Origin of the sequence: Arthrobacter sp. 2762, from assembly GCF_040548745.1 — a bacterium.
Taxonomy (GTDB): Bacteria; Actinomycetota; Actinomycetes; order Actinomycetales; family Micrococcaceae; genus Arthrobacter.
The window spans coordinates 1-57,671 of record NZ_JBEPSI010000005.1; the positions used below are offsets into that span (position 1 = coordinate 1).

Genomic DNA, 57,671 nt, shown 5'->3' on the forward strand with positions numbered 1-57,671 from the left:
CGCGGGGACGTGCCCTGGGAATCGTCCTTCCGCGCCCTGGCCGCGATCGGCTACAACGGCCCCATCAGTGTGGAATGGGAAGACGCCGGCATGGATCGCCTGCACGGCGCCCCCGAAGCCCTCGCCGCCCTGAAAAAGTACGACTTCCCGGCGTCGCAGACCTCCTTCGATGCCGCCTTCAGCAGCAAAGACTGATCAATGCGGCTCGCGAACTTTGACTGTTCGCAAAACGGGACATCCCGGTTGAGCACACGCCGGTACGTGAAGTACCTCCACGTACCGGCGTGCGCTCGAAGACAGACTTAAGAACGGCGTCGGGGGCCGTCCCAAACCGACCCCAAAGAGGACCGCATTGCCAGCCGACCTTTACCTACCTTTGGGCCATGACGAATGGTCAGCGCGGTACGAATCACTTGCTCCGCTAGTCATTGGGTCAAGCGCCATAGCCCCACTCACGATGGGGGAGCTGACCACCATCGCCTGCCTCGACCCGGGCCCCCTTCTGGCCACAGGGCTCAGCCTCGACTACACGGCACTTGGCGGATCGGCAGAGCTCCGTCAACGAATCGCCGCCATCATGCCTGGCGTCATCCCTGATAACGTCACCGTCACTGTTGGAGCCGGCGAAGCGCTGGCCATGGTCGCCGAAGCGGCCTGCCTTCCTGGCGCCCACGTTGTGATCGAAACTCCGGCTCCCCGAAGTGCCCTTATGGCAGCACAAAAAATAGGCACGTCCATCACCTTGCTCCAGGGCCCGATCACTTGGGAATTGGTCGTTGGCAGCTTACGACCAACCACAAGGGCCGTTTTCCTGAGTTCCCCGCACAGCCCGACCGGTCAAGTACTGTGTGCTGACGCCCTGACCCGGATCGCAGCGGAGCTAGCTGTGGTCGACGCGCTCCTTGTTGTTGATGAGAGCTATCGAGGACTGCCCCTGGGAATGTCACAGGTCCCTCCAGCCGTTGCCGCCCTCGTCCCCAACGGAGTATCTATCGGTAGCCTCTCCAAGGTATATGGCCTTCCTGGGCTGCGCCTCGGGTGGGTAGCAGGCCCTGCCTTGTTGATCGATGACGTGAAATCCATGCAGCGGTGGACTTCGCGGTCTCCGGCAGCCACCAGCGAAGTGATCGCCACGATCGCGCTGGACAACAGCGAGGCTCTTCTCTCCCGCGCCAGATCATTCGTATACGACAGCTACGCCGAACTGGCCGCCATCTGCGACAGGTCGCCGCTAATGCAGCTGACGGCGCCGGACGGAGGGACTACCGCCTTCCCGGAGATTGATGTTGCTGATGTGGATGCATGGTGTGGACGGGTCGCAGAGCAGTACGGGGTCCTGTTAGCGCCAGGCAGCGCATGCTTCGGAATCCCTGGCCGTATCCGCATAAATTTGGGCTTACGGCCGGAGGCGAGGGCAAAGGCCTTTCCCGTGCTCGCTCAAGCCCTCAGGGGAACCCCAACGTTCCGGCATTAGGAGCCGCTGTGGTTTGATCTGCGAGGAGACTGCTTCCAGGAACGCAGAGCTGGTATGAATCCGGTACATGCAAAGCCCGGAATTTCGGCGTGACGATGTTAGCCTTGATGCATGGATGGGACGACGGAGAAGGACCTGACTGACGAGCTTGCAGTCGCTGGAGCCATGACGGCCGTGGACTCAGCGATCGTCACCGACGTAGCGAAGAGAGTCGACGTCTCAGACCGCCGCGATCTGCGCCGACGTCTGGCCGATGGCCTCGAAGAGTGGCTCTTGAAACATCGCGCGGGTCATCAACTGCTTCCCTCTGCGCGGCACTTCTCGGACGCATGGGGCGTTCATCGGGCCACCGTTCAGGGGGCCTTTGAAATCCTGGTCGACAGGGGAACCCTCACCAGGACCGCCAACGGGCGCTTTGTCGCAAATTTTGCGGCCACAGTTCGAGAAGATGGAGCGGCAGCTCTTGCCGGGCGCCTGAGGGCCGCGGCCGGCATGGCCATCCGCGATGGGCTTTCCGAATCCGCATTCATCGAGTTTGCAAGGCAAATGTTCCGAGCCGCGGCCCTGGGGGACCTACGCGTCGTCTTTGTTGAACCCGAGGTCGAGGTTCCGGGCATGGGTCCTGAGGATCTTGCCCGCCTTCTCGACTATCCCGTTTCCAGTGAACGCCTTGAATCCATCGAGCCTGCCCCACGGACGGTGTTTGTCGCGCTGGCGTCGGATGCCACCAAAGCCCGAGCCAAGATGGCTGGCCGCGCAGACGTCTTTGCCATCGGCCTGACGCTCGAGACCGACCTCCGGCTCGCGGTGGCCGGCCTTCCTGCGGAGACAAGTGTTGCCGTTGTCTCCGAGGACCGGCGGGTTCTGGGGGCCGTAATGGACAAGCTTTCAGAACTGCGATCGGACCTTTCCATCCATAGCTATACGGAAATACCACGGGAGCTCGGAGATACATCGCTGCTGCTCCTGCCCGAGGCGATGGAGGCCGACACCGGCAATCTCCCGACGGCCCGCTACCGGTGTCAAATTTCCCTGGCGGAGCTCACTTTCCTGCGGTCCCGGCTTGCCGGATCGATGGGGCAAGCGGCAACGGCCGCCGACACCGCGAGTGACCACAAGAAGATCGAACTGCCCGCACAATGACCTGAGTGCCGGGGGATCGGGCAAGGGAACCGGCAAAGTCCAGCCGCCAACACAACAATGTTCTGGCCGCCACGTTTGTGACGGCCAGAACATTGTTTGGGGGTCAGGGCCGGGACTTTTTGGCTTTCCGCGGCACCTTACGGGATCAGCGGATGCCCACCCCGGCCCCTGCGGGAGCTGTGCGGCGTTCCAAACTCCGCAATCGGATAAGCTCCACCACCTCCGCAGCCTCTTGGGTTCCTTCGTGGATATCCCGCGGCTCGATGCAGTCCCCGATGCGATAAACCTCCAGCTCGGGATTGATTTCCATCAGGCTCTCGTAAAGCTCAACGTTGGAAACCCTCCCGCCGGTTACGACATCCTGGATGTCATTCCAGGTTTCCGCCACGCCCCGGTGTTGTAGGCGGATGAACCCCTCGCCTATTTCTTCGACAGTGCGTTCCGGATGCAGGTGGACGTTCTCCAGCGCGTCGACCTGGGCCATCAACAAATTGCGTGCGGGTGCGGCCTTGTTGAGCGCGAACCCACCGTCGGGGTCCACGATGTCGATCCTGAGATCGGGCCTTGCCGTGCCAAGGCGTACGGCGAGGAAGCAGCTTTCGGCATCTCCGCCGATGATCACGACGCGGCCGGACCAATCGGTGATGTCACGATCAAAGGCCGAGATGACGTTGAAGACCGGGCGGCCGCCACTGGTCGTCGCGTAGGTGTAACCGCCGCGTGCGCCCGTGGCGACGATGATCGCATCTGTGTCGTGGTCCGCCAGGGTGGCTGCGTCCAGTGTCTGGCCGAGCTTTACGTCGACATGGAGTTTTTCCATCTGCCGGGACAGGTAGCTGACGAAGTAGCCGTAGTCGTGCGCGGCGAGGGCGGCCTGGTTCAGCTGGCCACCAAGTACAGGCCGCGCCTCATAAAGCTCCACGCTGTTTCCTTGGCGCGCCAGGAGCCGTGCGGCTGTCATTCCGGCCGGCCCGCCGCCGATCACTGTCACGTGGCGGGGGCGTTCCGTGATGCGTAGGGCCCGCGTGCGCTCAAACGTCGACTGGGGATTCACAGCGCAATGCGCCACCTTGCGGCTGAAAAATAGATTCAGGCAGGTATGGCAGGCGATGCAGGGGACGATGTCCTCGGCCCGGTCCTGCTCGATCTTGCGTACGAAATGGGGATCCGCGTGGAATGCACGTGTCATGGAAATGAAATCGGCCCGGCCGTCCGCCAGCACGGACTCAGCAAGGTCAGGATCGTTGAGTTTCTGCGTCACGCTGACTGGAACTGTGTCTCCAACCGCCCTCTTCAGCTGTTCGGCGATGGGCACGAAACCACCGTGTCCCCTTTCGGGGCCCTGGAAGATTTCGCTTCCCGTCTCATAAATTCCGGCGGTGATGTCGATCAGGTTGATGCCGGCTTCCACGAGGAGCTTGCAGAAGGGGATGGTGTCGGCGGTCGTGAGGCCACCCTCCACATATTCCTCCATGGAGATGCGGTAACCGATGGGATAGTCCGGCCCCACGACATTCCTGACAGCTGCGACAACCTCGAGGGCGAATCGGGCCCGGTTCTCTGCCGACCCGCCATACTTGTCAGTCCGCTTGTTGCTCCAGGGAGAGAGGAACTGTTCCAGGAGATAACCGTGTGAACCGTGCAGATGGATCATATCTACGCCCGCCTTGAGGCAGCGCGTTGCGGCTTCTGCGAATGCGCGGACGACGTCGTCGATATCGGCTTGGGTCATTTCCAGAGGAAGCGGCATGGGGTCGAAGAAACTGCACGGTATGGCCGTTGGTGCCAAGGGTTGACGAAGCGTTGCAGTCGATGCAGACTGTCGCCCCGCGAAATAGAGCTCAACCGAAACTACTGCCCCTTCATTGTGGAGCGCGTTGACGAGGCGGGTGAAGCCCGGGATAACGCGATCGTCGTGGCACCCGACCTGGAATGGATTCCCTTGGCCACGAGGGTCAACGTATGTGGACTCGACATTCACCAGGCCGGCGCCGCCCCGGGCACGTTCGACCAAGTAGTCGATGTAGCGCTGGTTCAGGGTGCCATCGCGATTGGCCATGGCCCGTTCCATCGGACCGGTGATGATGCGGTTCTTTGTCCGCATGCGGTTGATTCTGCCCTCGCGTAGCAGGTTTGGGTACGCCATGGTCCTACCTTTCATGGATGGAGATACAAGCGGTCGAATGGCTTCGCCCGCGTCTGCCAGCGGCAAGCGTGCGACCACTTTGACGCTAAAGGCATGTGTACCAGTTATGTTCCAAAGAGGTCAAGAGGTGTCGCCTGATCGCGGCTTGGAAAAAGAAAAAATGAAAATCTCTTGACTCTCGGTACAGTGTTGGTACATTTGCTGCAGGTCGCCCGGCAACGGGCGAAACCACCAGCCCGGGCCTTCTTCACCGGGCAGAACACCCCTCTAGATGGCTGCTCCCTTGGGACGGCCACCAGGAAAGTGAGAAAAGCAAATGAGTAACATTGTCGTTACCGGCGGCTCCGGACGCCTCGGACGCGAGTTCGTCGTACCGGAACTCGCGAAGCACCACTCCATCAAAGTGTTCGACGCCATCGAACCCCCGAACTCAGACTGGGATTTCCACAAGGGCGACATCCTGTCCATCGATGACCTGACCAACGCCTTCGAGGGCGCCGACGCCATAGTGCACCTGGCCGCTATCCCCGTTTACACCGGCCAAGGCGAAGAGGAAAAGATTTGGCGCGTGAATTCCGACGGCACGTTCAACGTCCTCGAAGCTGCGCGTCGGGCCGGCGTCCAGGACATCGTTCTGACCAGCAGCGTATGCGCCTGGGGCCCGATCTTCTGGTCCACCCCGCAGACTCCGGAATACTTCCCGATTGACGAGGAAATATCCAACCGCCCCGACGACATGTACGGGATGAGCAAGATCATCGGCGAAGTCCTCGGATACGGATATAGCCGCCGCTACAAGCAACGCATCGCGTCCCTCCGCCTGGCTACGGTGGGCCTCTTCGACCAGGAGTACTGGATCGACGCCGTTGCCGACATCGACAACCCGGAACACGTCCTCCCGGCCGTGGCCAACCCGGAACTCCCCTCCGCAGGAGACATGACGATGACCGACTTCGTCTACCAGTATGTCGACCCGCGGGACGTTGCGCAGGCATTCCGACTCGCACTGGAGGCTGTGCAGACGGGCCGGATCGGCAACGAAGACGTGCAGTGGGACAACTTCAACATCGGGGCCGGCGATGTCTTCTCGACCCGGGACTCGCTGGACCTCATCAGGAAGTACTACCCGGAGGCACGGGTGAATGAGGACCTGTACCGGGCGGAACCCCAGTACCCCCTCTACGACATCAGCAAGGCGCGCAATCTCCTCGGCTATGACCCCCAGTACACGTGGCGCGACTTCACGCCGCGGCCAGCCACCGCGTCGAAGTAACCAAACAGGAGCATGCAGCTGCCCGGTCTGCCTGCTGATTCGTTCGCATAGGCCTGGATAGATGGCCCATGCAGTGGAATCAGCAGGCACCCGGACAGCTGCGGCAGGGTCAGTCGCTTTCCTGCGCCGCCGCCCCCAAGGCTCCCTCCACCTTTGCCATCCGTTTGCTAGGAGCACACTCAAGATGTCCATTAAGAGCCGAATCAAAGGCGCAGCATTCATGGCGGCCTCCGCCATGACGATCACCATGTTGGCCGGTTGTAGTGCCGGCAGTACGGGGGCCGGTGCAGCAGTAGCCACCGTCGACCCAGCCATCCAGAGCAAAGTCGAAAAATGCCTCACCGACGTAGCCCAAAAGGTCTACAACAAGGGTCCACAAGGCGAGACGGCGACGCCCGCTTCGCAACTGACATTGACGCAGGAGGAAATCGACAAAGTCAGGGCTATGAAGAAGACGGTCGCCATCGCATGGCATGTCTTTGGAAGCGACTATTCCACCGCCCAGGTAGCGGCCCTGAAAGACACGTTTAACAAGCTGGGCATTGAGGTCCTGACCACCACAGATGGCCAGTTCCAGGTAAACAAGCAGACCAACGACATTCAGACGATCCTGGCACGCAAGCCGGACTTCATGGTGTCCCTGCCGGTTGACGCGCCCTCCGAGACGGGCATCTACCAGCAGGCTGCCGCAGCTGGAGTTAAGCTCGTCTTCGCACTCAATGCGCCGCCCGAGATGAAAGCAGGCAAGGACTACCTCACGGTCGTCGGTTCCGACGATTACGGTACCGGCGTGGCCTCGGCATGCCAGCTGGTGAAAGCGGTCAACGGCAAGGGGAAGGTCGGCATTATTTACCACGCCGCCCACTACTACGCAACGCAGCAGCGGCTTGATGCGGTGCACGCAGTGTTGAAGGAATACCCCGACATTCAGGTCGTGGAGGAAAAGGGGAGCCCGGGCCCTGACTTTACCGGTCAAGGTGCCGCCGCCACGAACAGCATGCTGAGCCAGCACCCGGATCTCGACGGAATCTGGGCTGTGTGGGATACCCACGCCGAGGGGGTCATCGCAGCAGCGCGCGAGAGGGGCAAGAACGGTTCGAACTTCGCAATCACCACGATCGACCTCGGTAAGACCGTTGCCGTGAGCACAGCCAGGGACGACATGGTGAAGGGAGTCGGCGGGTCGCAGCCATACAACCAGGGCGTCGCCGAAGCGATGGCCGTTGCCTACTCGTTGCTCGGAAAGGATCTCAACCCCTACTACGCGTGGAACGCACTCCCGGTTGACCGCTCCAACGTGGCGGAACAGTGGAAGCAGATCTACAACGCCGAAGCGCCGAAGGAAATAACCGACGCAGTCAACAAGAAGTAGGAGGTCCGGTCGGGTTTCCGGACGCCTTTGGGGGCGTCCGGACACCCGCCGGAACCTTCGAACCTACCCACACAACAGTTCGCAAAGGGGTGAACACGGGTGCAGGAAACAGAAACCACAGCGACTGCCGGACCGCCGGTGGCGGTGGCCATGCGCGGAATGAAGATGAGCTTCGCCGGCGTGCAGGTCCTGAAGGAAGTCGACTTCGAAGTGACTCGGGGTGAAGTCCACGCTCTTCTGGGCGAAAACGGTGCCGGCAAATCAACATTGATGAAGATCCTTGAGGGCGTTTACACGCCCGACGGCGGAGAAGTCCTTATTAACGGAAAGTCAGTGCCGCTTGAATCCGGCTTGGATGCCAAGGCAAACGGCATCACCATGGTTTTCCAGGAGTTCAGCCTCATTCCCACGTTGACGGTGGCACAAAACATTCTTTTGGGGCGGGAGCCCCGAACCAGTCTGGGATTCATCGATGAACGCATGATGATTTCACAAGCCAGGAAAATCCTTGCCGAACTGAACGTCGATTTGGATCCCCGGTCCGAGATAGGGCCGCTCCCTGCCAGCTACTGGCAGATTACGGAAATTGCGAAGGCACTGTCCCAGGACGCGAACGTCCTCGTCCTGGACGAACCAACCGCATCGTTGACGAAGGATGAAACGGAAACGCTCTTCCAGCGGATCAGGATGCTGCGCGACGCCGGAATGTCAATTGTCTACATCTCGCATCGCATGGCCGAGATCTACGACATCGCCGATCGAATCACCGTGATGCGCAACGGCCACAGGGTCCGGACCGACACTGTCTCCGATTACCCCGTCGGTGAAGTTATTGCTGACATGCTCGGCGAGCAAAAGGCACACGCGCCGCAGCAGCACGGATCCACCGCGCCCGATCCGCTGGTGTCCAGTCCGGCGTCGTCCGTTCAAGCTCCGAAAGGTCCGCGACAGGCCACTCCGCTCCTGCAGATCCGCGACCTGCATTGCGCCAATGGCATCAGTGGTCTTGACCTCGACGTCCGCGCTGGTGAGGTGGTCGGTCTCGCCGGGTTGATGGGCAGCGGGCGCAGCGAGCTGGTGCGCGCCATATTCGGGATCGACAGGATTACAAACGGCACCATACGGGTCCAGGGCCAGGAGGTGACGATCCAGAACCCGCGCGACGCCATCCGGGCGGGCATTGCCCTTGTGCCCGAAGACCGTCGGATGGAGGGCTTGGTCCTGGACCATTCCGTTGAGATGAACTCCGAACTTCCCCTCATAGCGTCGGGGCGCAGGAGTTGGATCAGCAAAAGCGAGACGCTCCGCTCCGCCCAGGCCGTCATCAAGCGCCTGGACGTTCGAACGTCGTCCACCGGGAAAGCCGTAGGGCTGCTTTCCGGCGGTAACCAGCAGAAGATCGTCATCGGCAAATGGCTCCTCACCGAGCCGAAAGTGTTCCTGCTCGACGAGCCCACGGCGGGGATCGACATCGGCGCCAAAAAGGAGATCATGCGGATTCTCCGTCAGTTTGCCGCATCGGGCAAAGCAGTCATTGTGATCTCGTCAGAGCTCGAAGAACTTTTGGAGGTCAGTGACCGCATCCTAGTGCTTCGAAACGGACGCGTGGACGACACGTATCGAGGCCATCAATTCACATCAGAAGAGGCACTCCATCGTGCCATCCAGGGAGTCTGACCATGACAACTATTCTCGAACCGGTCGACCAGTCATCGAAGAATTCGATCAAGCGGATCGTCTCGACCTTCAACTGGCGCCAGAACCTTATTTACGTTGGTTTCGCAGTCATCTTCGTGGTGTTTTCGATCACTCTCAATGACCGTGGTTTCCTTACGTCGGACAACCTGCTCAACATCGTCCGGCAGACCTCAACCATCTCCGTCATGGCAGTCGGCGTCGTATTCGTCATAGCCGCGGCGCAGATCGACCTCTCGGTGGGCGCCACCGCGGGCCTCGCATCCGTCACGACGGCGATGACGATCAACTCTGTGGGATTGGTGCCAGGCATCGTAGCCGGCCTGGCCACGGGCGTTATCGTTGGGCTACTTAATGGCTTCTTCGTCAGTGTCATAGGAGTCCCGTCATTCCTTGCAACACTGGGCATGCTCGGCATTGCCCAGGGTGCGGCGATGTGGATAACCGGCGCGGCGCCCCAGGCCATCAACGACCTCGACTTCACTTTCCTCTTCGGCGACAGCAACATCGGGCCTATTCCCGGGCTGCTCGTGTGGACTTTGGTGATAGTGGTGATCGGGCATTTCGGTCTTCGCCGGACGGGTTTCGGCCGCCAGGTGCTGGCCACCGGCGGCAACAGCAAAGCTGCGGCTTTCAGTGGCGTCCACACCAAGCGCGTGGTCTTTCTTGTCCTGCTCTTGTCCAGCGTCCTCGCGGCACTCGCCGGAATGCTCTACGCGGGGCGGTTCCATACCGGCAGCTACAACACGGGCACCGGTGACGAGCTATCCGTTATCGCCGCGGTGATCCTCGGCGGCACGAGCCTCTTCGGCGGCCGCGCCTCAGTGGTCGGTGCACTTCTTGGGTCACTGATGATCGGCCTTCTGAACAACGGGCTGATCCTCATGGGCCTCGACAGCGCCCAGCAGCAAGTAGCCCGAGGGGCAATCATTATCCTCGCCGTCGCAGTCACCGCCCGCCGTCGGGCTTAGGCGTTCCTCCGCAATCGACTGCCTACCAAACCCATGCACTTAAGGAGTAATCATGAGGCCAACAGTTGTTTTGTTGGGCACGCTGGACACGAAGGGTACCGAGTACGACTATTTCAGGCGGTGCCTGGCCGAAGCGGAAGTCGACGTCATCCTGGTCGACACGGGCATCCACGAGCCGCAGGGTCCCGAACCCGACGTCGACCGCAACGAAGTCTCGCGGCTGGGAGGCTCAAGCATCGCGGAGCTGATCGAGGCAAACGACAGGGCCCATGCACTGGATGTGATGTCGCTCGGCGCTTCGGCCGTCCTGCGGCGCCTGCGTGACGACGGAAAGCTCGACGCCGTGGCAGGTTTGGGCGGCACCGGAGGTTCTACCCTGATCAGCCGCGCGATGCAGACCTTGCCGGTCGGCGTTCCCAAGCTGCTGGTATCCACGGTTGCCTCCGGAGATACATGCCCTTACGTCGGGGACACGGACATTGCCATGATGAATTCGATCGTCGATATCGCAGGCATCAACCGAATATCAAGCAGAATAATCGCCAACGCCGCGGGAGCTGTGGCAGGCATGGCCAAGGTTGTTCCCCCCGAGGATACTGGCCAGCGGCCGGTGGTAGGGGCAACGATGTTCGGGCTCACAACGCCTTGCGTAACGACTGCCAGGCAGTACCTGGAAGAACACGGCTACGAGGTAATCGTTTTCCACGCCACAGGTTCCGGTGGACGGGCCTTGGAGAACCTTGTCGACGCCGGCATGGTCGACGCGATGCTCGACATCACCACCACTGAGCTTGCCGACAACCTTGTTGGGGGCGTCTTCTCGGCGGGCCCGGAGCGCCTGACCGCCGCTGCGCGGGCGGGAATCCCGCAGGTCGTGTCCGTCGGGGCCATCGACATGGTGAACTTCGGGGCGGCCTCAACGGTGCCGCAAAAGTTCGAGAACCGCACCTTCCATCGCCACAACGACACTGTCACGCTCATGCGGACAACAGGCGAGGAGTGCGATCAGCTCGGGCGCGAAATTGCCGTGAAACTGAACGCCGCCAAGGGACCCGTGGCCCTCTACCTGCCGTTGAAGGGCACGTCCGGTATCGCAACGGAAGGCAAGTCGTTCCACGATCCCGCCGCGGATGCCCGGTTGTGGACCGCCATCCAGGAAAACAGCGGTCACGGAATCGAGATCCACGCCCATGACTGTGACATCAACGAACCCGGGTTCGGCCTCGCCATGGCCGCCCGTCTGCACAACATGTACACCGATATCCACAACGAAGCCGACCACGATAGGACAATCACGCCATGACACGACACCCACTAGCCCAGAGACTCCAGGACGAGATCGCAGCCAACCGGGTCATTGTTGGCGCCGGTGCGGGAACCGGGCTCTCAGCCAAGTGCGCGGAGGCCGGCGGAGCCGACCTCATCATCATCTACAACTCCGGTCGTTACCGTATGGCCGGACGTGGGTCCCTGGCAGGGCTTCTTTCCTACGGTGACGCCAACGCAGTGGTGGTCGACATGGCCCGTGAGGTCCTCACTATCGTGAAGGATGTCCCCGTCCTGGCGGGTGTGTGCGGCACTGATCCGTTCCGGAACATGAACGTTTTCCTGCGCGAACTGCAGGGACTGGGGTTCGCAGGCGTCCAGAACTTCCCTACGGTGGGACTCATCGACGGGCACTTCCGGCAGAACCTCGAGGAAACAGGAATGAGCTATGGCCTGGAAGTCGACATGATCCGCCAGGCCAGCAGCCTGGGGCTGCTGACGTCGCCTTACGTCTTCTCCGCCGAGGACGCCCGCGCCATGGCTGAAGCGGGTGCAGACATCCTCGTGGCACACATGGGGCTGACTACCTCGGGGACCATCGGCGCGCGGACCGCAAAAAGCCTCGACGAATGTGTCACGGAGGTCCAGGCCATTGCGGATGCAGGGCACGCGGTAAATCCGGAAGTAATCGTTCTCTGCCACGGCGGGCCAATCGCTGACGCAGACGACGTGGCGTACGTCCTGGACCGTACGAGCGGCGTGGTGGGGTTCTTCGGAGCCTCGAGCGTGGAGCGCCTGCCCACGGAGACGGCAATGACAGAACACATGCGCAAGCTAAAGGCCACCTCATTCGAGCGCAGCGCCGTTTAGGTTCCGGCCGTCCCGCGCTGCGCGGAGGAAGGGACAGCGAAGACGCCAGCCGGGCCGGCAAACCCGGCCGGGGAGAGCAGAGGAGCCGGGCGAATGAATCAGGAACAATGCCAGGCTTGCCGGGCACCGGTCTGGTACGCCCAGCATGAACTCACGAGGAAGACAGTGAGGCTGGACCGGGATCCGAAACCAGGCGGCACCTACGTCGTCGTTAGGGATATGCAGGGGCGTCTGGTGGTGCGGAGCGTCTACGGTCATCCGGCGACCGGGGATGCCCAGCAGTTATTCAGCGCGCATTCCTGCGGCACCGTACAGGGCACGGGCAGCTTCGAGCACTTCGTGGTCCTGCCGGATTGAAACCGGAATCCAAGGAGCCCAATCAAAAGGGGATTGAATTGCAAAGCGACATTCGGCGTCCGTTTGGCCACTCGGCGTGGGCGGCGCCCTACCAATCCGTTGCCCCGCTCGTGCTTGGCTCCAGCGTCGTCGCTCCCTTGGAGCTCGGCGAACTGGCGGCAATCGCCGACTTGGCTGTCACGGACCTGGCCCCGCCGGGATTGCTGTTTGAATACGGTCCACCAGGCGGTTCCTTGGAGCTCCGGGAGCAAATAGCCTCCGCCATGCCGGGGCTTGTCGCGGATAACGTGACCGTCACTGCCGGGGCCGGGGACGCACTGGCGATGGTCGCCGAGCTCCTGTGCCATCCGGACGCTCACGTGATCATCGAAATCCCCACGCATGAGAGTGCCTTGGTGACTGCGCAGAGGAGGGGTTGCGCTGTCTCCCTGCTAAAGGCCCCAGTGACTCCGGAGTCGGTCGGCGAACATGTCCGTTCGTCGACCACTGCGGTGTTCCTGAGTTCCCCGCATAATCCCACCGGCCAAGTCTTGACCGCGGGCATGCTTATGGAGATCGCCACCAAGCTGTCCAGCGTTGGCGCGCTTCTGGTGGTTGACGAGGTCTATCGCGGTTTGCCACTGGGGGTCCAGGAGGTACCGCCGGCTGTTGCCGCTTTGGTGCCCAACGGTGTCTCGATCGGAAGCCTCTCCAAGGTGTATGGTCTTCCGGGACTCCGTTTGGGCTGGGCGGCCGGGCCAATGATGGTTGTTGACGACCTTCGCTCAATCCAGCGCTGGACATCCCGGTCGCCCGCCGTGACCAGCGAGGCGATCGGGAAGGTGGCACTGGACAACAGCGAAGGACTGCTGTCCCGGGCCAAATCATTGGTCTACGACAGTTACGTCGAACTCGCGGCCCTGTGCGACAGGGTGCCCGGAATTCGGCTCACGGTGCCCGACGGCGGCACGACCGTTTTTCCGGAAGTAGACGCTCCTGACGTGGATGCCTGGTGCGGCAGCATAGCGGAAGAGTTTGGCCTCCTTGTGGCGCCGGGGAATGCGTGCTTTGGTGTCCCTGGCCGCGTGCGGATCAACCTCGGTCTGCGTCCGGAAACAAGGGCACAGGCGTTTCCCCTGCTTGCGCAGGCGCTCTCGAAGCTTCATCGAGAGGCTGCCACCAGCCGGTTGGGAGGGCAAGGATGAGCTTGCTAAACGTGCCAGCGAGGGGCGGTCAGTTGCGGCAGGAATAATGGCTCGCGCAGGCGCCAGAACTCAATCAGCCACGCGCGCCACTGCACGGGCCGACGCGACTGTGATGGCCTGCAGCGCGCACTCGAGGACATCGCTGATGGGACCGGTGCCGTTGGCTTTGACCAGGATGCCGCGCTCGGAGTAGCGCGAGACGACCCGTTCGGTTTGCTCGTGGTAGAGCTCGAGTCGGTGCTTGATGACCTGTTCTGTGTCGTCGGTTCGTCCCGATTCGGTTGCACGGGCCAGCAGGCGGGATACGAGCTCGGCGTCGGGGACAACAAGCTGAAGGACGGCGCTGATTCCCAGATCGTCAGCGTTGAGGATGCCATCAAGGTAGTCAACTTGAGCCATTGTCCGCGGGTAACCGTCGAGGAGGAATCCTTGTTCAGCATCCTTTTCGCGCAGGCGGTCCCGGACCATCTCGTTCGTGATGGCGTCAGGCACGAAGTCCCCGCAATCCATGAATGTCTTGGCCTTTTGCCCTAACGGGGTCAGGTTCTTGACATTCTCCCTGAAGATATCGCCGGTGGATATCGCGGGAACTCCCAACTTTTCCGAGATGCGGGCCGCCTGCGTGCCCTTCCCGGAGCCCGGGGCGCCAATAATCAACAATCTCATGTCAGTCGTCCTTAGAAGTGTGTGTGAGGGGATGGCCAGCTGTGTTCTGTTTCGGGACATCCCACTGGTAGCGGGCGAAGACCTCCCGGCTGCCTGACTTTTCGACCATTTCCCGGGGCCATGGCCCCTCGGCTGAAAGCCAAATGATCGAGTTGTCGGGCATCACGGCGTCCACGATGCCGCTTCTGACAAAGTGTCCGGCCTGGCGGATTTCCACATGTTGGCCCAAGAGTCGGCCCCAGTCCGGTTGTGGGTGCAAGTCCACGGGTTGGCTCCTCTTTTCTTCAAGGGCTCTGGCTGCAAGGGCAGCATCAAAAGCGGAGGTGGGGCACCGAAACGTTGCGATAGGTGTGATGATCCGGGTGATCATCCGGTGCCCCACCACCAGTTCAGGGGCTCGACGGCGGCATTAGAGTGAGCGTTGCTCCGGACCGTTGTATGCGCTCAGGGGTCGGATGAGGGAGTTCGAGGCGAACTGTTCCATGATGTGTGCTGTCCAGCCGGTGATGCGGCTGGCGACGAAGATCGGGGTGAACGTCTGGGTGTCGAAGCCCATGAGGTGGTACGTGGGCCCGGCGGGGTAATCGAGGTTGGGCTTGATGGCCTTGGCTTCGTCCATGGCTTGTTCGAGGCCGTTGTAGAGCCCCAGGAGTTCGGGCCGTCCGTAGTGGGCGATCATCTTGTCCAGGGCGGCCTTCATGGTGGGCACACGGGAGTCGCCGTGTTTGTAGACGCGGTGCCCGAAGCCCATGACCTTTTTCTTCTGTGCCAGGGCGTCTTCCATCCATGCCCGGGCCCGTACTGCGGCTTCTTCCATGGATTCTTCGCTGCGGATGCCGATTTCGTCGAAGGTGTGCATGACGGCTTCGTTGGCGCCGCCGTGCAGCGGGCCTTTGAGTGCGCCGATGGCAGCGGTCACGGCTGAATGCAGGTCCGAGAGTGTGGAGGTGACTACGCGGGCTGTGAAGGTGGAGGCGTTGAAGGAGTGCTCTGCGTAAAGGATCATCGAGACGTTGAAGGCCTCAACAACCTCGACTACTGCTTCTTCGCCGAAGGTCATCCACAGGAAGTTTGCCGAGTAGTCCAGGTCTTCCCGCGGTTCCACCACGTCCTGGCCGCGGCGGCGGCGCTGGTCATAGGCGACGACGGCAGGCATGGCAGCCCAGAGGTCGATGGCCTTCTTCATGTTGGCATCGGGGGATGAATCTTCGGCCAGTTCGTGCCGGGCTCCCAGGACGGAAGCTGCTGTACGGCAGACATCCATGGGGTGCGAAGTGGTGGGCAACGTGTCAATAACTGACTTGACGGCAGGATCCAAGGCGCGGCCCGCGCGCTCCACGGCAACGAGCGCCGCGAGTTGTTCGTCGTCGGGCAGTTCGCCGTTCCATAGCAGGTAGGCAACCTCTTCAAAGCTGCACCTGGCGGCCAGTTCCTGGACCGGGTAGCCGCGATAGAGCAGCGAGTTGGTGTCCGGGTTAACCTTCGAGACGGCGGTGTAGTCCACCACGACCCCGGCAAGGCCTTTGCGGATTTCTGATTCAGCCATGTTTGAACTCCTTTGTTCTGTATCGAGTGCGTTATCGGATGCCCGGTACGGCGAAGTTGAATACGCCCGCAGGCCCGGCATCGCCTGGGCAAGGCAGGAGTTGGAAACCGCGGCGTCGATGGCCTCATCCAGGCGGCCCACCAACGCGTAATACTCGTGCCGGGCAGGATCGGTATCGCTGAGCAGATCCGGAGCCCCCAGCAACTGGGCATGCAGTTCGGCGAAAACGCCCGGCTCTCCGCGCTGCGCGGCCAACGCCGCGGCCCTGACCTCCAGCGTTTCGCGCAATTCAAACAACTCATCGATGCTGTCCAGCGAAATGTCCGTCACGACGACACCGCGCCCACCAGCCGCCGTCGTCAATCCCTCCGCGGTCAGCCGGCCCAACGCCTCCCGGACCGGCGTGCGCGACACTCCAAGCCGCTCGGACTGCTCCACCTCCGCCAGCACCGTCCCCGGCCGCAGACGCCACTCAATGATGTCTTCACGAAGAGCCGCATAGGCCCGATCACTGGCGCGCATAACCCCAGTGTATACACAGGATGCGTAAAGCGGCAATAACGGGCGAGATTGGAAGCTCTGTGTATACATTCCAGTCTTGTCGCCACCTACCTCCTTTGGGAGGTAGTTGGATGTCCTCGCTTCTAGCTAGGGTGCTCTGCATCACATTGTGAGAAATACGAGCCGGACATCAAAGGAGATTCCCATGAGCTCAGCTTCATCTGTTGCCTATTCACCGCCTCACAGCCGCAAGACGCTCAGGAAAGTAGCGTTCGCCAGTGCGGCCGGCACCACCATCGAGTTCTACGACTTTTTCATCTACGGAACGGCAGCGGCCTTGGTCTTCCGGTTGTCTTCTTTCCCGCCTTGGGTGCTGCCGCCGGAACTGTCGCATCTTTCGGCACCTTCGCCGTCGCGTTCATCGCCCGGCCGGTCGGGGCCATCATCTTCGGGCACTATGGCGACAGGATCGGACGCAAAAAGACTCTCATCACCACGCTGCTCATGATGGGCATCGCCACGGTGATGATCGGCCTGATACCGGATGCGAGCACAATCGGCGTTGCAGCACCGATCCTGCTGGTGGTGCTGCGGTTCGTACAAGGCCTGGCTGTCGGAGGGGAATGGGCGGGAGCCACCTTGCTGACAGCCGAATACGCACCCCCAGGAAAACGCGGACTGTTCGGCTCTTTCCCGCAGCTCGGTCCCTCGGTGGCCTTCGCGCTGGCCAGCGGCACGTTTCTGGTAACCAGCCTCACCTTGGGCGATAAGTCGGAAGCGTTTATCACTATCGGCTGGCGAGTGCCGTTTATTCTCAGCGCCGTCCTGGTTGTGGTGGGCTTCTGGGTGCGGACCAGCATCGAGGAGACGCCGGTGTTCAGGAATGCCGAGCGCCCCGAAGCCACTGCCAAGCTTCCCATCGTGGAATCCATCAAGGGCCAACCCAAGGAAATCCTCTTGGCAGGCGGCTCCCTGACGCTGCTGTTTGCCCTCTTCTACATTGGAACGGCGTTCCTGACCAGCTACGCCACGAGTCCCACCGGTATGAAGTTGAGCCGTCCGGAGGTCCTTACCACTGGAATCATCGCGTCAGTCTTCGTTGCCGCCGCCACGCTGGCCTCCGGTATCCTTTCCGATCGCTTCGGTCGCAAGAAGGTCATCGCGGCGTCCTGCATTTTCGCTGTGCCGTGGTCGCTGGTGCTGTTCCCACTGCTGAGCATGGGCACGGTTCTGGCCTTCGGTATTGGCCTCACCGTCACTCTCGTGATTTTTGCGATCGCCTACGGCCCGGCAGGTGCGCTCCTTCCCGAGCTGTTTGAGACAAAGTACCGCTACACCGGTGCCGGCATGGGCTACAACCTCGCCGGGGTTATGGGCGGTGGCATTGTTCCGCTCGTCGCGGCACAGCTGATTACCAGCACAGGCGGCTGGGGCATCGGCGCTCTGCTCGCCGCCATTGGCGTGTTCAGCATCGCCTGCACCATGGCACTACCCAACCGGGAGAGGTCGGGACTTGAAGAACGTCCCGTAGAAGGCGGAACCATGAAGAAGGACCGCACGACGGCGGCATAGGACCGCCGCTGGAAGGTGCGGGGCTGTCGACTCATCGGCAGCTCCGCATTCGTGGCGCTGGGATACTCCACGTACGTCCTGGAGCCCATGGCCGATCAAAAGCAAACGCAAGAACGTCCTCCCGGAAATCCGGGAGGACGTTCTTACCGCGGCTTGGAAGACTCACTACGGCAGGAGGCCGAGCCTCCGTGCGGCCGACACCGCTTCGAGCCGGTTATGCACCGAGAGCTTGGCCATGGCGTTTTGAAGATAACTCTTCACGGTGACAGGCTTCAGACTCAGCCTGTCTGCAGTTTCGGCGTAGGAGCATCCCAAGGCAATCTGAGCAAGCACATCAAGTTCCCGGGGTGCCAGCCGTACAGCGGGCTGCAACCCGCTGGCGGGGGACGGGGCCAGACGCGCGCCGATGCCGTCGAGCTGCTGTGCGAGTTGCACGTCAGTGACCGTGCTGGCCAGGGACCGCAACTCAGCGTGTGCCTGCCGGACGTCCTCCAGCCAGTTGTGGTCGTAGGCCATGGCTGGTTCCGGATGGACACGATGCATGACGGCCACTCGCCGGTCTACCTCATCCCGGACGCGGAGTTCGGAAGCGATGGCCGTCGCCGCGACCATGGCATCTTCCATGGCCCGCTCACCCAGGGGGATGCCCTCCCGGCTTCCGACATAAAGTACGGAACGCGGCTCGCCCCGAACCAGGACCGGTACCGCAGTCAGCGATCTGATGCCCTCGTTGTTGACGGCAGCATCGTATTCGTGGGTAATCCGGTCGGAAGCGACGTAGTCGGTCACCAGATACGGCTGGCAGTGACTGAAAACCCGCCCACCCAGCCCAGCGCCAGGAAGGACACTGACGTTGCGGAGACTAGCCGTGGCCGTGCCGAGGAAATCCGAGAGCTGGAGGCTTTTCCCGGCCACCATCCCGCCAAACAACACTGCTGGGCGGAACCGTTGGGCCAGCTCGCGCATCGCGGCGCGGAGCAACTCCCGGTCATCGGGGCGGTAGTAGTCGTTAGGCTGCATGACCCTGCACGCTACTGGTGAAGGAAGCTCGGTGGACGCTTCTCGAAGTTTGAATCCGCCGTCTTGGCCCGAATGGCGTTGATGATGGCAGAAAAATCCTGTTCTGCACCGCCGTCGTCGGAAAACGCGCGATACATGTCCGTCGCCCTTCCTCCCAGCCCAACGTCCTGCAGGCCGGCGAAAGCCAAGGCATCGGCTGCCAAGCCCAAGTCTTTGGCCATGAGGGCACTCGCGAAACCAGGACGGAAGTCGTGATTCGCCGGGCTGCCAGGCACGGGACCCGGTACGGGGCAGTTGGAGGTCAGCGCCCAGCATTGGCCGGACGCATTTGACGTCACATCGAACAGTGCATCGTTGCTGACCCCAAGCTGCTCTCCCAAGACAAAGGCTTCGCTTACCGCGATCATGGTGATGCCCAGAATCATGTTGTTGCAAATTTTGGATGCCTGGCCCGCGCCAGGACCGCCGCAAAACACCTTTCGTTTGCCCATGGTGTCCAGGAGCGGGCCGGCGTGGGCAAAGTCAGCGTCAAGGCCTCCAACCATGAACGTCAAGGTGCCCGCAGCGGCGCCGGCAACCCCGCCGGAGACCGGAGCTTCCAAAGACCTTTGGCCCGCCGAAGCCGCCAATTCGTGCGCGGACAGCGCATCTGCGACGGCAATGGTGGAGCAGTCAATGAAGAGGGTCCCTCGGGAGGCTGCCGACAACAGCCCAACAGAATCAGCTGTTCCTGAGTACAGTTCCAGAACATGGCGGCCTGCTGGAAGCATCGTGATGACCACGTCGGCTCTCTCAACGGCCGCTACCGCAGATTCCGCAATCCTGATTCCGTTGTCTCGGGCCTGATCAAGGGACGAGGCTGCCAGGTCAAACCCGGTTACCTCATATCCGTCCTTTGCCAGGTTGGCTGCCATTGGACCACCCATGTGGCCCAGTCCGATAAAAGCGATTCGTGGTGTCACAAGTTGTCCTCGCGTTTCGATGAGTTTTTTTGTGGTCGCGTTTCGGGGCGGAGCCCTCGAAGACGAGCCCGCGGGCTCGATCCAGTATTAATTGGCGCGTTTACCGTGAAGTATCGGGCTCAGTGAAGTGAAGATTTCGGGATTTTCGATGGTCGCGGGCAGCGCTTCATCTCGCCCTTCGGCGATAGCCCGCATACTGCGACGCAGGATCTTCCCGGAGCGCGTCTTGGGGAGGCCGTCCACAACGTAGAGCTCCCGAAATGCGGCCACCGGCCCGACTTCTGCGCGGACAGAGGCGATGATCTGTTCCCGCAAGGTGTCCTCGGCGATGCTGGCCCCGGATTTCAAGACCACGAAGCCCCGAGCCACTTGCCCTTTCAATTCGTCCGGCACCCCGATGACCGCGCATTCCGCGACCGCCGGATGGGCAGCCAGCACCGCTTCCAAGACTCCCGTGGACAAACGGTGTCCGGCTACGTTGATGACGTCATCCGTGCGGCCCATGACGAACACGTATCCGTCCTCGTCGATCAGGCCGCTGTCGCCAGTGAGGTAATACCCGTCGAACGTGCTCAGGTATGCCTTGCGATAGCGTTCCTTGTCCTGCCAAAGCGTGCTCAGCATGCCTGGGGGTTGCGGCAATTTGATACAAAGCATCCCTTCGGTGCCGGCCTCCACCGGCTTGCCGTCCGAGGTGAGCACCCGAATGTCGAACCCGGGAACAGGAACCGAGGGCGAGCCCGGCTTGAGGGGCATCGGTTCCAGCCCTCGAAGGTTCGCGCAAGCGGGCCATCCGGTTTCCGTTTGCCACCAGTGATCAACCACCGGAACGCCGAGGAGGTTGCCAGCCCATGCGTAGGTGTCCGGATCAAGCCTTTCGCCTGCCAGGAACAGGGTCTCCAGGCTGCTGATGTCCAGCCCGTCCAAGCACGTCGCCTCGGGATCAACCCGTTTGATCGCCCGCATGGCCGTGGGCGCGGTGAGCAGCACTTTGACGTTGTACTTCTCGATGATGCGCCAGAACGCACCGGCGTCGGGAGTTCCAACCGGCTTTCCCTCGAACATGACCGTAGTGGCACCGCCAATGAGTGGCCCGTACACCGTGTAAGTGTGGCCCACCTGCCATCCCACGTCTGAGGCCGCCCACATGGTTTCTCCTGGGTGAACGTTGTAGACGTTGGGCAGGGACCAGGCCAGGGCGACAGCGTGGCCGCCGTTGTCACGGACAACGCCTTTGGGTTTTCCGGTGGTTCCAGAGGTGTAAAGGATGTAGAGGGGATCGGTCGACATGACCGGTTCGCAGTCGGCGGGTTCGGCAGCGGAAATAACGTCATCCCAATCGAACTCGGCTTCTCCCAGTTCCGACACTGCCTGTTCACGCTGAAGGATGATGGTGGAATCGGGACGATGGCGGGTCTTTTCCAACGCCGCCCGGATGATCGGTGTGTATTCCACAACGCGGCCTGGCTCCAGACCACAGGATGCAGCCACGATGACTTTGGGCTCGGCGTCGTCGATTCGCGCGGCAAGTTCCGGGGCGGCGAATCCGCCAAAGACCACCGAATGAACCGCACCGAGCCGAGCACATGCCAGCATCGCGATGGCAGCTTCGGGAACCATGGGCATATAGATCAGCACGCGATCTCCGCGGCCGACGCCAAGGTCACGAAGAGCACCCGCGAACCGGCTGACTCGATCCAGGAGTTCGGTGTACGTATACCGCTCCGTCCGATGTGCCATGGCCGATTCCCAGACGAGGGCCAGGCGGTCACCTTTCCCTTGGACGACGTGCCGGTCCAGCGCGTTGTAACAGGTGTTGAGTACCCCATCCGGGAACCAGGTGAAGATCGGCGCCTCGGCGGTGTCGAGCGCGCGGTGGGGCTTTTCAAGCCAGTCGATCGCGTCGGCGGCTTCGAGCCAGAACGATTGCGGGTCGGCCATACTGCGTGCGTAGGCGTCAGCGTATGCAGACATGGAATGCGTCACACTCCTGAAAAAGTTGAAAATTGGATAGTTGGTGGCTTCGGAGTTGTCAACCGATTGCCACGCCCTCGGCGAGCCCGAGCTCACGCCCGCCGAGGGAGGCGAAGCAATCCGCAACCATGCTGGTGGTCACCTCGGCCGCGGTGGCTGGGTTCCAGCGGGGGCTACGGTCCTTATCGATGACCTGTGCGCGAATGCCCTCACGGAAGTCATGGCCGGCAAGAAGCCGGAGACCGATGCGGTATTCCATGTCCAGTGCTTCTTCAAGAGTCAGGTCACGCGCCCGCGCAAGTCGTAGTGCCTCAAGGGTGACTTTGAGCGCCGTGGGTGACTTCGCCTCGATGGAGTCCGCTGCTTGGGCTGCCTCCGGTACAGGTGTGGACCGTAGACGACGCACGATTTCCTCGACGTCGTCGGCCGCGTAGGCCTGGTCAATCCACGTCCGGTCTGCCGCGAGGCTCGAGGTCTGCGGTTCAACGACGAACTTCGCAATGGCTTCGTCCGCCGCTTCCTCTTCCAACGCCGTCGCAAGTGCGTCCAGGCTGTCGCTGCGAACGAAGTGGTCCGCGAGGCCCAGATGCAGGGCGTCGGCCCCGTCGAGGTGGGCGCCCGTCAGGGCCGCATGAGTCCCGGACTCACCAGGTGCTGCCGCGAGCAAGAAGGTACCGCCGACGTCGGGAACGAACCCGATCGTCGTCTCCGGCATGCCCATCCGTGTGGGCTCCGTGATGATTCGGTGTGAGCCGTGGGCGGATACGCCCACGCCGCCTCCGAGTACCAGACCGTCCATAAACGCCATGCAGGGTTTGGGATAGCGGCTGATGAGCGAGTTGAGACGGTACTCCCTGGCCCAGAACTGCGCGGTGGCTCTGCCGCCGTCGTCGACCATGTCCTGGTAGATCGCCACGATGTCGCCGCCGGCACAGAGGCCGCGCTCGCCGGCGCCCCGCACCAGGACCGTCGTAACCGCATCGTCTTCGGCCCACTCGCCAAGCTTGGCGAGCATTGCTTCCACCATCTGTGGGGTTAGCGCGTTGATGTTCCGGGGCCGGTTGAGCAAGATGACGCCGAGCTGGCCTCGACGTTCGAAGAGGACTTGGTCGGTGGGCATGGTCAGCTTCCGGCAGGCATGACGAAGCTGGCGCCCCCGCGGATCCCCGACGGCCAGCGGCTGGTGACGGTCTTGGTTTTTGTGTAGAAGCGGAACGCATCCGGTCCGTGCTGGTTAAGGTCGCCGAAGCCGGATGCCTTCCAGCCGCCGAACGTGTAGTACGCAATGGGAACCGGGAGCGGAACGTTGATGCCGACCATGCCGACCTCGACTCGGCTGGAAAAGTCGCGGGCCGCGTCGCCGTCGCGCGTAAAGATTGCCACGCCGTTGCCGAATTCGTGCTCGTTGCACAGGCGCAGTGCTTCGTCGTAGTCCTCGGCGCGGACGACGCTCAGCACGGGGCCAAAGATCTCCTCCTTGTAGATGCTCATTTCGGGCGTCACGTGGTCGAACAGGGTGGGGCCTACCCAGAATCCGCCCTCATAGCCCTCTACGGTTGGTTCACGCCCGTCCACCACCAGGGTGGCTCCTGAATCCTGGCCGGCGGCAATGTAGGACTCGATGCGTTCCTTCGCTGATGCAGCAATGACCGGACCGAAGTCGCTGGCCTTATTCATGCTGTGGCCGACGGTGAGTTTGTTGATGCGCTCCTTGAGCTTGGCAACCAGCGCGTCGGCCGTCTTTTCGCCCACCGGCACAGCAACTGATATCGCCATGCAGCGTTCGCCCGCGGAGCCGTAAGCCGCACCGATCAAGGCGTCAGCGGTCATATCCAGATCGGCGTCCGGAAGGATCACCATGTGGTTCTTGGCTCCGCCGAAGCACTGGGCACGCTTGCCCTGTGCGGCGGCCGTCGCGTAGATGTACTGAGCGATCGGCGTGGAGCCAACGAAGCCAATTGCTTTGACGCGCGGGTCCTCAAGGAGGGCGTCAACGGCTTCCTTGTCGCCGTTGATCACGTTGAACACACCGTCAGGCAACCCGGCTTCGGTGAGCAGCTCCGCCAAACGCAGGGGGACGGAGGGATCGCGTTCGGAGGGCTTGAGGACGAAGGCATTGCCGGCAGCCAATGCGGGGCCGGCCTGCCACAGCGGGATCATGGCAGGAAAATTGAAGGGGCTGATGCCCGCGACGACGCCGAGCGGCTTGCGGAGGGAGTGGACGTCGATTCCCGTCCCGACGCTGTCGGAGAACTCACCCTTCAACAACTGCGCGGCCGCTCCGGCTGAGAATTCCACGACCTCAAGGCCACGCTGGATGTCCCCCTTCGCATCGGCAAAGGTCTTGCCGTGCTCGGATGAGAGCATTTCCGCGAGCTCGTCCAGATGTTCATTGACGAGTGCCACAAACTTCAACAAGATTCGGCCGCGGCGCTGCGGGTTCATCGCTGACCATTCCGCGTGTCCTTTTTCGGCATTGGCTACAGACTCGCTTACCTCTGCGGGAGTGGCAAGCGGTACACGTGCCTGCACCTGTCCGGTGCAGGGGTCAAAGACGTCGCTGAAGCGCTTGGACGTGCCCTCCGTGCGTGTTCCGCCGATGTAGTGCGTGAGTACGTTGACCATGAAATGCTCCTTTGCTTCTGGATCACTGGCCTCGGTTCCGTGGCTGGGTGATCCATCATCTGGTCGAAGGTCTGGGGGATTCCAGCTCTCTGCTGGGCCGTTGATTCAGCGTCCCACCGCCTCAACGGTGCGAACAAGCGCAGTTAAAGCAGATGCCATGTGCATACGTGCACATGGCATCAGCGATGGGTCGGCTCTTGTTCCGACCTTTAAGCCATCAGCTCGTCTTGGCGGCTGCGGACTTCCTACAGAACGGCCTTGATGACGGCCTGCACGGCAGGGGAGCGAAGTGATTCTGGTCTGGCCGCGGCCCAGAAACTGAGCCGCCGTTCAAAACCATGCGGCAGTACGGGGACAAAGCCGGGTAGTCCATAGACCATGAAGGAGGGCAGGAGGCCGATTCCGCCGTTATGTCGAACCGCCTCCAGCTGGGCAAAGAGGCTTGTTGCCTGAAAGTTTGCCGGACTCTCTGTCAGGGTTTGCGACCGGTGGCCTATTTCAACAACTTGAAGAACGGATTCCACGTAGGAGACGAAGCTATGGCTTTGGAGTTCCGGAAGCGTTTGGGGCGTCCCGCGCTCCTTCAGGTAATTTGGGCTGGCGTAAAGGCGGAGGACGTAGTCGGCCAGGAAGATTGTTTCCGTTCTCCCCGCCTCCACGGCGCCTGCAACAATCTCCAGATCCACGCCCGACCTGTTCCGGCTGAGTTTGCGTGTGGCGTTGAGCATTTCGACCCGCAGCAAAGGGTTTCTGCGCTGAAGCCGTACGAGTGCGGGCGTCACAAACATGGGTCCGAACACGTCGGGGGTGCTGATTCTCACCAAGCCCGAAAGGGATTCGGACGTGCGCTCCAAGCTGGCCGTGAGGCCTCCTAAGCTTCGCTCAACGCCCTCCGCCGCAGCGACCGCCTTTCGTCCCAACTCGGTTAGCTCCCATCCATAGGGCGTGCGTTCCAGGGTGCGGCCGCCCAGGCGCTTATCCAAGGCGAGGATCCGCCGCGAAATGGTGGTGTGTGTGGTGTCCAGCGCTTCAGCGACTGCGTTGAATCTGCCCAACCGGGCAACAGTGAGCAGGACGAGAAGATCGTCTGCGCTTGGAAGTCCCTTAAATTCCACATTCGCCTCCTGTGCATCAACGCACACTATGTCTGCCAATTCAGGCATCTACTAGGACTTCCTAGTATCTACTGGGAAGTCCTAGTATGTAGTCCCTGGTGCGTTTCTGCTGTCAGTAAGCCCAGCCAAGCTACTCCTGTCAAGGATGAAGGGACACATGCTCGTGAAACTGGAAGAAAGTGTTCGCAACCGGCCCGACCCCGCAATGCCTGCGATAGAGCCGCCTTTTCCTGACGCAGACCTGATGTATGTCTGGGATCTGCTCTCGCCCACGGAGCGTTCCCGGCTGTTGGACATCCGTAACTTCCTTCAGGAACACGTCCGGGAAGCTTCCGTTGACTACTGGAACAGGGAGGAGTTCCCGTTCGAGCTACTGGCCATGCTCGGAACTTACGGTCTTGGAGGTTTGCAAACCGACGGAACGTCAGCCCTGTTTAAGGGGCTCGTATATGTTGAGGTCGCACGAGCGGACGTCTCACTGTCAGCTCTGGTTGGCATCCATAATGAACTCATCGTGGGCATGATGGAAGCCTTGGGGTCGCAGGACCAAAAAGACCGTTGGCTCCCTGGCCTGACCTCATTCCGTCAACTCGGTGCCTTTGCCCTCACCGAGCCGGACCATGGCTCGGATATTGCCGGCGGACTTGAGACTACGGCCCGCTTCGACGACGGGGAGTGGGTCATCGATGGCGAAAAACGCTGGATAGGCTCGGGTACTATTGCCGATTTCGCTCTGGTGTGGGCGAGGGATGTCGCGGATGGGCAGATCAAGGGCTTCATTGTTGAGACGGATCGTCCCGGATACTCAGCCACGAAGATCTGCAACAAGATCGGTCTGCGGATCATGCAAAACGCGCACATTGAACTCCGCTCCGTCCGGATTCCCGAAGCAAATCTCCTGCCGGGAGCCACCGACTTCTCCAAGGCAAACGACCTGTTGCGGGATTCCCGGGCTTGGGTTGGCTGGCAGGCCGCTGGTATTCAACTCGCAGCATTTGATATCGCCCGCGCTTATTCCTTGGAGCGAAAGCAGTTCGGGCGGGAACTCGCAAAGTTCCAACTGGTACAGCAGCAGTTGTCCGAGATCCTTGGAAATGCCACAGCATCCCTTGGATTAATGGCACACCTCGCGAGGATCCAGACTGAGGGAAAGCTGGAGATGGCCCAGGCCGCCATGAGCAAGGCAACCACCACCCGGATGGCAAGGGCTTCGGTGGCAATGGGCCGGTCCCTGCTTGGCGGAAATGGGGTGAGCAGCGACTACGAAATGGGCAAACTGCTGGGGGATGCGGAGATCCTCTACACCTACGAGGGGACATACGAGATCAATTCCCTGATTGTCGGACGTGCCGTCACCGGCAAATCCGCCTTCGTCTGAACTCGACGTGTCACAGATCGGGCCCGGGCGGTGTCTTCATGACGTAAGACCCAGAACCGACCCGTAGGAGGAGTCATGACCAGCAGGATCCCGGCCGCAGAGATCACCGGTTTCTACGGCGCACTCATTAAGAAGTTCAGCGCGAAGATGTTCGGCAAAGTCCCGGAATCGCTGGGCGTCATGTGGCACAACCAGCCCGTTCTCAAGGCATCCATGGGCTTCGGACAGAAGCTGCAGAGGTGGAACAGCTGCGATGAGTCGCTGAAGTCCTACGCTCACATGGCCGTGGCCTCGTTCATCGGCTGCACCTGGTGCCTGGACTACAACTACTTCATGGCGCACAACCACGGCCTGGACCTGGAGAAGGCTCGGCAGATCCCGTGCTGGCGTGAGTCCGACGTCTTCACGCCGCTGGAGCGGGACGTCCTGGAGTATGCCGAGGCCATGAGTGCCACGCCCGTCTCGGTGACCGACGAACTGTCGGCCCGGTTGCTCGGGCAATTGGGCGCGCCAGCGCTGATCGAACTGACCAGCGTTATCGGCTTCGCCAACCTCACGACCCGCAGCAACGTAGCCCTCGGCATCGAATCCGAGGGTTTCGCGGAGTCCTGTGAGCTGAAGCCGCTCGCAGCACGCAGCGGCCACGGAGTAGCCTGAGCGGCATGAGCAACCTCCGCGCCACTGACAGGCAGGATCCGTTCGTTGCCCACCGCAGCCTGTTCTTCACTGTCGCGTACGAGATACTCGGCTCCGCCGCGGATGCGGAGGACGTAGTGCAGGAGGCCTGGCTCCGGTGGGCCGGACTGGGCGGCGACGTCCGCACGGGCGTCCGCGACCCGCGGGCCTACCTCGTTCGCACCGTCACCCGGCAGGCGCTCAACCGCCTCCGCACGCTGTCACGACGGCGGGAGGATTACGTCGGGGAATGGCTGCCCGAGCCCCTGCTCACCGTGCCGGATGTAGCCGAGGACGTGGAACTGGCCGAAAGCGTCTCGATCGCCATGCTCACGGTTCTCGAATCGCTCACCCCTGTGGAGCGGGCAGCCTTCGTCTTGCGCGAGGTTTTCGACGTGCCCTACGAGGAGATTGCCGAGGCAGTGGGCAAGTCAGCGGCAGCCGTGCGCCAGCTCGTCAGCCGAGCGCGCTCTCATGTGGCCGCCCGGCGGCCCCGCATGCGCGTGGACCGCACCGAGCAGCAGGAAGTCGTCGAACGGTTCCTTGCGGCGGTCACTACCGGGGACGTGCAGGCCTTGATGGACGTGCTGGCCCCCGACGTCGTACTCATCGCTGACGGCGGCGGCGTCGCCCAGGCGGTTCGGGTGCCGGTGTACGGCGCGAAGAAGGTGACAAATCTGCTGCGGTCCTTCCCGCAGGCAGCGCTCAACCCGAAAATCGCTCTGCTATGGCTCAACGGCGGACTCGGCATCCGGATCGACGACGAAGCAGGCGGTCCGTCACTCATCAGCCTCGTGGTGGAGGAGGGCAGGATCGCACGGATCTTCGCCATGCGAAACCCGGACAAGCTCAGGCACCTGGAGGAGGCGACCCTGTTGGCGCGTTAGCCGTTCAGACCCAAATTGTTCAAGCTGCTTTTGCCTTCACAGCGCGGATTGTGTGTTTGCTGCCGACCATTTCATGTCCGACAACTTCGATCACTGCGGACAGTGCAACCAGCCCGATAACAGTGACTAACGCGAGTACGTCGGAGGGGTTATCCGGATTGATGTGGGCCTCGGAGCCGGCGACGGCACCGTGACAGGTGACCGTCTTCTACGGCCAAGGCAGCAATGTGTAGTCCGGCGCCGACGGCTGAGATCGCGCCAAAGAGGAGCAGATGAGCGTACCGGCAGGCAAACGTGCGTTCGGGCCATTCTTCAAGGATCGTCCGTGACGGGATGAGAAAGTACGCCCACCATAGTGCCGACGCAAGAATAATGCCCGACGCCGCAATGACCACAGCGGATAACGTCCACCCTTGCACCTGAGTGAGAGCTGCGACCGCCATTGTGGTAGCCGCTACGACCTCGCCGAGCGTAATGATAGTAAGAAGAGCGAATCGCTCCGCGATGTGCCCTGCATTCCAGGGGGCGAGGCCGAATTTCCGTTCGATCAACACAGGTGCCACCATTTCTGCTGCCGCCAAAATAATCAACGCTGTGATGGTTGTCCCGGCAGGAAGGGGCACGATCGTGGTGAGCAGCCATCCAATCTGGGCAACTCCGATGGCGACGCTGTATGCAGTAGCAGTATGCCGTCGTGCGGGGTCCTGTCGAGCGGCTCGGAGCCACAAGGCCATGAGTGGGACCCTCATGATGACATAGCCGATCACCATAAGCATGTTGTTGGGGCTCTCCCCATCGGCCGCCGCCGAGAAGCTGACGGGCAACCCGAAGGTCAGGATCAGGACGCCGATCATTTGGACGAAAGTGGCAATGCGGAATAGCGCATCATCATTGCTGTAAGCGGATGCAAACCAGTTAAAGTTCAGCCATGCCCAGCTCACCGCCCAGATGGCAAAGATATATGCACCCACTGCTGACCATCCAGAGCCTTCAGCGACATAATGGGCCAGTTCTCCCGCGGCGAACCCAAAGGCTATGACGTAGATCAGGTCGTAGAAGAGTTCCAGCGGGATTGAGCCTCGACCGCGCTCTAGGGGGTCGTGCCCGGGCATGGGACGAAACCGATGATAAAGGTCTCCATCAGTTGGTTGTGTAACGGCGATTCAGCGCTGGTTGCCATCATGCCCCTTCCTTGTGCACTACGGTTCCGCTTCGTTCACAACGCAATACCTACATGCTCGGGGCACTGTCACCGTCCGATGGGACGACCTTAAGTAAAGAGGTACGTTCAATGGGAGTCAACGAGTCATCAAGGAAGGTCATCACCAGATCGTCAGCAAGCCGGGGCTGAAGGGAGAGCTGGCGAGATAGTTAGGACAAGCTGCCGAGTGACAGTTGGAGCCGTTCGAGCAGTATGTCGGCGTGCTCCTTACCGAATACAAGTGGCGGACGCATTTTCAGGACGTTGTCATGGGGTCCCACACGACTGATGAGCACGCCGCGTTCACGCATGTCCTCGATGAGGATTTTCGTCAGGCCTGGGGCAGGAGTGCGGCTGCCGTCACTTTCTATGATGTCTATTCCGAAGAACAGGCCGCGCCCCCTTACGGAGCCAACGTTGACGCTGCCTTGAGCGATGTTTTCGAGGCGGGCACGAATGTACTCACCCAAGTGGCCGGCTTTGGCCATCAGGTCTTCCTGTTCCATGAAGCGCAGCACGGCCAGTCCGGCGGCGGAAGAGACAGGGCTTCCTGCAAAGGTGTTGAAGAACATGTTGTTCTGGCCGAATTCGTCGAGCAGTTCAGCCGTGGTGACTACGGCGCCGATAGGATGTCCATTGCCCATCGGTTTGCCCATCGTTACGAGTTCGGGTTCCATGCCGAACATTTGGTAGCCCCACATGCCGGTTCCGGTGCGGCCGAAGCCCGATTGCACCTCGTCGGAGATGATGAGGCCTCCTGCGGCACGGACGCGGGCGGCGACGCCCTCGATGTAGCCGGCGGGCGGCTGCAGAAGCCCCTCGGTGGAGAAGAGGGGGTCAAAAAGGAATGCAGAGACGCCGTGCCCCGTGGCTTGAAGTGATGCGATGGCGGCGTCAACGTCAGACAAGGACTGCTTAAGCAATGCGGGCACGTCGGCCTCGGCAACGCCGTGAGTGTCGGGAATCCGGAGGGGTCGGACATGGGAACCGAGCGGTTCGCGCACCGTCAATCCCGTTGTCAGCTCGGCCAGACTGGTGGTGTTTCCGTGGTAGCTGAAATCTGAAACCAGCACGCCGGTGTTCCCGGTGTGTTGTCGCGCGATCCGCAGGGCGAGCTCGTTGGCCTCCGATCCGCTGTTGGTCAGGAACAGCCGTTCCAGAGCGCCGTCGAAGGTGCCGAGCAGGGCTTCTGCGTATTCCACTACACGGTTGTTCAGGTAGCGGGTGTGCAGGTTGATGGTAAGCAGCTGTTGGTGGATCGCGTCAGCCACGGCGGGGTTCGCATGGCCCACGTGTGGAACGTTGTTGTAACCGTCAAGGTAGATCTTGCCTTGCGCGTCGGTCAGCCAAACGCCAGAGCCGGAGACCAGTTCCAGCGGCTTCTCGTAAAAAAGGGGGGAGTGCGGGCCAAGTGTGGCGTATCGGCGGGCCAGCAGGTCCTTGCCTGGCTGCTGCACGTGGGACTCAGTCTTAGTTTCCGTAGTCATGGCTGTCTTTCTGGCGCCTGCCGACCTAAGCCGGCCGCGTTCTGTTCGCGTTGAAGGTTGAGTGGGGATGACTGGTTCTATGCCGGTTTTGTGAGGAGGCCTTCGACGAGCAGTTTTACGGCGGCTATCTGTTGCTCGGCGGTTCCGGGTGTCACGGCGGCCCGGGCGCCCGAGGCTCGAATGGCTCCTGACAGGGCAGTGGCCAAGGCATCACTGTCGGAACCTTGGTGCAATTGACCTGCAGCGAGGGCCGTGGAAAGGTCGAGTTTGATCAGCGCCTCGAACGACTCGGATGTCCGCCGCACACCGGAAAGAACAGGTGTGACATCCGGCCCCATAAGGCCGTAGAAGCGTCCTGAAGGACTACTGGTCATTTCCACGTAGGCCCTTGCCAAAGCTGATATGCGGCCTGCTGTGTCGCTTGCTTCGTCGCGAAGCTCCAGGCCTCGGGCGTGCACGGCGTCTGCGACCCGCAGGTATACCTCCCGGACTACATCATCCCGGCCGCCGGGAAAATGCGCGTACACAGTCCCCCGGGAGAGTCCAGCCCGCTGGCTGACTTCTTCGAGGGCGAGCCCGGAGTAACCACCCTCGCCCAACATCTCTGCCGCAGCGTCGAGAATGTCTGATCGCGTCCGAAGCCGGTTGCGCTCACGCAGCGACAGTTGCTTGTCCGTTTTCAGGTCCATGCGGTTATCCAACCTTCCCAAGGCCATCCGTTGTCTTGCTTATTCAATAATGACACATGTCACACAAAAACTAAACACGCTGTACTGTTGCCAAACTGCGTGTGCAGGATTTAGCTTTAGATATGACCCCGCTCACAACCGGGCTCAGGAAGCAGGAAATCAGCATGACGACAGAAGCAGCAATCCGAACAGTCAGGGGAGCGCTGGAGCAGTATGGTTTTGATCCAACCGCCCCCATTGAATTGGTCAAGTACCGGGAGAACTACGTTTTCCGGCTCACATCTGACTCCGGGGACAGCTATGCCATCCGCCTGCATCGGGCCGGGTACAGGACTGATGCGGAGATCAACACCGAGCTTGCCTATTTGCATGCCCTGGCTGAGCACGGGCTAAGCGTGTCCCAGCCGGTTGCGACCCTCAAAGGTGACTTTGTATGCGTCGTCACAGCTGAGGACGGCACCGTTTTCCAGCTGGACGTCTTGCGTTGGGTGGAGGGTGGAGTGCCCTTGGGCGACATCACTGAAGCGATGGCGGGGGAAAGCCCGCTTGATCCGGCAGTATTCCGCCAGTTGGGCGTCCTGACCGCTGAACTGCACACATGCACTTCCACAATCGGCCGTGTCGAAGCGTTCCGGCGCCAGGCCTGGGATGCCGACGGGCTGGTAGGTGACTCGGCCCAGTGGGGTAACCCGTTGGCGCTTCAGAGCCTGGGTCCCGAGGGCGCATCACTCCTGGAATCCGGGGTGGAGAAGCTGCGGCAAGACCTGGCGGCCCTTCCAAAGTCTGTCGATGTGTACGGGGTGATCCACGCAGATCTGACTCCCGAAAACGTTCTGGTCGGACACGACGGCCAGATGGTTTTGATCGATTTCGATGACTTCGGCGAGGGTTGGCACCTCTTCGATCTGGCAACAATCATGTTCTTCTTCCAGCCGCACCCCCTTTACGAGAACTACCGCGGAGCTCTGCTTGAGGGCTACGCCTCGGCCCGAGCCTTGCCGGATGGGTTCCTCCAATCCTGGGACTCCATGCTGCTCTCGCGGGGCTTGACCTATTTGGGCTGGGCATCCACGCGCAGAGGTGACGAAGCTGCAGAATTCATCGTCGAACGCATTGTTCCGATGGTCCTTGGACTCGCCCGAAACTACATCTCCAAAAGCTATACGTCCGCAGCCTCCTAACCATCCTTCCCCGGAAATCTCGGGTCAGGCGGCCTGTCTCCCCACGCCCGTGCAGCTTTCCGGCTCACCGGCGGGTACCCAGTTGTACCAAAAAGCACGACCTTCGCTCGTACATCCCCCAGGAGTAAACCCCGTGAAACCTCAATTCCCTGAGCAAGGCGCTGCCGGCACCGAGCTCTCTTCCAATGCCTTGGGCGTAGGAGGCATCGTTTTTCTGGTTCTGGCAGCGGTAGCCCCGTTGACCGGCATCATCGTTATCGCAACACTAGGCATTGCCCTGGGCAACGGAGGGGGTATGCCCGGTACGTTTATGATCGCAACCCTGATTTTGCTGCTCTTCGCTGTCGGCTACGCACAAATGGCCAAGAAGCTCGTCAGTGCCGGAGGGTTTTACGCTTTCGTCGTCAAAGGCCTCGGCCGTCGCATGGGCCTTGTGGCAGGCAACATCGCCCTGCTCGGCTATAACTGCTTTGTGGCTGGAGCCATCGGCACGTCCGGCTTCTTCACCGCCACAGTCATCAAAGAACTGACAGGACTGGACCTGCCGTGGTTCGTCTGGAGCCTCATCACCGTGGTGCTGATCTTCTTGCTGACACGCCGAGGCATCGATTTCAGCGCAAAAGTGTTGGGCGTCTGCCTGGTCCTGGAGGTGTCCATCCTCCTGATCCTGGACTTCAACGTTCTGTTCACGCACGGGTTCTCATTTGAAGCGCTAATGCCCCAGGCAGTGTTCTCGGGATCACTGGGACTGGCCTTGCTCTTCGCAGCCAATTGCTTTGTCGGCTTCGAAGCAACGGGCTTGTTCAGCGAGGAAGCCCGAGACCCTCACCGCACGATCCCGAAAGCGACGTATATCGCCATCTTGTTCATTGGCGCTTTCGCTGCATTCACGACGTGGGCCATCGTCAGCGCCCTGGGTGTCGCCCAGGCACAGGACACCGCCATCCAGCACCTGCCCACAGGTGACCTGGTCTTCATGCTCTCCAATCAATACCTCGGCGACACCCTCACCAAGGTCATGATGGTCCTGCTTCTGGTCTCACTCTTCGCTGCGCTGCTGGCACTCCACAACTCGGCCGCCCGCTACATCTACGCCTATGGCCGCGTCGGAATTCTGCCGAGAGCCCTCAGCCGCACACGAAGCTCCAACGGATCCCCCCAGAACGCCAGTGCCGCGCAGCTACTTTTCGGCACGCTGATTGCGGGAATCTACTACGTGGCTGGTTTGGACCCCATTACCGCCCTGACCGCCTCAATGACGGGGTTCGGCACCTTGGGAATCCTGACCCTTCAAATGCTGGCCGCCGTGGCCGTTGTCGTCCACTTCCGCCGCAGCAGGGACCCAAGGCTCTGGAAAACCCTGGTAGCCCCGAGCCTTGGAGCACTCGGGCTTGCCCTGATCGTGCTGCTGGCGATTCTAAACTTCACCACGCTGGCCGGTTCCGACAATCCCATCATCGGCGCGCTGCCGTGGCTGCTCGTTGTTGCGGTTCTCACCGGACTCGCAACTGCGCAGTGGCTCAAGTCCCGCAGGCCTGAGATTTACCACGAGCTGCTCAGCGACATGGAGCACTACGACAAAGCGCATCGCGACCTCGCCGATGCCACCAGCACATCTGGACCCGGCTCACGGACCAGCGAAGACCTGGATCCTACCCACCAGACGCACTAGGGTCTCGGCTGCCCAGCGCAAACGGGCCACCAAGCGCTCAACAAACCGACAGCACAAGGAGAATTCATGGTAGACCTCGGACTAGCGGGCCGGCGGGTCCTGGTCACCGGCGGAACGTCGGGTATCGGGCTCGCAGTGGCCGATGCCTTCGCCGGCGAAGGGGCCAACGTAGGCATTGTCGGCAGATCGTCCCAACGGCTCTCGACGGCGGTGGACGACCTACGTGCAAGACATCCCCACGTAACCGTCGTCGGAGGCGTCTGTGACATGTCCGACGAGTCAGCTGTACAGTCCGCCACCAGTGACCTGGTGTCACAACTAGGCGGCTTGGATCACCTTGTCAGCAGCGCCGGCATCTCAGGATCCCTCGGCAGCCCTGTGGATCAGGTTCCGGCCGAGGAGTTCATGGAGGTCCAACGGACCAATGTGCTGGGCCCGTTCCTGGCCATCAAGACAGCGTTGCCCCATCTTCGCGAGGGGACAGGTGCGACATATACGCTCATCGGCAGTGACTCCGGCTTCGTCGCCGTGCCAGGCATGTTGGCTTACAACGCATCCAAGGGCGCAATCGTCCAGCTGACCCGGGCTTTGTCGACGGAACTCTACAATGACGGCATCCGCGTCAACAGCGTCTGCCCGTCAATCGTGGATACGCCAATGGCCCGCGAAGGCCTCGGCATTGACTCATTTGAGGACGCCGGATACCCCATCAGTAAGCCTTCGGATGTTGCCTGGCTTGTGCTCAGTCTTGCATCCCCTCTCTCCCGCCCTGTCAACGGTGTCTCCCTCATGGCTGACTACGGCTACCATGCACGGTCGTCTTTTCCTGCCTGAACGACTACCGCAACCACCACGAAAGGATTTCATTTTGAACACCACAACTACGCCCGAGTTTATTTCCGTCGGCGCCCTGGGTGAAGGTTTCGCCGTTAACAACAACATTCTCGAAGTGAACGAGGGCCTGAACGGCCAGGACTTCACGCTCCATTTCCCCGGCGGACGCACTCACGAGTGCCGGATCTTGAACAGCCAGACACTGGTCTGGGACGGCCGCGAGCAGGACGCACGCGTCACCTCCGTCAGGGAAGGCATCTACTTCGTTGATTTCCTCATGGGCGACGATTTCCTCGTGGGCGACTCGGTCAAAAAGTCAGTGAGCCTCGTACTGGACAACAACAGCGGGCAAGTGACCCTGATAGAGGGAGCACTCCCTGACGAGCAAGCCACTTCCATCAGTGCCTACGACAGGGCACGCCAAGGCACGGAACTAACCGGAGTTGAAGCAGCCATTCTTCACGGCTCAGTGGGCGGGACGCAAGGCGGAACCACGCACGCCCCCACCGGCGAACTGATCGGGCTAAGGAACCGTTACCACTACAGCCCCGAAGAAGTGTATGAACACGTTTACCTGAACAACAACTTCTACACGTGGCACTGCATCAAGGGCTCAGAAGCCGGTCTGGGTGACACCGACCGCTGCCACTACATCAAAATCGCTGAGGCTCTGTATCTGTTCGTCTGGCGTGAAAAGATCGTCCCCACCCTCGGGGTCATTCTCATCGATATGAACCGACTAAAAACAGACGGCAAGATCTTTGGGTACAACGGCTTCGACTTCTCCAGCTACACAAACTTCCCCGTGGGTGCCATCACGGAAGTAGTCAACGTCACCACTCACTAAGGCGTCTCGGCTTTCGGCGGAGGCGGGCAGGCCGCCTCCGCCTCAAAAACACCGGCACTGGTCCACCCAGCGGTCATCTTCAAGTTCGTCTGCTGTGATCCAGCGCAAAAGCGTTTAATTCCATATCAAACATCAAACCGGGAGGAATCGGGTGGAGCTATAGCGATCGAACATCTCTGATGCCGATGCGGACCCGGGGGTCCAGGCTCAGCGATCCAGGATCGACGGCTGCCATTCCACCGTCGACCGGGATGACGGCCGCGTTTATATAGGACGCGTGAGGGGAGAGGAGCCAAGCGACGACATTGCCCACTTCCTTTGCCTCGGCAGGGCGTCGACCAGGGACAAATGCCGTTGTTATATCCAGGGATGCCTCCGATTGCCCTCCCTGCCGCCGCGGACGCTACCCCCACCATGGACCCGGACGCCTCTGTGAGGTGCGGCAAGGCTGCTTTGGCCAGGAGGAACGGACCGGTCAGGTTGTTTGAATCATGACTTCCCAGGCTTTGTGCTCCAGTTTCCCTGCCTTGCCAGGCCGGACGATGCCGGCGTTCAGGACCAGGCCAGTTGGGCGGCGGCAGCAGCGGCGGCTAGGCCGGTACCCCCCTTAGCTCCGCCGAAGGGGATGCGTGGTTCCACCGCCCCGTGCCTGTTGATCCAGACGGTCCCGGCTTCCAGCTCGGCCGCAACCTCGCGTGCGTCGGAAAGGTCCGAGGACCGATGTCAGCGCCCAGAGTGGTGGGGTAGAAGAAGAAGCCAGGCTGTTCACGATCAGGGTTGCCGCAGATCAGTACGCGGGCACCGGATGCTTTTGCTGCCTCCACGACTTCGTCGACCACGTTGTACTGCGCCTTTTTTACGGTGCGTAGGGGTCGGCGATGCCGATGTATTGGGTGGTGGTGTACTCGTTGATGCCTTCGGAGCCGCCTTCCCGTCCGAGGCCGGATTGTTTGACCCCTCCGAAGGGTGCTGCAGCGTTGGAGATGACGCCGGCGTTGAAGCCGACCATGCCGAATTCGATCTGCTCCGCAACCCGGAGGAGCCGGTTGAAGTCGCGGCTGTAGAGGTAGGATGCGAGCCCGTACTCGGAGGCGTTGGCTAACCGGATGGCGTCTTCTTCGGTGTCGAAGGTGGTGACGGGGGCGACGGGGCCGAAGATTTCCTGGCCCAGGATCGCTGCGTTGTTGGGGACGTTTGCCAAGACGGTGGGCTGGTAGAAGTATCCGGGACCGTCCACGGGTGCACCACCGGTGATGGCTACGGCTCCGGCGTCGACGGCGGCACTCACCAGGGCGTGGACGTCGTCTCGGGCGCCGGCGTCGATCAGCGGACCAACCTGCGTGTTGGCTTCGGTGCCGCGGCCGGTGGTCAGGGCGCCCATGGCGGCGGCGAATTTGCGGGTGAATTCCTGGGCAACCGATTCCTGAACGAGGAACCGGTTCGCGGCAGTGCAGGCCTCGCCCATGTTGCGCATTTTGGCGGCCATGGCGCCTTCGACGGCGGCGTCGAGGTCGGCGTCGTCGAACACGATGAAGGGTGCGTTTCCGCCGAGTTCCATGGAGGTGCGCAGGACGTTCTGCGCGGCGTCGGCGATGAGCCGCTTGCCGACGGGGGTGGAGCCGGTGAAGGAGATCTTCCGCAGCCGTGAATCCTTCAGGAGTGGTCCGGAGATCCCGGAGGCTGAAGAGGAGGCGACGACGTTCAAGACTCCGGCGGGCAGGCCGGCGTCGAGCATGGTCTGGGCAAAAAGCTGTGCTGTGAGCGGGGTGAGTTTGGCGGGTTTGAGGACCATGGTGCACCCTGCGGCGACTGCGGGAGCAACTTTGCGGGTGGCCATGGCCAAGGGGAAGTTCCATGGGGTGATCAGCAGGCAGGGTCCGACGGGTTTGTGCTGGACGAGGATCTTGTTCTTGCCCTCTGGCGTAGTCAGGTAGCGCCCGTAGTCCCGGACCGTTTCTTCGGCGAACCAGCGCAGGAACTCTGCCCCGTAGGTCACCTCGCCGCGTGCCTCGGCCAGTGGCTTGCCCATTTCCAGGGTCATCAGCAGGGCGAAGTCCTCGGCCCGTTCGGTCACGAGGTCGAAGGCGCGGCGGAGGATCTCGGCCCGGGTCCTGGGCGCGGTTCGTGCCCAGGATGCTTGGGCGGCGTCGGCGGCGTCCAACGCGGCGATCGCGTCGGCGCTGGTAGCGGAGGCGAGGGTAGCGAGCACCTCACCAGTGGCGGGGTCGTGCACATCGAACGTCCCGCCGTCGGACGCGTCCCGCCACTGGCCGTTGATCAACAAGCCGGTAGGCACCGACGCAAGCAGGGACGTTTCCCGGCCTGGTGAAACTGTGGGGGAGAGGGCGGGCGAAGCAGTCATGGGTGGTTTCCTCGGGAATGATTGGGGCCGATGGTTGAGCCTGTTGGAAGAGGTAGCGTCAGGCTCAACCATCGGGGTTGGTGGCTGACAGGGATCCCGTCAGTTGGTTGTGGGCTAGACCTGGACGCCGAGTTTGAAGCCCTCGGCGGCGTCATCTGAGGCGCCTGAGGGCCGGGTGTAGGAGAAGCCGTCGGCGCCGACGGTGACGGCCATTTCTGAAGCGTCAGTGCGTTCGATGACGGGCTGCGGGTTGCCGTCCAGGTCCAGGACCAGGGAGGCTTCGGTGTACCAGGACGGGACGACGGGGTTGCCCCACCAGTCGCGGCGCTGGTTGTCGTGGACGTCCCAGGTGACGGTGGGGTTGTCCGGGTCGCCGGTGTAGTAGTCCTGGGTGTAGATCTCTACGCGGTGGCCGTCCGGGTCAAGGATGTAGAGGTAGAACGCGTTGGACACGCCGTGGCGTCCGGGGCCGCGTTCGATCCGGTCGGAGATGCGCAGGGCGCCCATCTTGTCGCAGATCTGAATGATGTTGTGCTTCTCGTGGGTGGAGAACGCGATGTGGTGCAGGCGCGGTCCGTTGCCGCCCGTCAACGCGGTATCGTGCACGGTTTGCTTGCGGTGCATCCACGCGGCGTAGGTGACGCCGTCGGAGTCCTTGATGTCTTCGGAGACGCGGAAGCCGAGGTCTTCGAGGTATTTGCGGCCGCGGGGCACGTCCGGGGTGACCTGGTTGAAGTGGTCCAGGCGGACCAGTTCGCCGGCGGAGTAGAGATCGTAGCGTTGGGTGAGGCGTTCGACGTGCTCCACGTCGTAGAAGAATTCATACGGGAAGCCCAGCGGGTCTTCCACGCGGACGGAGTCGCCCACGCCCTTGGTGAAGCCTTCCTTGCGGCGCTCCACCCGGCAGCCCAGTTCGCGGTAGTAGGCCTCGGCGGCGTCCACCTCGGCCGGGGACTTCACCCGGTACGCGAAGGCAGCGGCGGCGGCGACCGGTCCCTTGCGCAGGACCAGGTTGTGGTGGATGAACTCCTCGAAGGAGCGCAGGTAGATGGTGTTCTCATCCTCCTCGGTGACATGCAGACCCAGGAGGTCAACGTAGAACGCGCGGGACTTGGCGAGGTCCGTGACCACGAGTTCCAGGTAGGCGCAGCGGACGATGTCCGGCGCGGGCACCGTGGGTGTGGGGATGGGGCCGGTAAAGGGGTTGCTCATGGGATTCTCTCTTCGTTGAAAGGCTGAGGGTCTACTTGCCCGTACCGAAACGGGGGGAGTGGGCCTCATTGAGGTTGATCTGCACCGACTGCTGGGTGGTGTAGAAGTCGATCGAGCGGTAGCCGCCTTCACGGCCGAGACCGGAAGCCTTGACGCCGCCGAACGGAGTGCGGAGATCGCGGACGTTGTTGGAGTTCAGCCACACCATGCCGGATTCGATACCGTCAGCGAAGTTATGTGCGCGCTTGAGGTTCTCGGTCCAGACGTAGGCGGCGAGCCCGTACTTGGTGTTGTTCGCCAAGGCGAGGGCTTCTTCATCGTTTTCGAACGGGGTGATGGCCACGACGGGGCCGAAGATTTCCTCCTGGAAGATCCGCGCGTCAGGCGCGACGTCGGCAAAGACGGTGGGTGCGACGTAGTTCCCGGTGGGGAAGCCCTCGGCGCGGCCGCCGCCGGCGAGGAGGCGGCCTTCTGTTTTGCCGATCTCGATGTAGCTCATGACCTTTTCGCAGTGGGTCGGGTGAACGAGGGAACCGACTTCCGTGGCTGGGTCGCTGGGGAGGCCTACGACGATGTTCTTCGCGCGTTCGGCGAAGCGGGCGACGAAGTCGTCGTAGATGTCCCGGTGTACAAGCACCCGGGAACCTGCGGTGCAGCGTTCGCCGTTGAGGGAGAAGACGCCGAAGACGGTGGCATCGAGGGCTGCTTCGATGTCGGCATCGGCGAAAACGATGGCCGGGCTCTTCCCGCCCAGTTCCAGGGAGAGACTCTTGAACTGCGGTGCCGCCGCGGTGGAGATGGTGGCGCCGGTGGAGCTGTCACCGGTAAAGGAAATGATCGGGACGTCAGGGTGCTTGACCAAGTAGTCGCCGGCAACGCCGCCGGATCCGAAGATCAGGTTGAAGACGCCATCGGGCAGGCCTGCCTCGCGGAAGATTTCTGGCCACAGCACGGCCGAGAGCGGAGTGTAGCTGGCTGGCTTCATGACCACGGTGTTGCCGGTGGCGATGGCGGGGGCCAGCTTCCAGGACTCCTGCATGAAAGGGACGTTCCACGGGGTGATGAGGCCCGCGACGCCGATCGGCTTGCGATTCACGTAGTTGATCTGGCGGCCCGGGACCTTGAACGCATTGTCTTCCTGGGACACGATCAGGTCCGCGAAGAAGCGGAAGTTCTCGGCAGCACGCCGGGCCTGGCCCTTGGCCTGGGTGATCGGCAGGCCCGAGTCGAAGCTTTCCAGGAGGGCGAGCTCGTCATCGCGTGATTCGACGATGTCTGCAATCTTGTGCAGCACCCGCGAGCGTTCGCGCGGCAGCATCTTGGACCAGGGGCCTTCCTTGAAGGCTCGCTTGGCAGCGGATACAGCAAGGTCAACATCTTCGTGCTGCCCGGCAGCCGCGGTGGCGTAGTTGGTGTTCGACACCGGGTCCAGCACATCGAAGGTCATGCCGCTGATCGAATCAACGAACTTGCCGTCAATGAAGTGCTGAAGGTGGGTGGGCACGTTGTCTGGAACGAAGTGCTTTGCTTCGCTGGCAAGAGTGGTCGTCATCGTTGAAGTCCTCATGAATAGTGGCGGTTGGAGGTGGCCGTACTGCAGCCACCGGATCTCCGTTGTCGTTTGCGGCTGTCTGGCAATAAAGGCCTCACCAGATCAGGTATGAAATCGTATACGAAAACTATGCACGGTGACGTGGCGCACGTCAAGGGGCCTCATGCCCGTGCTGTCCAAGGCTTGTCCTCTTCCTGGAATTCACCTATCGTGAACCCCATTGTTCAATAAAAGAATTAGATGTTCTATTATCGAACAGACTGGAATCATCAGGACTAGGCAACAGTGCCCACGAAGAAGTGAGGAAAGCCCGTGCAGTTCCACCACCACGGTTATGTATCAGGGGACCCGCGGGTCGAGCCCGCGGCCGGCGCCGGGGTCGATCGCCCGGAGGCGCTTCCGGAGGAGATCGATGTCCTCATTGTGGGCACTGGTCCTGCGGGGATGCTGACGGCGGCCCAGCTCGCGCAGTTCCCCGGAGTCACCACGCGCATCATTGAACGCCGGCCTGGCCGGCTCGCCATTGGCCAGGCCGATGGCATCCAGGCCCGCAGCGTTGAGACTTTCCAGGCGTTTGGGTTCGCGGAGCGGATCACCGCCGAGGCCTACCAGATTACGGAGATGGCGTTTTGGAAGCCGGACCCTGCAGATCATTCCTGCATTGTCCGGGCTGCCCGCGCCGTGGACGATCCTGCGGGGATCAGCGAATTCCCGCACTTGATCGTGAATCAGGCACGGGTGCTGGATTACTTTGCCGAGTTCATGGCGAACTCCCCGGCCCGGATGCGGCCTGACTACGGCTACGAGTTCGTGGGCCTGACCGTTACCGGCGTGGGCGAGTATCCCGTTGAGGTGACGCTCCTTCACACATCCGGACCCGAGGAGGGCCAAGAGCGTGTGGTGCACGCGAAGTATGTTGTTGGTGCCGATGGTGCGCGCAGCAAAGTCCGATCATCGATCGGTTGTACTCTTGCCGGCGACCAAGCCAACCACGCATGGGGCGTCATGGATGTTCTCGCGACTACCGATTTCCCGGACATCCGATTGAAGTGTGCCATCCAGTCCGGTGCCGGAGGCAGTATCCTGCTGATCCCCCGCGAGGGCGGGCACCTGTTCCGCATGTATGTGGACCTGGGTGAGGTTAAGCCCGAGGATCACGGTGCCGTGCGGAAAACGACCATCGAGCAGATCATCGGCAAAGCCAACGACATCCTCCACCCCTTCACGCTGGATGTCCGCAACGTCGCCTGGCACAGCGTTTACGAGGTAGGCCACCGGCTCACGGACAGGTTCGACGACGTCCTGCCGGAGGAACGCGGCACACGCAGCCCACGGGTGTTCATCACCGGCGATGCCTGCCACACGCACAGCGCGAAGGCCGGTCAGGGCATGAACGTTTCCATGCAGGACGGTTTCAACATCGGCTGGAAATTCGGACACGTCCTGGAAGGCCGCAGCCCCGAGTCCCTGCTGGACACCTACTCCGCCGAGCGCCAAGTGGTGGCGAAGAACCTGATCGACTTCGACAAGCAATGGTCCACCCTGATGGCCAAGAAGCCCGAAGAGTTCGAAGACCCGGCAGAATTGGAGACTTTCTACACCAGCACCGCCGAGTTCCCAGCAGGCTTCATGACCCAGTACGCCCCGTCCATGCTCGTCGCCGAAGCGCAGCACCAGGAACTCGCCACGGGCTTCCCGATCGGCAAGCGCTTCAAATCCGCGCCCGTCCAACGGGTCTGCGACACCAACCCCATGCACCTGGGCCACCACGCCAAGGCCGACGGCCGCTGGCGGATCTACGTCTTCGCCGACGCCGCACCGGCAGGCGCCGAAGGCCCGGTAGCGGACTTGGCCGAGTGGATCGCGACCTCGCCTGACTCGCCGCTGGCCGCGACGCCGTCGGACGCTGACCGCGACGCCTGGTTCGACGTGAAAGTGATCTACCAGCAGGACCACACCAACGTCGACATCAACGCCGTCCCCTCAGCGTTCAAACCCACCGTTGGACCGTTCAAGCTCACCTACCTCGAGAAGGTCTTCGGCACCGACCCCAACGCGGACATCTTCGAACTGCGCGGCCTCAGCCGGAACGGCGTAGTGGTGGTCGTCCGCCCGGACCAGTACGTGGCAAACGTCCTGGCCCTGACCGCGACCGCCGAACTCGGTGAGTTTTTTGCACCGCTGCTTACGGGGCACCGGACGGCGCAATCAGCTCCGGCTGAGGCCTGAACGATAGGGGCGACTACTGAAAACGGTCTAACTGCCGGGGGATCCAGGGATTCCCCGGCTTGACCCAGGGTTTAGATGCAGAGCGCCGGAGCCCATATGTCACGCGGGTCTCGGTGGTCTTTTGCAAGGAGTCTTATGTCTGTTCAGCGTTTCAGCCCGGAAGGCCTGATGCAGCCCACGCCGATGCCGCCGCGTCCCTGATCGGCGTCGAGTACCTGGGCCCCGTGGCACTTGGCGCCGGAGCGCCAGCAGCCTGTGTGCCTACAAGGCGTCCCCCGGTGAGGTAGCGGGCAGGCGGGGGACCCGGATGCAAAAGCAGGCACCGTCGTCGGGGAAGTGGGTGGCTTCTGCGGTGAGGGTGAGTCCCATGCGTTCTGCGAGCCGTGCTGCGATGGAGAGGCCGAGGCCGCTACCGGTGGGGCGTTGTCCGTTGTAGCGCTGATAGAGGACGCCGCGGTCGAAGGCGACGGCGGTGTCTTCGGCCGTGAGGCCCGGGCCGCTGTCCCGCACCTCGATGACGATCACGTTGGAGGTGCCAGGGAACTGCTCAGGGGATTGCGCCAACCCCGCGGTTGTTGGGCGCTCTTCGACCCTGACGCGGAGGATGAGCGGTTTCCCGCGCGAGGTGACGCGCAGTGCGTTGCCCACGAGCCCGTCGACGATCTGGCGTAACCGTTGCGCGTCCGTAACGACCAGCAGGGGTTCACTTGTGGCTGCTTCCGGCAGCTGGAGGGTCAGTTCCACCCCGGCCTCCGTGGCTGCCCCCTGCCATGTCCGCTGTACTTGTCCCAAGAGCGCTGCGACGTCGACGGGTTGGAGGTCCAGGGTGAAATCGTCCGTTTCCAGTCGGGCCAGTGCGAGAAGGTCACGGACAAAAGCATCGAGACGGTCCGTTTCCGCGGAAAGGGTGCGCCCTATCCGGGAGGTGTCCTCCGGCGGGATCAGTCCGTCCTCGAGGGCTTCGGCGTAGCCGCGCATGGCGGTGAGTGGCGTCCGGATCTCGTGGGAGATGGACAGCAGGAATTCACGTTGCCTGCCTTCGCTGGCCAGCAACGCGTGATCCAAGGTGTTGATGGCTTCTCCCACATCGCGCACTTCAGTAACTCCGGCCGGGTCAACGCGAACGGTCCGTTCGCCGGCAGCCATCCGCCGCGCGGCTGCAGCAGTCCTGACGAGGGGGCCGGAGAGACGCCGGGCAAGCAGTGTTCCGGCAAGCCCCGCGATTAACAACCCGGCCGCAAGGGCCAGCAGTGTGCGTTGGAGGAGCTGGGAAGAGGCGGCGTTCACATCGTCCAAGGACCTGCTCAGCACGATCCCCCCGCTTCTGGGGAGGGCCCTTGCCTCCACAAGGAGTTGGGCACCGTCATGGACAACTGTCGTGGACACTTTGTGGCCGGCAAGCACTTGTTGAATGTCGGCTGGCCCGAGGAGCTGTGTGGCTGGCCCCCTGACGGTGCCGGTGGCGGTGATGGTGGACAGTTCGTAAGTGTCCGGTCCAAGAAGGTGCCTCTCGCGAAGGTCCAGCGCCTGGGAGGCAACGGGTGCCGCGGCGAACGCGTCGGCTTGGCGGAACAGCTGCTGCCTCGCCTGCTCAACCGCTGCGGATCGTATCAGTGGGTAGGCGGTGCCTCCGGTGACCAGTACCGCCAGGACAGCCACCGCAGCGGTAACGAGCGTGATTCGTCCTGCCAGTGAGCGGAGCCAACCCGACGCCGGATTCCGGCTTTCGCGGTCAGTGTGACCCTCAAGCCCCCCGTTACCAGCGTCATGGATTTTCACGTGAGGCCGCCATCGACAGAGTATCCAACCCCTCGCAGGGTACGGATGGGGCTGTCATCGCCGAGTTTGGAGCGAAGCTGGGCTATATGCACGTCCACGGTCCGCCCTCCCGCGTAGCTGGCCTGCCCCCAGACCGAAGACAGAAGCTGTTCACGGCTGAACACTCTGCCCGGGCTGGCCATCAAAAAGGCGAGCACGTCGAATTCCCTCGCAGTCAGCTCCACCGCTGAACCATCGACGTTGACAGTGCGGCTGCTCCGGTCCAGGGTCACGGAACCAACCCGCAGGACACCTCTGCCGGGGGCGCCCGTGCTTCGGCGCAGGACCGTCTTGAGCCTGGTCACCAACTCCCGAGGTGAAAACGGTTTAGTCATGTAGTCGTCTGCGCCCAGTTCCAATCCCAAAAGCATGTCCACCTCCTCGTCGCGGGCAGTGACAAAAATGATGGGTGTCCAATCCTCCTGGGTGCGCATCCGACGGCATACCTCGATTCCGTCGATGCCAGGCAGCCCGACGTCCAACACGACAGCGACGGGTCGAAGACTTCTGACTCGCTCCAGCGCGCCTTCACCGGTGGGTTCAACGTGTACGCCGAACCCCGCTTGACTCAGATACAGCCGTTGCACGTCAGCGATCGCACGCTCATCTTCCACGATCATCACGAGACCACGGGACGGCGTCGCATCGGGAGTCGATGGTTGTTCCATGCTTCCATTGAACGCTCTGTTGGGGGCGGCAACGCAGCAAGGGCCCGATACTTTACCGTCCCATTACATTCCCCGAACCCGTCCCGGACGTCGGCAGGCGATAGTGGAATGGTCAGGACCCATAGGGAGCCAATCCAACGGGGGTCCCACCGGATCACTCAGGAGAAGTCATGAACAACAGGAAAATGCCAAACGGTGACGTTATCCGTCGATGGCGGATGCGCGGCGCCGCCGTGGCGACAGGTGCTGTCCTTCTCGGGGGAGCAGCAATTGGGGCAACAGCTGCCTCGGCAGACGGTCAGAGCCCATCCCCTTCTCCAAGCGCGTCATCCTCAGCCTCGACGGCGGGACCGGACAGCGCGAGCAACGCTAAACATCCATTTGCCCGAGCCCTCCCAGCCGTTCTGAGGGTCAGCATGCGGGCCCAGGCCGGCTTCGGGGACAAAGCCCACGAGGTCGCTTACCTCCTGATCCACCACCCCAAGGCGTTCAGCAAACTCCCCGCAAATCTGCAGGCCGACCTGAAGACCTTGGAAGCAGCCCCGGCATCAGAGCGCGACGCCGACGCCTCAAAAATCAAGGACACCGCCCTCAACGGAGGCTACGGCGAGCAGATAGAGAAACACGCAAAAAACATCCAGACGAAACTGGCCCAGACACCGGCAAAGTCCCAGTAGAGGGCTTAGGTCAGCGAAATCCAAAGGCTCGAGTACCGCAACGATGGAGCATGAAATGGCGACCGGAACGGTCAAATGGTTCAGCACGGAAAAGCGTTTCGGGTTCATTGCCCCCGACGACGGTTCAGTTGAGGTCTTCGCCCACTACTCGGCGATCGTCAGCGGCGGGTACCGGTCCCTGGAAGGGAACCAGCGCGTCCAGTTCGATGTTGTGCAGGGCTCCAAGGGACCCCAAGCGGACAATATCCGTCCTGTAGGGTGGCCGCGATAGCCAACTTCCGTCCTTCCGGGGCTTCAGTCAGTGCTGCCGGTGGTAGTTTGCGGTTATGGTGAACGGCCTCGCTTGGTTCCCACAGTCCGGTATCGTGCAGGGCGTACTTCTCGGTGGGGTGCTTGCGTTCTTGACAGCAATCGTCGTGATGAATGCCGTGGGCAGGGCGATCACGACGACGGTCAACGGCTGGAGTGCCATCGCCGGGTGTGGCCAGCGTGGAAACGGAGTCTTTGTGCGGGCCGCCTGCGCGAAGGCCCTGCCTCTGGTTAATGTGTTTGAAGAGGCCGCGTATTGGACAACGAAGGTTGATGGTGCAGGACAAACCTTGAGCGGCGGGAACGGATATGTCTTGCGTTTCCCTGCCGGGCAACTCCCGCCCCATAACGCTTTCTGGTCTCTCATTCCGACGGATGTTGTCGGATACATGGTGAAGAACCCGACTAACCGGTACAGCATTGGCGACCGTTCACCCCTGCTGCGGAACCGCTGACGGTTCGCTCGATATTTATCTCCAACACCAGGCGCCGGGCAGAAACGAGCAAGACTGGCTGCCGATTCCCTCGGGGACGTTCAAGCTCACGTTCCGTGTGTATCTGCCCGGTCCGGCAATACTCGAGGGCACAAATCATTTGCCGCCTGTCATAAGGGCGCACTGACATGAACCGTCTCATCCTGAAGTACGGCCGTCCCCTTACTGTTGGCATAATCTCTATGCACCGCCAGGCGGCGGTGTCGGACGCGAAGGCCGGTGCGGCTTACCGCAAGGTGTTGGATGTTCGAGCCGGAACTTTCGCGGAGTTTGTCCACGGGCTGCGAGACAGTCTCGCTCCCGGTATTGACGAAGCCACCGCAAGCGACCTCCTGTGGTACTTCTCGAACGAGGAAATCTATCGGGAGCTTGCTGAGGAACGCGGCGGTCGGCGGACCACTACAGGAAATGCCTCGCGGGAACGAACCCGCCCGGGCGGGAAATCGAGTATTACAGTTGATGTATGGCTGCCAGCCGCAATCCGCTTGATGACCTGCGCGAAACCATCGGTCATCTGGCCAATCAGCTCAAGCTGCCCGGTTCGGAGCGCGTCGACGACCTGGTGGGCGATCTCATCGGTGCGAGGCCCGGGCCGGCCCGGCCGCTCTCCGAGGTGCAGGCCGAACTCGACGCGCTGGTTGGACTGGAGACCGTGAAGGAACAGGTGCGGGCCCTGGTCGCACTGCTCCAAGTCCAGGCCCGTCGCAAGGCGCACGGATTGCCGGAGGTGGCCACATCCCAGCATCTGGTGTTTCTGGGAAACCCGGGCACGGGCAAGACGACCGTGGCGCGGCTCCTGGCCGAGATGTACCGCGCGGTCGGTCTGCTGCAGAAAGGTCACTTGGTCGAGGTCGACCGTTCGGGCCTGGTGGGGCAGTACGTGGGTGCGACCGCCATCAAGACGGACCGGGTGATCCGGCGTGCGCTGGACGGCGTCCTGTTCATTGACGAGGCCTACGCGCTGGCCCCGGAGGACGGGCGGATGGATTTCGGCCCCGAGGCGATCGAGGTCCTGCTCAAGCGGATGGAGGACCACCGCCACCGCTTGGTGGTGATCGTGGCCGGGTATCCGCGGTTGATGGAGTCCTTCTTGCTTTCCAACCCCGGATTGCGCTCCCGGTTCGCCCGGGAGATTACGTTCCCGGACTACTCCGTGGACGAGCTCGATACGATCTTCCACCAGATGCTTGCCCAGCACGAGTACACGCTGGAGCCGGGTGCGGACCAGATGCTGCGGCGCATCCTCACCGGACTCCACGCGGGCGGGGACTCCGGCAACGCGCGGTTCGCACGCACGCTGTTCGAGCAGGCGCTCAACCGCCAGGCGCTGCGGCTCTCGCTCGATGAAGAACAAAGTCTCGACGCCCTCGATCGTGAGGCCGTCATGACGCTCACCGCGGAGGACATCGCGGAGGCCGCGCTGGCCTTGGGTGAGGAGCCAGAGCCGGAGCCGGAACCGACGCCGGAACGGGAACAGTCACGCTGGTGGCGCTGGCTGGTCTGACCGGATCTGCGGCGGCTGGCAGGCGAATGCTCCGCCGCGCTGGCAAATGCTTCCCCGTGCTCGTGGCCGAACCGCGGTTAATGCCTGATGAGTGTCGGCAGGTCCCCGCGGTTCCATGGAACCCTGTTTCCGTTGGAGCAAGGGTCCGGTGGGGCCTTGGGCGACCTGCCGCCGTCGTGCTTGTTAGTCGCTTTGGCCGGCTACTTGGCCAGGAAGCGCAGCAGGACCTCGTTGATTTCGGTGCCGTGTGTCCAGAGCATGCCGTGCGGGGCGTCCTCGATCTCCACGTACTCGGCCGAGGGGAGACGCTTGATGAACTCGCGGCCCGTGGAGTCGATCGGCAGAATGCGGTCGTCGGTGCCGTGGACTATCAGGGACGGTACGGTGACCTTGTCGATGTCCGCGCGGAAGTCCGTGAGCCATGAGTCCACCACGGCGAAAGATGCGTACCAGGAGGAGCCGGCGGCGACGTTCCACGCGTTGCGCAGCGCTTCCTCGCTGAGGCGGTTTCCGAGGAAGTTATCGGTGTTGAAGAAGTCGTTGTAGAAGTTGGTGAACCAGGCGTAGCGGTCCTCGACGGCGGCGTTGCGGATGCCGTCGAAGACCGAAGATGGCACTCCCGTAGGGTTGTCGTCGGTTTGGAGGAGGAAGGGTTCCAGGGAGGCGAGGAAGACTGCCTTGGCGAGGCGGGCTTCGCCGTAGGTACCGATGTAGCGCCCGACTTCGCCGGTGCCCATGGAGAAACCGACCAGGACTGCATCCTGCAGATCCAAGGTTTCCAGGACGGTGTTGAGGTCCGCGGCGAAGGTGTCGTAGTCGTAGCCGGTGGTGGGTTTGCTGGACTTGCCGAAACCGCGGCGGTCGTAGGTGATGACGCGGTAGCCGGCTTTCAGCAAGGCCGCTGTTTGCTTTTCCCAGGATCCTCCATCGAGAGGATACCCGTGGATCAAGACCACCGGCTGGCCTGCGCCGTGATCCTCGTAGTAGAGCTCGATGTCAGTGCTGTTCTCGGTGCCGACCTTGATGAAGCCCATGGACTGATCCTTTTCTCGAAGAAGAGAACGGTCGTTCTCTTGTTGTTGTTATCGTATAGAACGGTCGTTCTCGTTGCAAGTAGAATGTACCTATGGATATTTCCGATGCCCGGAACCGGATCGTCGCCACTGCCGATGAGCTCTACAACGCCAAGGGAATCCAATCGGTGGGAATGGATGAACTGCGCACGGCTGCCGGTGTCTCGCTCAAGAAGCTGTACCAGGAGTTTCCCTCAAAAAAAAGCATTGTCATGGCCGTCCTCGAGCGACGCCATCAGTCATGGGCGGAAGGCCTGGATGCGAGAGTCCGCCGCGCTCCGACGCCGCGTGAGCAACTGCTCGCCATCTTCGACTACCTCGCGGAGTGGTTCTGTCAGGAGACGTTCCGGGGGTGTGGGTTCATCAACAGTTTCGCCGAGCTCGGTGCGATCAGTCCCGAGGTGGCTGAGTATGCGCGCAAGCACAAGGAATCGTTCCAGGCATACGTCGCCTCCCTCGCGGCCGGGGCTGGAGCGCCTGGGTATCTGGCACCACAACTGGCGATCCTTGCCGAGGGGGCGCAAACAACTGCAGCCATCGCAGGGAGCCCGAACGCTGCCACTCAGGCACGGCAAGCGGCGGAAGTGCTGATCGACGCCGCCCTGAACACGAAATAAACCCGCGGAGGCTATCAAACCGCTTATGGAGTTTAGTGGTGCAACTCCATCCGTTGCAGGACGGTGGCGGATATTTCTTCCACTGACATGGATGCGGAGTTCACGTAGGGGATGTTGTTGGCCCTGTACATGTCTTCGGCGTTGCGCAGTTCAAAGCTGCATTGGTTCAGTGATGCGTAGTTGCTGCCGGGGCGCCGTTCCTGGCGGATCTGGCTGAGCCGGACGGGCTGGGACGTGAGACCGAAGCACTTGCTCGCGAGGGGAAGCAAAGGTTTGGGCAGGGTCATCGTGTCAAAGTCTTCTTCGACCAGGGGAAAGTTGGCGGCGAGGATGCCGTGCTGCAGGGCCAAGTACATGGTTGTGGGAGTTTTCCCGCAGCGCGATGGGGCGATGAGGATCAGTTCGGCGCGTTCGAGCGCGCGGAGCGATTGGCCGTCGTCGTGTTCGATGGCGTATTCGACGGCCGCCATGCGCGATTGGTAGCGCACCGCATCGCCCACACCGTGGGCCTGACCGGGCTTGCCATTGGCGGCCGCGCCCAGGGCTTGCTCGAGTTGGCCGATGTGCGCACCGAAGAGGTCGAAGAACTGCCCGCGGCTTTGGGACAGGACAGCACGGATGTCCTGCCCGACGGCCGTTGAGAAGATGATGGGTTGCGGACCGGCCGCCGCGACGTGATCGATAAGCGCGACAACGTCGCGGGCTTGTTCCACGGTGGTGATGAACGGGATGGTGCGCCGTTCCAACCGCTGGCCGGGGAACTGTGTGAGCAGGGTATTGCCAAGGGTTTCGGCGGTGATCCCGGTGCTGTCGGAAAGGAAGAAGACCGTGGGGGCAGGCGAAGCGCCCGCCCCCACGATGTGGTGTTCTGCCATTTAGACGGCGGCGCTGGTGGTACGGGCCAGCCGCAGCCACGTCTCGGTCACCGCGTCAGGGTTCAGTGAGATCGAGCTGATGCCCTGTGCCAGCAACCACTCCGCAAAGTCCGGGTGATCACTCGGGCCTTGGCCACAGATCCCGACATACCGGCCCTTGGCCCGGCAAGCGGCGATCGCCATCTCCAAGAGCTTGGTGACGGCCGGGTTCCGTTCATCAAAGCCTTCGGCAACCAAGGCGGAGTCGCGGTCCAGGCCCAGGGTCAGCTGGGTCAGGTCGTTGGAACCGATCGAGAATCCGTCGAAGTACTCCAGGAACTCATCCGCGAGGAGCGCATTGGCCGGGAGTTCGCACATCATCACGATCTCCAGCCCGTCCTCGCCCCTGCGCAGCCCGTTGTCGGCGAGCAACTCGGTGACCCCGCGCGCTTCGGCCAGGGTCCGCACGAATGGGACCATGAGTTTGATGTTGGTCAGGCCCATCTCGTTGCGCACGTACTTCAGTGCTTCGCATTCGAGTTCGAAGGCCTGCCGGAAGGATGCCGACAGGTACCGGGAGGCGCCACGGAACCCAATCATGGGGTTCTCCTCCTCCGGTTCGAACGCCGGGCCACCGAGGAGGTTGGCGTACTCGTTGGACTTGAAGTCCGAGAGCCGGATGATGACCGGTTCGGGCGCGAACGCCGCGGCGATGGTAGAGATGCCCTCGGCCAGCCGTCGGACGTAGTAATCCCGAGGCCCGTCATAGGCAGCGGTTTTCTCCTGGATTTGCCGCACGGTGAAGTCATCCAAGGTTGCAGGGCGTTCAATCTCTCCGGCCACTGCCAGCAAGGCGTTGGGGTGGACGCCGATCTGCCGGTTGATGATGAACTCCAGCCGCGCCAATCCCACACCATGGTTCGGCAGCTTGGCGAAACTGAACGCCTGTTCCGGGGTGCCGACGTTCATCATGATCTTCACTGGAGCTTCCGGCATGGTCTCCAGGCTGGTCTCCTGGAGCGTGTACTCCAGCAGCCCCTCGTACACGAGCCCGGCTTCGCCCTCGGCGCAGGACACGGTGACGGGGGTGCCGTCTTTGAGGATCTGGGACGCGTAGCCCGTACCGACAACGGCCGGGATACCCAACTCCCGCGCGATGATCGCCGCGTGGCAGGTCCGTCCGCCACGGTCCGTGACGATCGCGGCGGCCTTCTTCATAATCGGTTCCCAGTCCGGGTCCGTCATGTTCGCAACGAGGACATCACCCTCCTGGAAGGACGCCATCTGGTCAATGGACGACAGGACCCGTACCTGCCCGGCGCCGATCCGCTGACCGATCGCGCGGCCCTCCACGAGGACAGTCGATCGCTCCGTCAAGGTGTACCGGGAAGTGGTCCCCACAGCTTTGCGTGACTCGACAGTTTCCGGACGTGCCTGGAGGATGTAGAGCTCTCCGTCCACACCGTCTTTGCCCCACTCAATATCCATCGGCCGGCCATAATGGGCCTCGATAGCCAGTGCGTGGCGGGCGAGCTGCTCAACCTCCGCATCGGTCAGGCTAAACCGGCTCCTGAGGTCCTTCGGGACCGGGACGAAGTCAACCGTCCGGCCAACCTCTTCGGAAACGGTATAGACCATCTGAATGGCCTTGTCCCCAAGGCCACGCTTGAGCACGCCCGGACGCCCGGCAGCCAGGGCCGGCTTGTGGACATAGAACTCATCAGGGTTCACGGCTCCCTGGACCACTGCCTCGCCTAGGCCGTACGAAGACGTAATGAAGACCGCATCGTTGAAGCCCGTCTCGGTGTCCATGGTGAACATCACCCCGGATGCGCCGACGTCGGAACGCACCATCCGCTGCACACCGGCCGAGAGCGCCACTTCCGAGTGCGTGAAACGGTGATGCACCCGGTACGCGATCGCACGGTCGTTATAGAGCGACGCGAAAACGTCCTTGATCGCGTGCAGGATGTTCTCGATCCCGCGGATGTTCAGGAACGTCTCCTGCTGCCCGGCGAAGGACGCATCCGGCAGGTCCTCGGCCGTGGCACTGGAACGCACAGCCCATGACACATCGCCGCCATGCTCCTCGGTCAGGCGCAGATACGCGGTCCGGATTTCCTCTTCGAAACCGGCCGGGAACGTCGTGGCACGGATCAGGTTCCGGATCTCCTGGCCAACCGTGGCCAAAGCGGTCACATCGCCGCTGTCCAAGCCCTCAAGGATGGTTTCAATACGGGTGTCCAAGCCGGACTCACTCAGGAAACGCCGGTAAGCGTCCGCGGTGGTGGCGAAACCGTCCGGAACCTTCACCCCGGAAGAGGCGAGATTCCGGACCATTTCCCCGAGTGATGCATTTTTGCCGCCAACCTGGTCAAGGTCGGACAAGCCGAGCTCAGAAAACCAAAGAACGTTAGTCATAAAATGTGTCCTCCATTGGGCACGCTCTGACAAGCGCTAAAAAAACTAGGTCTTGCAAGGATCTAGGGCGCAGGAACCAGATGCAAACAAATGTGATGGGTGCAACATGCATCCGGTGTAGCGGAAGCCACTGTCGATTCGATGATCAGTCAGACCAATCAGACCATCGGAGACCACCCGCGGCGCTGCTCGATGGTGTGTGAATAGCCTCCGCGCCCCTTTGGGTCTAGTGATGTGATGTCGTCAGGGGAAACCGGCGGTTGCGTGCGTCGATCTTGTCCTGAGCGTCCGGAAGCATGAAATCACGGACCTCGATGACACCCTCCTGTGCCTTTTTCACTATGGGCCGGAGACGGGACTCATACCGTTTGAACGCGACAGAGGGGTCGTAGTTTGAAGTGTGCAGTTCCTCAGCAAGGATTGAGGCTCCCTGCATTGCCAGGGAGGTTCCCCTGCCCGAGAACAAGGAAGCCGCATGTGCGGCATCGCCGACCAGAACGATCCGGCCCTTGGACCAGCCGGACATGTGGACTTGGCTCACTGAGTCGAAATAGATGTCCGGTGCATCGCGTACTGCGTCCAAAAGGAACGGAATGTGCCATCCGGCTTCGTTGCGGAAGGCTCGGGTCAACAACTCCCGTTGTGCAGCCATGTCGCGGTAATTATACTCGGTTTCAGGTGCGCGGAATGCGAAGACACCATAGGCGCGATCGCCATAGTCGTTGATACCGACCATGCTGCCGGGACAATTATAGGTCCGGCTTTCATTGACGATGCCCTTAGTCCCGGATGGGAGATCAACAATTGCGTAGTAGACGCCTAGATGCTTGCGGTAAAGGTTTTCGGGTCCAAGAACCATTTTCCGAACAGATGAATGAATTCCGTCTGCTCCGATGACTATGTCGAAGTTTTCCGAAGAGCCGCCAGCGAAGTCCACTACTACACCGTGACCAGTCTCAATGAGAGTTACAGGCCAATCGCGGTAGACAAACTTTGTCTCGCTGCCAATCCTTGCGTGAAGAATGTTGATAAGGGCTTCTCGTGAGATCTCGATGTCGTCTGGGGAGTCGTTAGCCATTTCCAAGGGCAGCTCGGCCACAGGGTGTCCACTTGCATCTACAAAGGTTGTGAACACTGGGCGCTCATCGCTGGAGACCTTGTTCCTCCGGATGGACTCCAGGATACCCATCTTGCCAGCTACCGCGAGAGCTTCGCCTCTGACATCGATAGGGGTGCCAACAAGACGCAGTTGTGGTGCCCTCTCGACGACGGTTACTTGATAGCCAATGTCAGTGAGCTGCGCAGCAGCCGAAAGTCCGGCCATGCTGGCGCCTACAACAAGTGCAGTACGTTGTGAGTTTTGCACCCGGGCCGGTTGAGTGTGGAAGGAGTTTGTAAGATTCGGCATTGTCGCCTCTCAGGGTCTACTGGAACAGTTGTTCGGTGGTGGAAATAGATGGGGGTTGCGGGCTTGCGCTGGCCCAATGATTCAGGTAGCCCATGGCCATTACGCTCAATTCCCTTTCGAAGGTTTCGTGGTCGGGAAAGCCTTTATGCAAGGGGTCCGTCCAGTCGACGGTGCCAAGGGAGGTAGTCCGCATCAGCAATCTCTGGACGACAAATTCATATAGAACATCGATTGAACTGTTTGGAAATGCATCCAGGCTTGGACCGCGGACCAGGAGCGCGTGTCGAAGGAGGGTTTTGCACCGATCATGGAACTGAAAACCGCGATTCCGCATCTCCGTGACCGAAACGCTTTGGGCAAAGATAAAAACGTATGGCTTTTGGTGCTCGACTGAGTCTGGACTCTGTCGTAGTTGCTGCTCAAGTTTGGATTCCAGTTTTGCCAGAACGTCGGACTTAACTCGCCGCAGAAGGGCTTATTTATTGGCGAAGTGTGCATACATTCCGCCAATTGAGAGGCCGGAGAAAGCGGAAACTGAAGTCATACTGAATTCTTTGCAGCCTTCCCTATCCAACACGTTTTCGGCTGCAAGCAGAATACGCTGGGCGGCCTGTCGACCACGCTCCTGCAGGGGCCTTGTACGCCCAGGACTAGTCATTCGAACCGTCGTTTGCCCAACAGGTGCGCAGAAACGTGATCGCTTGGCCCACCGCTTCGGCTTCCGCAAACACGTTGTCCCCATGATCAGCACCAGGAAACGTGATGAGTGTTGAGGAGCGTCCAAGCCCCAGAAGATTGCGGTGAAAACGTACACTCTGTCCGAAACCCACCCGGTGATCTTCGTCCCCATGCATGAAAAGGAACGGGGGAGTGGATACCTGCCCTGCAGCCAGCAGTGCCGGACTCGTACGCGCGGTTCGCTCCCGCTCGGCTGAGGGGTCGAAACCAAGGAACTGGCGGACGATCCGGGCCAGTGCGTCCTTCTCCGACTCGTCGTTCTCGAACGCGTCCTCCAACAGTGCCGAGAAGTCGGAGATCCCGTAGTGGTTGACTACGCAGGCAACCCGTGCTGATGCGGCCACCGGGGCCCCCGTAGGCCGCCCAAGGGCGGAATCTCCTGTGACCGCAACCATCGATGCCAAATACGCGCCCGCCGAGCTTCCCCACAGAGCCAAGGAGTCAGGCTGGAGGTTGAACTTCTCTGCATTGAACCGGGTCCAGCGGACTGCTGCGCGTATGTCCTCGATCGGTTCAGGGAATTGGGCTTCACCAGACAGTCGGTAGGAGACTGACACCACCGCGATTCCGGCTGCCGGCAAGGACACCCAAGGCCCCATTGCCTTGATGCCGCCGAGGAAACTTCCGCCATGTACGTAGAGGACAGTGGGGTGTGGCCCTTTGCCATGGGCAGGGACGTGTACGTCCAGCAGCAACGGCCGCCAGCCCAGGGGAGCGGCGTACTGTACGTTCAGGTAGCTGATCGAGCCAGGGAGCAAGTGCTGCGGACTTGCTGCGAGCAAGGCAGCCGGAGCCAATCGGTCATAGTCGAACGCCGGCATCAGCGTCGATACGTGTTCATCGGTTACACCAACCGGTGAAGTGTCGTTTGGGAGCATCCTGCTTTCCTTCTTATTACTGTATGAAACGGGGCCGGCTTCCCGGGATTTCCCTGGCTTGCTGGAAACCGAATTCTGGTTCGGAGCTGTGGACAAAAAATATGACGAGCGACTCCGCTTTGCGTGAGTGCGGAGCGCTACGCTTTCCGAGGGCCATAGCCGACGAACACGTACGGTCATGGATTCCTGCCCTAAAGATGACTTTGCCCCACTGGCGTGGACGGGCGGCCGCGTGGGCCATAAAGAGAACCCGTAAAGAGAATCAGTACCTGTT

The 57,671-nt window shown here is 61.6% G+C and carries 50 protein-coding genes and 3 pseudogenes (1 of these 53 running past the window's edge); 26 read left to right on the plus strand and 27 right to left on the minus strand.

What is annotated here, in order from left to right; translation table 11 throughout:
• The 3 genes from ABIE18_RS10495 to ABIE18_RS10505 form a co-directional block, all read left to right on the plus strand.
• Positions 1–195 (plus strand): sugar phosphate isomerase/epimerase family protein (locus tag ABIE18_RS10495; RefSeq protein ID WP_499722657.1); only part of this gene is annotated, 195 nt, incomplete at its 5' end.
• 262 nt (positions 196–457) lie between these two features.
• Entirely contained in the window at positions 458–1,474 is a 1,017-nt protein-coding gene (locus tag ABIE18_RS10500) for an aminotransferase class I/II-fold pyridoxal phosphate-dependent enzyme (protein ID WP_499722658.1), read from the plus strand.
• Between the two features lie 111 nt (positions 1,475–1,585).
• Positions 1,586–2,617: a GntR family transcriptional regulator gene (locus tag ABIE18_RS10505; RefSeq protein WP_499722659.1), complete on the plus strand. Its 1,032-nt coding sequence runs from the start codon at positions 1,586–1,588 to the stop codon at positions 2,615–2,617.
• Positions 2,618–2,762: 145 nt separating this feature from the next.
• Here the strand turns inward: ABIE18_RS10505 and ABIE18_RS10510 are convergent, their stop codons facing one another.
• Entirely contained in the window at positions 2,763–4,721 is a 1,959-nt protein-coding gene (locus ABIE18_RS10510) for an oxidoreductase (protein WP_499722660.1), read from the minus strand.
• Positions 4,722–5,079: 358 nt separating this feature from the next.
• Here ABIE18_RS10510 and ABIE18_RS10515 point away from each other — a divergent pair, with 358 nt between their 5' ends.
• The 8 genes from ABIE18_RS10515 (at position 5,080) to ABIE18_RS10550 (ending at position 13,751) form a co-directional block, all read left to right on the plus strand.
• Entirely contained in the window at positions 5,080–6,036 is a 957-nt protein-coding gene (locus ABIE18_RS10515; RefSeq protein WP_499722662.1) for an NAD-dependent epimerase/dehydratase family protein, read from the plus strand.
• Between the two features lie 184 nt (positions 6,037–6,220).
• The gene (locus tag ABIE18_RS10520) at positions 6,221–7,408 is read left to right on the plus strand and encodes a substrate-binding domain-containing protein (RefSeq protein WP_499722664.1); all 1,188 of its coding nucleotides are present in this window, start codon (positions 6,221–6,223) and stop codon (positions 7,406–7,408) included.
• A 99-nt stretch (positions 7,409–7,507) separates the two neighbouring features.
• The gene (locus tag ABIE18_RS10525; RefSeq protein ID WP_499722665.1) at positions 7,508–9,085 is read left to right on the plus strand and encodes a sugar ABC transporter ATP-binding protein; all 1,578 of its coding nucleotides are present in this window, start codon (positions 7,508–7,510) and stop codon (positions 9,083–9,085) included.
• Between the two features lie 2 nt (positions 9,086–9,087).
• Positions 9,088–10,074 carry an ABC transporter permease gene (locus ABIE18_RS10530; RefSeq protein WP_499722667.1) on the plus strand — a complete coding sequence of 329 codons (987 nt, stop codon included), beginning with the start codon at positions 9,088–9,090 and terminating at the stop codon, positions 10,072–10,074.
• A 52-nt stretch (positions 10,075–10,126) separates the two neighbouring features.
• Positions 10,127–11,377: a Tm-1-like ATP-binding domain-containing protein gene (locus tag ABIE18_RS10535; protein ID WP_499722668.1), complete on the plus strand. Its 1,251-nt coding sequence runs from the start codon at positions 10,127–10,129 to the stop codon at positions 11,375–11,377.
• On the plus strand, positions 11,374–12,210 hold the full coding sequence (locus ABIE18_RS10540; RefSeq protein WP_499722669.1) for a phosphoenolpyruvate hydrolase family protein: 837 nt from the start codon (positions 11,374–11,376) through the stop codon (positions 12,208–12,210). Before ABIE18_RS10535 ends, ABIE18_RS10540 begins: the two co-directional genes overlap by 4 nt.
• A gap of 93 nt (positions 12,211–12,303) precedes the next feature.
• A complete protein-coding gene (locus ABIE18_RS10545) occupies positions 12,304–12,567 on the plus strand; it encodes a hypothetical protein (RefSeq protein WP_499722670.1) in 264 nt (87 codons plus the stop codon).
• A 38-nt stretch (positions 12,568–12,605) separates the two neighbouring features.
• Positions 12,606–13,751, plus strand: a complete 1,146-nt coding sequence (locus tag ABIE18_RS10550; protein ID WP_499722672.1) for a pyridoxal phosphate-dependent aminotransferase — start codon at positions 12,606–12,608, stop codon at positions 13,749–13,751.
• Positions 13,752–13,820: 69 nt separating this feature from the next.
• On the opposite strand, the gene ABIE18_RS10555 is transcribed toward ABIE18_RS10550, so the two are convergent.
• From ABIE18_RS10555 to ABIE18_RS10570, 4 genes and pseudogenes are all read right to left on the minus strand, one after another.
• Positions 13,821–14,417: an adenylate kinase gene (locus ABIE18_RS10555; RefSeq protein ID WP_499722673.1), complete on the minus strand. Its 597-nt coding sequence runs from the start codon at positions 14,415–14,417 to the stop codon at positions 13,821–13,823.
• A gap of 1 nt (position 14,418) precedes the next feature.
• Positions 14,419–14,682: a hypothetical protein gene (locus ABIE18_RS10560; RefSeq protein ID WP_499722674.1), complete on the minus strand. Its 264-nt coding sequence runs from the start codon at positions 14,680–14,682 to the stop codon at positions 14,419–14,421.
• Between the two features lie 144 nt (positions 14,683–14,826).
• A complete protein-coding gene (locus ABIE18_RS10565) occupies positions 14,827–15,963 on the minus strand; it encodes a bifunctional 2-methylcitrate synthase/citrate synthase (RefSeq protein ID WP_499723061.1) in 1,137 nt (378 codons plus the stop codon).
• Positions 15,964–16,050: 87 nt separating this feature from the next.
• Positions 16,051–16,554 (minus strand): annotated as a pseudogene (locus ABIE18_RS10570) (GntR family transcriptional regulator); the annotation flags it as partial.
• A gap of 276 nt (positions 16,555–16,830) precedes the next feature.
• On the opposite strand from ABIE18_RS10570, the gene ABIE18_RS10575 reads away from it, so the two are divergent.
• A complete protein-coding gene (locus ABIE18_RS10575) occupies positions 16,831–18,036 on the plus strand; it encodes an MFS transporter (protein WP_499722676.1) in 1,206 nt (401 codons plus the stop codon).
• Between the two features lie 165 nt (positions 18,037–18,201).
• On the opposite strand, the gene ABIE18_RS10580 is transcribed toward ABIE18_RS10575, so the two are convergent.
• The 6 genes from ABIE18_RS10580 to ABIE18_RS10605 all read right to left on the minus strand — a co-directional run bounded on the left by ABIE18_RS10580 (position 18,202) and on the right by ABIE18_RS10605 (position 25,780).
• Positions 18,202–19,056, minus strand: a complete 855-nt coding sequence (locus ABIE18_RS10580; RefSeq protein ID WP_499722677.1) for a LuxR C-terminal-related transcriptional regulator — start codon at positions 19,054–19,056, stop codon at positions 18,202–18,204.
• 11 nt (positions 19,057–19,067) lie between these two features.
• On the minus strand, positions 19,068–20,018 hold the full coding sequence (mmsB, locus tag ABIE18_RS10585) for a 3-hydroxyisobutyrate dehydrogenase (RefSeq protein WP_499722679.1): 951 nt from the start codon (positions 20,016–20,018) through the stop codon (positions 19,068–19,070).
• An 87-nt stretch (positions 20,019–20,105) separates the two neighbouring features.
• Complete coding sequence (locus ABIE18_RS10590) at positions 20,106–22,025, minus strand: acetate--CoA ligase (protein ID WP_499723063.1); 1,920 nt, start codon at positions 22,023–22,025, stop codon at positions 20,106–20,108.
• A 25-nt stretch (positions 22,026–22,050) separates the two neighbouring features.
• Entirely contained in the window at positions 22,051–23,112 is a 1,062-nt protein-coding gene (locus ABIE18_RS10595; RefSeq protein ID WP_499722680.1) for an enoyl-CoA hydratase/isomerase family protein, read from the minus strand.
• A 2-nt stretch (positions 23,113–23,114) separates the two neighbouring features.
• Positions 23,115–24,617, minus strand: coding sequence for a CoA-acylating methylmalonate-semialdehyde dehydrogenase (locus ABIE18_RS10600; RefSeq protein ID WP_499722681.1), 1,503 nt, complete (start codon positions 24,615–24,617; stop codon positions 23,115–23,117).
• A gap of 245 nt (positions 24,618–24,862) precedes the next feature.
• Positions 24,863–25,780 carry a LysR family transcriptional regulator gene (locus ABIE18_RS10605; protein ID WP_499722683.1) on the minus strand — a complete coding sequence of 306 codons (918 nt, stop codon included), beginning with the start codon at positions 25,778–25,780 and terminating at the stop codon, positions 24,863–24,865.
• 157 nt (positions 25,781–25,937) lie between these two features.
• Here ABIE18_RS10605 and ABIE18_RS10610 point away from each other — a divergent pair, with 157 nt between their 5' ends.
• The 3 genes from ABIE18_RS10610 to ABIE18_RS10620 all read left to right on the plus strand — a co-directional run bounded on the left by ABIE18_RS10610 (position 25,938) and on the right by ABIE18_RS10620 (position 28,672).
• Positions 25,938–27,110: an acyl-CoA dehydrogenase family protein gene (locus ABIE18_RS10610; RefSeq protein ID WP_499723065.1), complete on the plus strand. Its 1,173-nt coding sequence runs from the start codon at positions 25,938–25,940 to the stop codon at positions 27,108–27,110.
• Between the two features lie 75 nt (positions 27,111–27,185).
• The gene (locus ABIE18_RS10615) at positions 27,186–27,767 is read left to right on the plus strand and encodes a carboxymuconolactone decarboxylase family protein (protein WP_499722684.1); all 582 of its coding nucleotides are present in this window, start codon (positions 27,186–27,188) and stop codon (positions 27,765–27,767) included.
• 5 nt (positions 27,768–27,772) lie between these two features.
• A complete protein-coding gene (locus ABIE18_RS10620; RefSeq protein ID WP_499722686.1) occupies positions 27,773–28,672 on the plus strand; it encodes an RNA polymerase sigma-70 factor in 900 nt (299 codons plus the stop codon).
• Between the two features lie 149 nt (positions 28,673–28,821).
• On the opposite strand, the gene ABIE18_RS10625 is transcribed toward ABIE18_RS10620, so the two are convergent.
• The 3 genes from ABIE18_RS10625 to ABIE18_RS10635 form a co-directional block, all read right to left on the minus strand.
• Positions 28,822–29,784, minus strand: a complete 963-nt coding sequence (locus ABIE18_RS10625; protein ID WP_499722687.1) for a low temperature requirement protein A — start codon at positions 29,782–29,784, stop codon at positions 28,822–28,824.
• Between the two features lie 259 nt (positions 29,785–30,043).
• Positions 30,044–31,360, minus strand: coding sequence for an aspartate aminotransferase family protein (locus ABIE18_RS10630; protein ID WP_499722688.1), 1,317 nt, complete (start codon positions 31,358–31,360; stop codon positions 30,044–30,046).
• A 77-nt stretch (positions 31,361–31,437) separates the two neighbouring features.
• Positions 31,438–32,049 (minus strand): TetR/AcrR family transcriptional regulator, encoded by a 612-nt coding sequence (locus tag ABIE18_RS10635; RefSeq protein WP_499722689.1) that lies wholly within the window; start codon positions 32,047–32,049, stop codon positions 31,438–31,440.
• A gap of 164 nt (positions 32,050–32,213) precedes the next feature.
• Here ABIE18_RS10635 and ABIE18_RS10640 point away from each other — a divergent pair, with 164 nt between their 5' ends.
• From ABIE18_RS10640 to ABIE18_RS10655, 4 genes are all read left to right on the plus strand, one after another.
• Complete coding sequence (locus tag ABIE18_RS10640; RefSeq protein WP_499722691.1) at positions 32,214–33,230, plus strand: phosphotransferase enzyme family protein; 1,017 nt, start codon at positions 32,214–32,216, stop codon at positions 33,228–33,230.
• A gap of 133 nt (positions 33,231–33,363) precedes the next feature.
• Positions 33,364–34,902 (plus strand): APC family permease, encoded by a 1,539-nt coding sequence (locus ABIE18_RS10645; protein WP_499722692.1) that lies wholly within the window; start codon positions 33,364–33,366, stop codon positions 34,900–34,902.
• A 66-nt stretch (positions 34,903–34,968) separates the two neighbouring features.
• A complete protein-coding gene (locus tag ABIE18_RS10650; RefSeq protein WP_499722694.1) occupies positions 34,969–35,736 on the plus strand; it encodes an SDR family NAD(P)-dependent oxidoreductase in 768 nt (255 codons plus the stop codon).
• 34 nt (positions 35,737–35,770) lie between these two features.
• Complete coding sequence (locus ABIE18_RS10655; RefSeq protein ID WP_499722696.1) at positions 35,771–36,583, plus strand: MoaF C-terminal domain-containing protein; 813 nt, start codon at positions 35,771–35,773, stop codon at positions 36,581–36,583.
• 232 nt (positions 36,584–36,815) lie between these two features.
• Here the strand turns inward: ABIE18_RS10655 and ABIE18_RS10660 are convergent.
• The 5 genes and pseudogenes from ABIE18_RS10660 to hpaE all read right to left on the minus strand — a co-directional run.
• Positions 36,816–36,950: pseudogene (locus tag ABIE18_RS10660) on the minus strand (SDR family oxidoreductase); the annotation flags it as partial.
• A 185-nt stretch (positions 36,951–37,135) separates the two neighbouring features.
• Positions 37,136–37,437 (minus strand): annotated as a pseudogene (locus ABIE18_RS10665) (aldehyde dehydrogenase family protein); the annotation flags it as partial.
• 2 nt (positions 37,438–37,439) lie between these two features.
• Positions 37,440–38,945 carry an NAD-dependent succinate-semialdehyde dehydrogenase gene (locus tag ABIE18_RS10670; RefSeq protein WP_499722697.1) on the minus strand — a complete coding sequence of 502 codons (1,506 nt, stop codon included), beginning with the start codon at positions 38,943–38,945 and terminating at the stop codon, positions 37,440–37,442.
• Between the two features lie 114 nt (positions 38,946–39,059).
• Positions 39,060–40,157 (minus strand): 3,4-dihydroxyphenylacetate 2,3-dioxygenase, encoded by a 1,098-nt coding sequence (hpaD, locus tag ABIE18_RS10675; RefSeq protein WP_499722698.1) that lies wholly within the window; start codon positions 40,155–40,157, stop codon positions 39,060–39,062.
• Between the two features lie 31 nt (positions 40,158–40,188).
• Complete coding sequence (gene hpaE / locus ABIE18_RS10680) at positions 40,189–41,709, minus strand: 5-carboxymethyl-2-hydroxymuconate semialdehyde dehydrogenase (RefSeq protein ID WP_499722699.1); 1,521 nt, start codon at positions 41,707–41,709, stop codon at positions 40,189–40,191.
• A 312-nt stretch (positions 41,710–42,021) separates the two neighbouring features.
• On the opposite strand from hpaE, the gene ABIE18_RS10685 reads away from it, so the two are divergent.
• Positions 42,022–43,938, plus strand: a complete 1,917-nt coding sequence (locus ABIE18_RS10685; protein ID WP_499722700.1) for an FAD-binding monooxygenase — start codon at positions 42,022–42,024, stop codon at positions 43,936–43,938.
• A 261-nt stretch (positions 43,939–44,199) separates the two neighbouring features.
• On the opposite strand, the gene ABIE18_RS10690 is transcribed toward ABIE18_RS10685, so the two are convergent.
• On the minus strand, positions 44,200–45,717 hold the full coding sequence (locus tag ABIE18_RS10690) for a sensor histidine kinase (RefSeq protein WP_499722701.1): 1,518 nt from the start codon (positions 45,715–45,717) through the stop codon (positions 44,200–44,202).
• On the minus strand, positions 45,714–46,424 hold the full coding sequence (locus tag ABIE18_RS10695) for a response regulator transcription factor (protein WP_499722702.1): 711 nt from the start codon (positions 46,422–46,424) through the stop codon (positions 45,714–45,716). Before ABIE18_RS10695 ends, ABIE18_RS10690 begins: the two co-directional genes overlap by 4 nt.
• 170 nt (positions 46,425–46,594) lie before the next feature.
• On the opposite strand from ABIE18_RS10695, the gene ABIE18_RS10700 reads away from it, so the two are divergent.
• The 5 genes from ABIE18_RS10700 to ABIE18_RS10720 all read left to right on the plus strand — a co-directional run bounded on the left by ABIE18_RS10700 (position 46,595) and on the right by ABIE18_RS10720 (position 49,408).
• Positions 46,595–47,101: a hypothetical protein gene (locus tag ABIE18_RS10700; protein ID WP_499722703.1), complete on the plus strand. Its 507-nt coding sequence runs from the start codon at positions 46,595–46,597 to the stop codon at positions 47,099–47,101.
• A 55-nt stretch (positions 47,102–47,156) separates the two neighbouring features.
• Complete coding sequence (locus ABIE18_RS10705; protein WP_499722705.1) at positions 47,157–47,372, plus strand: cold-shock protein; 216 nt, start codon at positions 47,157–47,159, stop codon at positions 47,370–47,372.
• Positions 47,373–47,427: 55 nt separating this feature from the next.
• Positions 47,428–47,865 carry a DUF1214 domain-containing protein gene (locus tag ABIE18_RS10710; protein ID WP_499722706.1) on the plus strand — a complete coding sequence of 146 codons (438 nt, stop codon included), beginning with the start codon at positions 47,428–47,430 and terminating at the stop codon, positions 47,863–47,865.
• Entirely contained in the window at positions 47,831–48,031 is a 201-nt protein-coding gene (locus ABIE18_RS10715) for a DUF1214 domain-containing protein (RefSeq protein WP_499722707.1), read from the plus strand. Before ABIE18_RS10710 ends, ABIE18_RS10715 begins: the two co-directional genes overlap by 35 nt.
• 336 nt (positions 48,032–48,367) lie before the next feature.
• The gene (locus tag ABIE18_RS10720; RefSeq protein WP_499722708.1) at positions 48,368–49,408 is read left to right on the plus strand and encodes an AAA family ATPase; all 1,041 of its coding nucleotides are present in this window, start codon (positions 48,368–48,370) and stop codon (positions 49,406–49,408) included.
• 200 nt (positions 49,409–49,608) lie between these two features.
• Here ABIE18_RS10720 and ABIE18_RS10725 read toward each other — a convergent pair whose 3' ends face one another.
• Positions 49,609–50,442 carry an alpha/beta fold hydrolase gene (locus tag ABIE18_RS10725; RefSeq protein WP_499722709.1) on the minus strand — a complete coding sequence of 278 codons (834 nt, stop codon included), beginning with the start codon at positions 50,440–50,442 and terminating at the stop codon, positions 49,609–49,611.
• Between the two features lie 92 nt (positions 50,443–50,534).
• Here ABIE18_RS10725 and ABIE18_RS10730 point away from each other — a divergent pair, with 92 nt between their 5' ends.
• Entirely contained in the window at positions 50,535–51,098 is a 564-nt protein-coding gene (locus tag ABIE18_RS10730; RefSeq protein WP_499722710.1) for a TetR/AcrR family transcriptional regulator, read from the plus strand.
• 32 nt (positions 51,099–51,130) lie between these two features.
• Here ABIE18_RS10730 and ABIE18_RS10735 read toward each other — a convergent pair whose 3' ends face one another.
• From ABIE18_RS10735 to ABIE18_RS10755, 5 genes are all read right to left on the minus strand, one after another.
• The gene (locus ABIE18_RS10735; protein WP_499722711.1) at positions 51,131–51,973 is read right to left on the minus strand and encodes a pyruvate, water dikinase regulatory protein; all 843 of its coding nucleotides are present in this window, start codon (positions 51,971–51,973) and stop codon (positions 51,131–51,133) included.
• Positions 51,974–54,373 carry a phosphoenolpyruvate synthase gene (ppsA, locus tag ABIE18_RS10740; RefSeq protein ID WP_499722712.1) on the minus strand — a complete coding sequence of 800 codons (2,400 nt, stop codon included), beginning with the start codon at positions 54,371–54,373 and terminating at the stop codon, positions 51,974–51,976.
• A 226-nt stretch (positions 54,374–54,599) separates the two neighbouring features.
• Positions 54,600–55,781 carry an FAD-dependent monooxygenase gene (locus ABIE18_RS10745; protein ID WP_499722713.1) on the minus strand — a complete coding sequence of 394 codons (1,182 nt, stop codon included), beginning with the start codon at positions 55,779–55,781 and terminating at the stop codon, positions 54,600–54,602.
• Positions 55,782–56,431: 650 nt separating this feature from the next.
• Positions 56,432–57,397, minus strand: a complete 966-nt coding sequence (locus ABIE18_RS10750) for an alpha/beta hydrolase fold domain-containing protein (RefSeq protein ID WP_499722714.1) — start codon at positions 57,395–57,397, stop codon at positions 56,432–56,434.
• Positions 57,398–57,659: 262 nt separating this feature from the next.
• Positions 57,660–57,671, minus strand: partial view of a hypothetical protein gene (locus tag ABIE18_RS10755; protein WP_499722715.1) — the final stretch only. It continues 390 nt past the right edge of the window; the window shows 12 of its 402 coding nt (coding positions 391–402); the start codon falls outside the window, past its right edge — the gene reads right to left on this strand; it ends in the stop codon at positions 57,660–57,662.

Bases quoted from the DNA above. Each gene is read 5' to 3' on its own strand.
- ABIE18_RS10700 (WP_499722703.1), top strand. From the start codon at position 46,595: ATGAACAACAGGAAAATGCCAAACGGTGACGTTATCCGTCGATGGCGG.
- ABIE18_RS10640 (WP_499722691.1), top strand. From the start codon at position 32,214: ATGACGACAGAAGCAGCAATCCGAACAGTCAGGGGAGCGCTGGAGCAG.
- ABIE18_RS10520 (WP_499722664.1), top strand. From the start codon at position 6,221: ATGTCCATTAAGAGCCGAATCAAAGGCGCAGCATTCATGGCGGCCTCC.
- ABIE18_RS10535 (WP_499722668.1), top strand. From the start codon at position 10,127: ATGAGGCCAACAGTTGTTTTGTTGGGCACGCTGGACACGAAGGGTACC.
- ABIE18_RS10635 (WP_499722689.1), bottom strand. From the start codon at position 32,049: ATGGACCTGAAAACGGACAAGCAACTGTCGCTGCGTGAGCGCAACCGG.
- ABIE18_RS10730 (WP_499722710.1), top strand. From the start codon at position 50,535: ATGGATATTTCCGATGCCCGGAACCGGATCGTCGCCACTGCCGATGAG.
- ABIE18_RS10605 (WP_499722683.1), bottom strand. From the start codon at position 25,780: ATGCCTGAATTGGCAGACATAGTGTGCGTTGATGCACAGGAGGCGAAT.
- ABIE18_RS10515 (WP_499722662.1), top strand. From the start codon at position 5,080: ATGAGTAACATTGTCGTTACCGGCGGCTCCGGACGCCTCGGACGCGAG.
- ABIE18_RS10650 (WP_499722694.1), top strand. From the start codon at position 34,969: ATGGTAGACCTCGGACTAGCGGGCCGGCGGGTCCTGGTCACCGGCGGA.
- hpaE (WP_499722699.1), bottom strand. From the start codon at position 41,709: ATGACGACCACTCTTGCCAGCGAAGCAAAGCACTTCGTTCCAGACAAC.
- ABIE18_RS10545 (WP_499722670.1), top strand. From the start codon at position 12,304: ATGAATCAGGAACAATGCCAGGCTTGCCGGGCACCGGTCTGGTACGCC.
- hpaD (WP_499722698.1), bottom strand. From the start codon at position 40,157: ATGAGCAACCCCTTTACCGGCCCCATCCCCACACCCACGGTGCCCGCG.
- ABIE18_RS10720 (WP_499722708.1), top strand. From the start codon at position 48,368: ATGGCTGCCAGCCGCAATCCGCTTGATGACCTGCGCGAAACCATCGGT.
- ABIE18_RS10615 (WP_499722684.1), top strand. From the start codon at position 27,186: ATGACCAGCAGGATCCCGGCCGCAGAGATCACCGGTTTCTACGGCGCA.
- ppsA (WP_499722712.1), bottom strand. From the start codon at position 54,373: ATGACTAACGTTCTTTGGTTTTCTGAGCTCGGCTTGTCCGACCTTGAC.
- ABIE18_RS10735 (WP_499722711.1), bottom strand. From the start codon at position 51,973: ATGGCAGAACACCACATCGTGGGGGCGGGCGCTTCGCCTGCCCCCACG.
- ABIE18_RS10565 (WP_499723061.1), bottom strand. From the start codon at position 15,963: ATGGCTGAATCAGAAATCCGCAAAGGCCTTGCCGGGGTCGTGGTGGAC.
- ABIE18_RS10595 (WP_499722680.1), bottom strand. From the start codon at position 23,112: ATGCCCACCGACCAAGTCCTCTTCGAACGTCGAGGCCAGCTCGGCGTC.
- ABIE18_RS10625 (WP_499722687.1), bottom strand. From the start codon at position 29,784: ATGCCCGGGCACGACCCCCTAGAGCGCGGTCGAGGCTCAATCCCGCTG.
- ABIE18_RS10505 (WP_499722659.1), top strand. From the start codon at position 1,586: ATGGATGGGACGACGGAGAAGGACCTGACTGACGAGCTTGCAGTCGCT.
- ABIE18_RS10500 (WP_499722658.1), top strand. From the start codon at position 458: ATGGGGGAGCTGACCACCATCGCCTGCCTCGACCCGGGCCCCCTTCTG.
- ABIE18_RS10630 (WP_499722688.1), bottom strand. From the start codon at position 31,360: ATGACTACGGAAACTAAGACTGAGTCCCACGTGCAGCAGCCAGGCAAG.
- ABIE18_RS10555 (WP_499722673.1), bottom strand. From the start codon at position 14,417: ATGAGATTGTTGATTATTGGCGCCCCGGGCTCCGGGAAGGGCACGCAG.
- ABIE18_RS10710 (WP_499722706.1), top strand. From the start codon at position 47,428: ATGGTGAACGGCCTCGCTTGGTTCCCACAGTCCGGTATCGTGCAGGGC.
- ABIE18_RS10510 (WP_499722660.1), bottom strand. From the start codon at position 4,721: ATGCGGACAAAGAACCGCATCATCACCGGTCCGATGGAACGGGCCATG.
- ABIE18_RS10620 (WP_499722686.1), top strand. From the start codon at position 27,773: ATGAGCAACCTCCGCGCCACTGACAGGCAGGATCCGTTCGTTGCCCAC.
- ABIE18_RS10695 (WP_499722702.1), bottom strand. From the start codon at position 46,424: ATGGAACAACCATCGACTCCCGATGCGACGCCGTCCCGTGGTCTCGTG.
- ABIE18_RS10745 (WP_499722713.1), bottom strand. From the start codon at position 55,781: ATGCCGAATCTTACAAACTCCTTCCACACTCAACCGGCCCGGGTGCAA.
- ABIE18_RS10670 (WP_499722697.1), bottom strand. From the start codon at position 38,945: ATGACTGCTTCGCCCGCCCTCTCCCCCACAGTTTCACCAGGCCGGGAA.
- ABIE18_RS10540 (WP_499722669.1), top strand. From the start codon at position 11,374: ATGACACGACACCCACTAGCCCAGAGACTCCAGGACGAGATCGCAGCC.
- ABIE18_RS10610 (WP_499723065.1), top strand. From the start codon at position 25,938: ATGCCTGCGATAGAGCCGCCTTTTCCTGACGCAGACCTGATGTATGTC.
- ABIE18_RS10530 (WP_499722667.1), top strand. From the start codon at position 9,088: ATGACAACTATTCTCGAACCGGTCGACCAGTCATCGAAGAATTCGATC.
- ABIE18_RS10705 (WP_499722705.1), top strand. From the start codon at position 47,157: ATGGCGACCGGAACGGTCAAATGGTTCAGCACGGAAAAGCGTTTCGGG.
- ABIE18_RS10580 (WP_499722677.1), bottom strand. From the start codon at position 19,056: ATGCAGCCTAACGACTACTACCGCCCCGATGACCGGGAGTTGCTCCGC.
- ABIE18_RS10725 (WP_499722709.1), bottom strand. From the start codon at position 50,442: ATGGGCTTCATCAAGGTCGGCACCGAGAACAGCACTGACATCGAGCTC.
- ABIE18_RS10600 (WP_499722681.1), bottom strand. From the start codon at position 24,617: ATGGTCAACGTACTCACGCACTACATCGGCGGAACACGCACGGAGGGC.
- ABIE18_RS10750 (WP_499722714.1), bottom strand. From the start codon at position 57,397: ATGCTCCCAAACGACACTTCACCGGTTGGTGTAACCGATGAACACGTA.